The sequence below is a fragment of the Acinetobacter sp. CY73 genome (assembly GCF_059515865.1).
In genome coordinates, this window is record NZ_JCAKMZ010000017.1 from 1 (window position 1) to 57,671 (window position 57,671).

General features: G+C 40.0%; 31 protein-coding genes and 4 pseudogenes. 4 read left to right on the forward strand and 31 right to left on the reverse strand.

Features of this window, described 5'->3' with window-relative positions; all coding sequences use genetic code 11:
- A partial coding sequence (locus AC5YD2_RS09360; RefSeq protein WP_496125492.1) for a transposase family protein occupies positions 1 to 330 on the forward strand: 330 nt, incomplete at its 5' end.
- Here the strand turns inward: AC5YD2_RS09360 and AC5YD2_RS09365 are convergent.
- The 11 genes and pseudogenes from AC5YD2_RS09365 to gstA form a co-directional block, all read right to left on the reverse strand.
- Complete coding sequence (locus AC5YD2_RS09365; RefSeq protein WP_496126079.1) at positions 287 to 985, reverse strand: metallophosphoesterase; 699 nt, start codon at positions 983 to 985, stop codon at positions 287 to 289. The genes AC5YD2_RS09360 and AC5YD2_RS09365 overlap by 44 nt on opposite strands.
- A gap of 602 nt (positions 986 to 1,587) precedes the next feature.
- A pseudogene (locus tag AC5YD2_RS09370) lies at positions 1,588 to 1,759 on the reverse strand (aspartate 1-decarboxylase); the annotation flags it as partial.
- A gap of 131 nt (positions 1,760 to 1,890) precedes the next feature.
- Positions 1,891 to 3,042 (reverse strand): benzoate/H(+) symporter BenE family transporter, encoded by a 1,152-nt coding sequence (locus AC5YD2_RS09375; protein WP_496126080.1) that lies wholly within the window; start codon positions 3,040 to 3,042, stop codon positions 1,891 to 1,893.
- A 48-nt stretch (positions 3,043 to 3,090) separates the two neighbouring features.
- A complete protein-coding gene (locus AC5YD2_RS09380; RefSeq protein WP_496126081.1) occupies positions 3,091 to 3,912 on the reverse strand; it encodes a sulfite exporter TauE/SafE family protein in 822 nt (273 codons plus the stop codon).
- Positions 3,913 to 3,941: 29 nt separating this feature from the next.
- On the reverse strand, positions 3,942 to 4,160 hold the full coding sequence (locus AC5YD2_RS09385) for a tautomerase family protein (protein ID WP_496126082.1): 219 nt from the start codon (positions 4,158 to 4,160) through the stop codon (positions 3,942 to 3,944).
- Between the two features lie 17 nt (positions 4,161 to 4,177).
- A complete protein-coding gene (locus AC5YD2_RS09390) occupies positions 4,178 to 4,600 on the reverse strand; it encodes a rhodanese-like domain-containing protein (protein ID WP_496126083.1) in 423 nt (140 codons plus the stop codon).
- A gap of 37 nt (positions 4,601 to 4,637) precedes the next feature.
- Positions 4,638 to 5,558 carry a hypothetical protein gene (locus AC5YD2_RS09395; protein ID WP_496126084.1) on the reverse strand — a complete coding sequence of 307 codons (921 nt, stop codon included), beginning with the start codon at positions 5,556 to 5,558 and terminating at the stop codon, positions 4,638 to 4,640.
- Between the two features lie 28 nt (positions 5,559 to 5,586).
- On the reverse strand, positions 5,587 to 9,921 hold the full coding sequence (locus tag AC5YD2_RS09400; RefSeq protein ID WP_496126085.1) for an AMP-binding protein: 4,335 nt from the start codon (positions 9,919 to 9,921) through the stop codon (positions 5,587 to 5,589).
- Positions 9,922 to 10,046: 125 nt separating this feature from the next.
- The gene (locus tag AC5YD2_RS09405) at positions 10,047 to 11,003 is read right to left on the reverse strand and encodes a diiron oxygenase (protein WP_496126086.1); all 957 of its coding nucleotides are present in this window, start codon (positions 11,001 to 11,003) and stop codon (positions 10,047 to 10,049) included.
- Positions 11,004 to 11,054: 51 nt separating this feature from the next.
- Entirely contained in the window at positions 11,055 to 12,443 is a 1,389-nt protein-coding gene (locus AC5YD2_RS09410; protein ID WP_496126087.1) for an aspartate aminotransferase family protein, read from the reverse strand.
- A 748-nt stretch (positions 12,444 to 13,191) separates the two neighbouring features.
- Complete coding sequence (gstA, locus tag AC5YD2_RS09415) at positions 13,192 to 13,797, reverse strand: glutathione transferase GstA (RefSeq protein WP_496126088.1); 606 nt, start codon at positions 13,795 to 13,797, stop codon at positions 13,192 to 13,194.
- Between the two features lie 119 nt (positions 13,798 to 13,916).
- On the opposite strand from gstA, the gene AC5YD2_RS09420 reads away from it, so the two are divergent.
- Positions 13,917 to 14,840 carry a LysR family transcriptional regulator gene (locus AC5YD2_RS09420; protein WP_496126089.1) on the forward strand — a complete coding sequence of 308 codons (924 nt, stop codon included), beginning with the start codon at positions 13,917 to 13,919 and terminating at the stop codon, positions 14,838 to 14,840.
- An 18-nt stretch (positions 14,841 to 14,858) separates the two neighbouring features.
- On the opposite strand, the gene murI is transcribed toward AC5YD2_RS09420, so the two are convergent.
- Positions 14,859 to 15,692, reverse strand: a complete 834-nt coding sequence (gene murI, locus AC5YD2_RS09425; RefSeq protein ID WP_496126090.1) for a glutamate racemase — start codon at positions 15,690 to 15,692, stop codon at positions 14,859 to 14,861.
- 107 nt (positions 15,693 to 15,799) lie between these two features.
- Here murI and AC5YD2_RS09430 point away from each other — a divergent pair.
- Positions 15,800 to 16,065: pseudogene (locus AC5YD2_RS09430) on the forward strand (ATP-binding cassette domain-containing protein); the annotation flags it as partial.
- A gap of 285 nt (positions 16,066 to 16,350) precedes the next feature.
- On the opposite strand, the gene AC5YD2_RS09435 reads toward AC5YD2_RS09430, so the two are convergent.
- Complete coding sequence (locus tag AC5YD2_RS09435) at positions 16,351 to 16,740, reverse strand: helix-turn-helix transcriptional regulator (protein ID WP_496126091.1); 390 nt, start codon at positions 16,738 to 16,740, stop codon at positions 16,351 to 16,353.
- Positions 16,719 to 17,931: pseudogene (locus AC5YD2_RS09440) on the reverse strand (tyrosine-type recombinase/integrase). The gene AC5YD2_RS09435 and the pseudogene AC5YD2_RS09440 overlap by 22 nt, the downstream one beginning before the upstream one ends.
- Before the next feature lie 369 nt (positions 17,932 to 18,300).
- Here AC5YD2_RS09440 and AC5YD2_RS09445 point away from each other — a divergent pair.
- Entirely contained in the window at positions 18,301 to 19,548 is a 1,248-nt protein-coding gene (locus tag AC5YD2_RS09445) for a tyrosine-type recombinase/integrase (protein WP_496126092.1), read from the forward strand.
- A gap of 63 nt (positions 19,549 to 19,611) precedes the next feature.
- Here AC5YD2_RS09445 and AC5YD2_RS09450 read toward each other — a convergent pair.
- The 17 genes and pseudogenes from AC5YD2_RS09450 to AC5YD2_RS09530 form a co-directional block, all read right to left on the reverse strand.
- Positions 19,612 to 20,472 (reverse strand): annotated as a pseudogene (locus tag AC5YD2_RS09450) (IS982 family transposase).
- 101 nt (positions 20,473 to 20,573) lie between these two features.
- On the reverse strand, positions 20,574 to 22,448 hold the full coding sequence (locus AC5YD2_RS09455; RefSeq protein WP_496126093.1) for a lipase family protein: 1,875 nt from the start codon (positions 22,446 to 22,448) through the stop codon (positions 20,574 to 20,576).
- Positions 22,449 to 22,456: 8 nt separating this feature from the next.
- The gene (locus AC5YD2_RS09460) at positions 22,457 to 23,494 is read right to left on the reverse strand and encodes a T6SS immunity protein Tli4 family protein (RefSeq protein ID WP_496126094.1); all 1,038 of its coding nucleotides are present in this window, start codon (positions 23,492 to 23,494) and stop codon (positions 22,457 to 22,459) included.
- Positions 23,494 to 26,223 carry a type VI secretion system Vgr family protein gene (locus tag AC5YD2_RS09465; RefSeq protein ID WP_496126095.1) on the reverse strand — a complete coding sequence of 910 codons (2,730 nt, stop codon included), beginning with the start codon at positions 26,221 to 26,223 and terminating at the stop codon, positions 23,494 to 23,496. The genes AC5YD2_RS09460 and AC5YD2_RS09465 overlap by 1 nt, the downstream gene beginning before the upstream one ends.
- A 104-nt stretch (positions 26,224 to 26,327) precedes the next feature.
- Complete coding sequence (locus AC5YD2_RS09470) at positions 26,328 to 26,921, reverse strand: hypothetical protein (protein WP_496126096.1); 594 nt, start codon at positions 26,919 to 26,921, stop codon at positions 26,328 to 26,330.
- Between the two features lie 1,012 nt (positions 26,922 to 27,933).
- Complete coding sequence (locus AC5YD2_RS09475) at positions 27,934 to 32,664, reverse strand: PDDEXK-like endonuclease domain-containing protein (protein ID WP_496126097.1); 4,731 nt, start codon at positions 32,662 to 32,664, stop codon at positions 27,934 to 27,936.
- A gap of 63 nt (positions 32,665 to 32,727) precedes the next feature.
- Positions 32,728 to 34,767, reverse strand: a complete 2,040-nt coding sequence (gene brxL, locus AC5YD2_RS09480; protein ID WP_004281990.1) for a protease Lon-related BREX system protein BrxL — start codon at positions 34,765 to 34,767, stop codon at positions 32,728 to 32,730.
- Positions 34,768 to 34,796: 29 nt separating this feature from the next.
- Positions 34,797 to 37,421, reverse strand: coding sequence for a BREX-1 system phosphatase PglZ type A (gene pglZ / locus AC5YD2_RS09485; RefSeq protein ID WP_496126098.1), 2,625 nt, complete (start codon positions 37,419 to 37,421; stop codon positions 34,797 to 34,799).
- On the reverse strand, positions 37,418 to 39,355 hold the full coding sequence (locus AC5YD2_RS09490) for a DUF262 domain-containing protein (RefSeq protein WP_496126099.1): 1,938 nt from the start codon (positions 39,353 to 39,355) through the stop codon (positions 37,418 to 37,420). Before AC5YD2_RS09490 ends, pglZ begins: the two co-directional genes overlap by 4 nt.
- On the reverse strand, positions 39,355 to 42,891 hold the full coding sequence (pglX, locus tag AC5YD2_RS09495; protein WP_496126100.1) for a BREX-1 system adenine-specific DNA-methyltransferase PglX: 3,537 nt from the start codon (positions 42,889 to 42,891) through the stop codon (positions 39,355 to 39,357). Before pglX ends, AC5YD2_RS09490 begins: the two co-directional genes overlap by 1 nt.
- A 46-nt stretch (positions 42,892 to 42,937) precedes the next feature.
- A complete protein-coding gene (gene brxC / locus AC5YD2_RS09500; RefSeq protein ID WP_496126101.1) occupies positions 42,938 to 46,618 on the reverse strand; it encodes a BREX system P-loop protein BrxC in 3,681 nt (1,226 codons plus the stop codon).
- A 41-nt stretch (positions 46,619 to 46,659) separates the two neighbouring features.
- Positions 46,660 to 47,235, reverse strand: coding sequence for a DUF1788 domain-containing protein (locus tag AC5YD2_RS09505; protein WP_496126102.1), 576 nt, complete (start codon positions 47,233 to 47,235; stop codon positions 46,660 to 46,662).
- Positions 47,236 to 47,251: 16 nt separating this feature from the next.
- Positions 47,252 to 47,863, reverse strand: a complete 612-nt coding sequence (locus tag AC5YD2_RS09510) for a DUF1819 family protein (RefSeq protein ID WP_496126103.1) — start codon at positions 47,861 to 47,863, stop codon at positions 47,252 to 47,254.
- 10 nt (positions 47,864 to 47,873) lie between these two features.
- A complete protein-coding gene (locus tag AC5YD2_RS09515; RefSeq protein WP_496126104.1) occupies positions 47,874 to 48,740 on the reverse strand; it encodes a BrxR family helix-turn-helix transcriptional regulator in 867 nt (288 codons plus the stop codon).
- Between the two features lie 120 nt (positions 48,741 to 48,860).
- Complete coding sequence (locus AC5YD2_RS09520; RefSeq protein ID WP_496126105.1) at positions 48,861 to 49,874, reverse strand: DUF8808 domain-containing protein; 1,014 nt, start codon at positions 49,872 to 49,874, stop codon at positions 48,861 to 48,863.
- 35 nt (positions 49,875 to 49,909) lie between these two features.
- Positions 49,910 to 53,890 (reverse strand): hypothetical protein, encoded by a 3,981-nt coding sequence (locus AC5YD2_RS09525; RefSeq protein WP_496126106.1) that lies wholly within the window; start codon positions 53,888 to 53,890, stop codon positions 49,910 to 49,912.
- Positions 53,891 to 53,898: 8 nt separating this feature from the next.
- Positions 53,899 to 57,474, reverse strand: coding sequence for a hypothetical protein (locus AC5YD2_RS09530; RefSeq protein ID WP_496126107.1), 3,576 nt, complete (start codon positions 57,472 to 57,474; stop codon positions 53,899 to 53,901).
- Positions 57,475 to 57,671 lie beyond the last annotated feature (197 nt).

Below are 57,671 nucleotides of genomic sequence, written 5' to 3' on the forward strand. Positions count from 1 at the left end.
GGTAGTCAACATGACATTAAATTGGCAAGAAAAACGATTGCAAAATTCAAGCATTGTGAATATGTGGTTACTGATTTAGGGTATCATGGACTAGAGGAGCGTGGATTTAAGCTATTGACTCCTATTAAGAAAAAGAAGAATTCTGCCTTATCTGATATTGAGAAAAAGTACAATAAAATCATTGGAGAAATACGAATTGTGATTGAACACATCAATCGTCAATTAAAAACATTTAGAATATTGAGTGAACGCTACCGAAATAGACGCAAGCGATTCGGTTTACGCATTAGCTTAATCGCTGCACTGGTAAACCGGATAAACTTGCAATAACGACTTTCGCAAGAGGTCTAATATAATGGCAATTATCAATTTTAGTATGTTCTTTTACAATGGTGTGTCCTAGATAAATTTCATCAATACCATCAACAATATCGTAATGAGCTGATTGCTGGCGAATACGCCCTCTCCCCCATATTGCATTGCTATAAGCAGAGGTTACACCTGAAATTTTGTAGTCACCTTGTATAATATCGTGCTTAAAAGCATTCCAATCATGAATATCGACGTCTGCATGTACTACCCCAATGATTTTATGTTCGAATTGAACTTCAATAACCAAAGGGAGCTGTTTAAAGCGTTCGATAATTTCAAACTGTTTTCTGGCACTCAATTGATAAAACCACTCCCCTCCATTACGTGCATGCATATCTTTTATTTTAGGATCGTCAAGCGACCTTATGCACATTTCTTCATGATTTCCTCTTACACTGCGAAACCATGACTGATCTAATAAGGAAATACATTCTAAATTTTCCTCACCTCGATCTACAAGATCACCTGCACAAATCAGTACGTCATTTTGAAAGTCAAAATTTATTTTCTTGAGCTCTTGTATCAAAAGGCTATAACAACCATGCAAATCACCAACCAGATATATATGATCCGTTTGATTTGGATGTATTGTCGCAATAGGTGAATAGTTCATTGACTTAAATGATCACTCTTAATTTCGATATGATTACCGACTTAACAACTTCCCAATCATTAGTACTCTATCAAAGCTATACACATGTGCAAAAGGACTTTCTACACAACGTCCAACTAACGGCAAATTATGATCAGGTTGACCAGTTCTAAGTACAACCTCTGCTGAACAAATCGGACATGTCCCTCTAAACCGAGTTACTCGTGTTAATTGATTCCGCTCTCTATCACGATACATCTCAATATCAGCATGATCTTCCTTAAGTGAAATAAAAGTCATTGGAGCCTTAATGACACGATGCTCTGGTAAATTCCATAACGGAATGTACCAATACTTAAATGATAAGTAAGAAAATCCAATTAGACAGACAAGGAAGAAAAAATTAATGAGCTTCGTAAACTATACACACACCCTTTAGCTCTCTTACGCCATACCCAACCATCTTATTGGTGGGAGGAAATTTGGAGAAAGCAACCAAGTAACCATACTGCACGATTATATGAAGACCAATGGGCTGATTGGTTATCTACTGTTCATGTTGCGAGTGAAAAAATTTCTTAGAAAAATAAGTAAGCTAAGGCACTATATATTAATATACCCTAGGTTGAAAACCGCTTGCCATTTGTGACATTCCATATTTGAATTTGTTCATATTCCAAAATACCTTCCAAATCCAAAAGGTAACCATCAATGGCACAAGAACCCTCATAATTGTAGCTCGGCATGCGTGACGACAATCCGATGAATTTTGCATTTAAGCATATGAGTTTCCATTGTAAAATCTCCACTAAAGTAAGTTATAACATTGAAATGAATGATGGAAATTTGCTTTTTAAATCGCTGTCCTGCCATTGAAAAAGCGCAACACATACAATTGTCTGAACAGGATGCCTAAGCCTGTAGTTTCATTTTTTAAAAATATGACTGGCGACCAAACCAATAAACAAGCCCCACAACACCGAACTGATACCAAACAAATTAATATTAGAAATGGTGATACAAAAAGTAAGAATCGCTGCTTCACGGTAATCAGTAAATTTAAGGGCTGCCGTCAAAGCATTACCAAACGTACCCAACAAGGCAAACCCTGCCAAGGCCATGACCAGCTCTTTTGGAAAAGCCAATAATAAATATCCGACGGTCACGCCAAATAGACCAACCACGATATAAAAAACGCCCGCAAATACTGCTGCAATATAGCGTTGACTTCGATCAGGATGTGCCTCTTTCCCTGAGCAAATTGCCGCAGTAATCGTCGCCAGATTTAAAGCATAACAACCTAAAGGGGCAAGCAATGTGGTGACTGCACCAGTCCAGCCAACCAGCATATGACTGGAAGCCTTATAGCCTTCGCTTCGCAACACCGCCAAACCGGGAATATTCTGCGAGACGATGGTCACAATAAATAAAGGGATCGCCAAGGTCAAAATAGCATGCAGCGAAAACTCAGGTTGTACAAATATAGGCGTTGCAAAAGACAAGGATACTTTTTGAAAATCAAACAAACCCTGAAAAGAAACTATCATTATGCCCAATAGCAACATCACAGAAATTGAATAGCGTGAAAAAAAACGCCTACCCAACAGATAGGAAACAAGCATCAGCGCAATTAATAGCGCATTTAACTTCACGGCAATAAATGCATCTGCACAGAATTTAAACAATATGGCAGCCAACATACTTGAAGAAATTGCAGGAGGAATATAGTTGTTTATTTTTTCAAACCAGCCACTAAAACCACTCAAGGCGATCAATACACCACAGACAATGAATGCACCGACCCCTTCTGCCAAGTTGATACCTGTAGTACCAATGATAATGGCAGCTCCGGACGTCGACCATGCTAGAACAATCGGCTCTTTATACTTCAGGGATAATACAATACCCAGAATCCCCATCCCTAGACATAGCGCAAGTATCCATGAACCAATTTGTTCTGAATTCGCCGATAAACTATGCGCAGCCTGAAATACCAACACAACCGAGCTCGTAAAACCAACCAGTACAGTGACAAAACCGGCATTCATTGTAGAAATAAGGGAATCGCCTTTTAACATATGCTTTCCTAAATATTATGATGAATAACAATTTATAAATAGTATTTGTTATAGATAACCGGAAACCTTGTAAGCAACACTCACAACCAGTAAAAGCAATGACACAAACATCATATACTTTACAAAAAGATCACCATTTTTAATCGCCATATGGCTACCAAACCAGTTGCCAATCACATTACCCACAATCATTGGGATAGCCATAATCCAGATGATTTTTCCTGCAAAAAAGAAAACCACCAAGGCACCTGTATTGGTCATTAGGTTTAATGGTTTGGCAGTGGCAACAGAGTTTAATAATCCCAAACTCAAATAGGATTTATTTGCCTTGGCCAAGAGCAAACCCGTTCCCGGACCTGAAATACCGTCATAAAAGCCGATGAGTCCATAGGCTCCTACCGATCGCATGGATGGATCAACCTTAGCAGGTGTAGTGCTCATCTGGTTAACAATGATTTGAGATGAGGCTTTATTGTGATTCATTGCATAAGACAATAATGACAATACAATAATCGTCAATAAAAAAATAAGAATCATGACTTCAAGTAACCAGCTTGGTAAGGTCAGTGCCAAAGCACTGCCCAGAATAGAAGCCACTAAACAAGGCAAGGCTAATGCTGCCAGTGCCTGCCAAATCACTTTTTTTCTGGCGCTATAATTAATCGTCGCACTGATTGTTCCAATAATTGCAATCATTTTATTTGTTGCCAGTACACTGACTGGTGGAATGCCTGTCAACAAGAGGAGTGGAACTTGAATCGTCCCACCCCCACCTGCTACAGAGTCAACATAACCAGCAATGAATGCTGCCACAAATAGTCCAAATATCCACCAGTAGCCAATTGATAGCAGTGCAAACTGGCTCGTCATGTAACTCTGTATAAAGTCCATTGTCTTCTTTATTGAGCCAAACTGCTTTTTTCTCGCGTTAGACGTTGGCTGGTTTGTTCTCCAGCAACGCCCCAGTTATCTAGATTGACTTCATCAATCACCACAAAAGTCTTGGCAGGATCTTTATCCAACACTGTTTGCAGTAAATCAGTCACTCCCTTGATCAGCGCTTTTTTCTGCTCTGATGTCACTCCAGTATCAGTGACTTTAATATTGACATATGGCATATCGGGTTTTCTCCAAATTAATCACAAGCACAATTGATAGCAGTTGCTTCTTGCGCCTGCTCAGCATGTAAAGATGAATTGGCTTTTTGAACTGTTGGATAACCATGCTCACGCCACCACTTCAAACCACCGATCAACTCTTTGACTTGAAAACCAAGTCGAGTCATCTTTAATGCACCCGATGTAGACGCATTACAGCCAATGCCATCGCAATACACCACATAGCTCTTGTCTTTTGGCAAACCTTGAGTGGTTTCCTCAAGCATTTGTCCATGCGGGAAACTAATCGCACCGTCGATATGTTCGGCGTTATAGGCATCGAGTGAGCGAACATCCAATACCACGATGTCTTCGCCTTTTTTCTGAGCGGCGTGTAAATCCCATGAATCCATTTCAAACCGAAGTTTGGATTCATAAAAACTTTCTTGTTGCTGTTGCATTATTTTTCTCCAGAATTAACTGCTATAAAGAAGTCTGTTACACCAGACTCATGAAACGTTTTTCACGATCGACATCAAAATATTTGCTGTCTACAATACGGCTGTTATCTTCTTTACAAATTTCGAGATGAAACTTGGTTGGACCTTCATAGCCATAGTAATTTCTTGGAATTTCAATACTATGCGCGCGCTCCAAGTCATAGCGAGACTCGACATCAATAAAGCGTAAAGAGAACGCATCACGGCTCTCCAGCTCACCTTCTTCTAGTGGTGAACTACGATGAATCACATATTTGTCAAATATCAACGCATCGCCCAGTTCAAAATCATCCTCAACCGCATAGTGCTCCAGCAAACGACCGATACCAGATGAGTTTAATGGCTCATCGCGTAGTTTCACGTAATCATCAAAATCAATACCGCCAGTTTCAATTTTTTCTGCCATGCAACGGAATACTGCAGGGTCAATGAAGTCATACATAAATTCGCCAGAAATCACGTCACGCGGTACATAGCACATACCACCACGCTGGCCTTTGGTATCAATACGATGCAACGGAATCCACAAGGTGGTACTGAAATCTTCTGAACGGTTAAAACCAAAGCTTTGTGATTCGATATGCCACGTAAAGCCTTTGCTGACTTTCTTTTTCAGGCCAAATCCAACGCCTTGAGTAAAAAATAATGAACAGTCGTGCAACTGACTCATCAAGTTTTTAAAATGTTCCATCCCAATCAGGTCAAGAATAACGTTGTCATCATTGCAAAGGTCATAGCGCAATTTATCAAAGCCTTTTTGATAGTTATCGGTTGGGGTTTCCAACTCTTCTCTGACTTTACCTTTGAGGTAGTCGATCAGTTCCAGCGAAAACAATTGCTTCATGAGCAAAAAGCCAGTTAATCGATAGTTATCAATATCTTGTTGTGTCAGTTTAAAATCAGGGTTAATCAGTTGCATGTCAAAATCTCCTTTGTTGAGTCATGATTTAATTGAATAAAGGTTTATGTTGTTTGGGTGGCTGCTGTTCGTTTATACAATCCACCAGATTGCCAATAAAGCGATCCAGCCATTCATCACTGAGAGGCGAGAAGCTGATGTCTAATTCCTTGAGTAGTGCCAGTGTTCTTTCATTGCGATAGCGTACGTTTCTACCGCCACGTTTCACCCAAAAATGACCAACCGCAATATCCCTGTCCTTACTGTGACTAAAGGATTTGAATAGCTGGTCAAAGTTCTGGAAATCAGATGCTGAAAACGCCAGTCCGTTACGCTGCATGGACTGAAACACCCGCTTCATATTGATTTGATACGCGCTGTCGACGTGATAAACAGCCGGTGCACAGGCTTGATTGAGAGAAATATGTACCACGCCCTTAGCGACAATATCGACAGGTGAAAGGATGATATCTTCACCACACTCCACTGGCAGCTTGCCGATCTTGGCGCAGGCAATCAAAAACTGAACCAAACGATTATCGGTGGCATTTTTCTGAAAGCGAGCAGAAACCGAGGCAGCAGAAACATTACCTGTTCGGTAGATAAAGCAATTTATCCTTCTGCCACAACTGCTTAATAATGTTTCGGCGTTGTACTTGGTCAGCTCGTAATGGTTCTGAAATTCCTGACCAATATCCAAATCATTCTCAGAAAAATCTTGCATCATGGTTTTTTTGTTGACACCACTGACCGCCAAGGTAGACATGTAGTGCACATCTTTACGACGATTTAACAAAGCAAGATCGATACAGTTCTGTACTGAATTCAGGTTGGTTTTGGCAAAGTCAGCCTCATCCCCCAGCAAACGAGTGTCTGCCGCAAAATGATAAATGGCATCAATCTGCTGTGATAACACCTCATACACCGTACTATTGAGACCAAATAATAGTTCAGCAATATCACCTGCATAGACCTTGATACGATGCTCAAACTGAGACAGCGATATATTGGGGAAGTAGTAATTAAAGCTGCTCGACAGCCTGCTCATGGCTGTCATGGCATCCTTGCTTCTGACCAGGCAATGCAATATGGTCTGCGTCGACTCCAACAGTTCCTTCAGGGCATAAGCGCCAATATAACCAGTGACACCTGTCATCAAGATATTGCTATAGACACGTCTTTCATAAGAAAGCAGTTTCTGGATCAACTTGCGTGGCGCATAGTTAATCATGCCTGTCCGCGTACCGCTTTCGGACATTAATATGGCTTGTGATTGTTCAATCCCAACCAAAGTGGCGACACTGTCTTTGACCTGCTGCATCACCTGTTGCATGACCTGTTTGTCGGTTTCTGTGGAGAAAGACACATCAAGGCATAAACAATCGTGCGTGATTTTTCCTGTCAGCTTAATCTCGTGTCCACGATGATTATCAGCATGTCTGCTATTACCAAATGAGTAAAGGCTTGGCTTTAAGCTCAACTCACCGCGCGTTTCAAAATCCGTATCACCCAGATAGTTGAAACAGATCGCACCCGACGATTGATATGAGCTTGAGGCTTCTGCACGCTGCAAACCAAAGCCAACACCTAAATGCGTGACCTGATTGAGCTGATGGTTAATGTCTTGTGAAATAGATGTAATACTTGGCTGGTCAAGATTAACAAACAGGGGATAAGTCGAGGTATGCCATCCCACCACCCTGCTAATGTCGATACTCTCATCAAAAGTCACACGTCCATGACTTTCTATTTCTACGGCAACCTGCTTTTGTTGATAACCATGGGATCGCAACGCATCCAGAAATGCAGACAACAACACCACATGCAGGGGTTCCTTTAGTACCTGTGATGCATTGTCCTGTAATTGTCTGGTTTCACTTTTGGGGAAACCCAGCCATAGTGTTGACGCTGCGCCTTCTGTATTACCGGCATTAAATGCAGGTGCAAAGTCATTAGTACGACTGGCTGTTGAGGCAAGCCACTCATCCTGAAAGCTTTCTTTAAAACTTTGTAGATGATGCAACCAGTCCCAGAATGTTGTAGTTGCAGGCACAACTTTGTCACTATTGCCTTGCAGGATATTGGTGTAATTACGATTGATTTGGGAACCAATGATATGCCAGGAGATTAAATCTACCGCTAAATGATGGCAGACAATTAGTACCATATCTTGTGATTTTTCGGACTTAAACAGATGCGCCCTGAACAACCTGCCATACTTTAAAGACAATGATTTATTCATTTCTTCCGCTACGGTTTCAATGTGGTACTGCACATTCTGTTCGTGGGTGGTTGAAATAAAAGTCACGCTCAGGTTTTCATCACAACCGCGGTGCTTCACCTTGCCTGTCAGCTTTTTTTCTTCATCGTAGAAAAATGCCGTCGACAAAATAGGATTATCTTTTATCAGCTGATCAATCGACTCATGTAACACATGGATATCGACATCCTTCTCGCCACACTGCAATAATACTGACTGGTTATAATGGTCGGGATAGCGCAAATTCTGGGCAAAGAACTCATGCTGTGCGGATGAGAACAGTGACGTTTCATACTGTCTTTTTTGATTACTTTGAGGAGCAGTGGTTTGCTTGTGTAGCTCACTGGATTGCACCAGTTTGATCAAGCCATTGATCGTTGGCTCTTTAAAGAAAGACAAGGCGGTCACGCGATGTCCCATATCTTGCAATTCTGAAATCAGCTGAATAGCACCCAGCGAGTCACCGCCAAGATCATAAAAATTACTATCACCATCAACCGCTTCAACAGGAATATCAAGGGCTTTTTCAAACAGCTGGCGAATGATCCCTTCCAACTGATCAGTGTCGTTTACTTGTTTTTCCCGTTTGCAGTGATCCAAATGCTCAATCATTGCATCCTTAAGATGCTTTAAGTTCTTTTTGCCATTTGGTGTGACTTCAAAGCGTTCAAACGCCAGCATCACTCTGGGAATCATATAATCTGGCAGTAACTGTTTCATTTGCTGCTTGATTTCCTCTACCGAGAAATCAGCTTGATTCGCCTGCACTGCTGCAACCAGACAGTTTTTCGGGCTGCGCTCGAGATAGAAAACAGCGGCATCGTCTACTTGATCCAGACTACGCATGACTGTTTCTATCTGCTCTAGCTCAACGCGGTAACCATTAATTTTTACCTGACGATCTAACCTGCCTAGAAAGTGGATGCAGCCTTCATCATTCACCCTGACCAAGTCACCCGTTTTATAAAAACGTAAGGTTTGTTGCAGCTGAGAGGCACTCAGATAAATAAATTTGTCTTGTGTATTACGATCATCATGGCGATAACCCAAAGTGACCGAAGGACCACTGACATACAGCTCGCCTGTCGCATTGCGCTGGTGCAACTCGCCATCTTCCGTACAGATATACAGTTGATTGCTGCCAAATGGATAGCCGATTGGTAAAGTATCACTGTCAATATTATTCAGTTGCTGTTGGTTCTGGACATGATATACCGTAATGCCAATGGTCGTTTCAGTCGGGCCATAATGGTTAAACAGCTTGCCAACATTGCCAGAGTCTAAAATCTCTTCTGCCAGTTCTTTGGGCAAAGTTTCTCCACCAAAGACCAAATACTCTAGAGGTGGTGTATGCTTTAGAAAAATAGCGCGCCAATGTGAAGGTGTAATTTTAATAAAGTCGATGCTGAATCGGTCACAATAGTCACGAAAAGCAATCGGGTCTTTGCGTGTACTCTCGTTCAGTAAGTGCAGACATCCACCAGTTATTAAAGATAAAAACAGCGAGGTGTTACCCAAGTCCGCCGCTAAGGTACTGACATGCGCAAAATTTAATGCTTCACTAACGGCAAGCTTTTCATTCACGGCTTGGCAATAGTGCGACAAATTGCCATAGGTGACCATCACCCCTTTAGGCTTACCCGTAGAACCTGAAGTAAACAATACATAAGCCACATCATCTGCCGATGGCGCAGTAAATGCGGTATATGGCGTATCATTTAACAGCAGTGTTTTATAAGTGATGGTCTTGATACCCAGTGCTTTAAATGCTTCAGCATGCTGGGTCTGACAGATAATAATATCTGCATCTAAAGACTTTATTTTTGTATAATTTTCATGCAGCAAACCTTCTTCTTCAACAAAGGTATAAGCATGGTTCGCCTTCAAAACCCCCAGCATCAGGCTAATGGCGTGAATATCACGCGTGGTATAAATACCCACCAGCAAGCTACGTTTGTTTGGTGACACAACCTGTGAATGTGCCAATAAATGGCCTAATAAATTGGAAGCAATGCGCGATGACAAATGCTCAAGTTCTTCATAACTGATGCTTTCACCTTGAGCCATAACCGCCGTATGGTGGGGAAAGCGCCTTGCATTTTCAAGAAGCTGTTCAACAATCACAATGATATCTCCATGTATCCAGCCCTGCTCAAACAAAACGCGGATAAATAACGTCCTTGCCTGTTTTCATGGAGGGCTATAAATCATGCTACAGAACGAGGGAGTGCAGCCACTGCCCCTACTATTTATGAATGGGCAGAATCAAAAGCCTGTTTGGTTTTTTCATGATTCATAAAGCCAGACCGTTTGAGTAAACTGGTGAGATTATGTATTGTGGTTTCGACATAACTTTTAGAATTCTGTAGATATGCTTCATTAGTATCGACAATCACCCGCTCTACTTCCTTAGGGGTTAGTCCACAACTCGCCAGCACGCGCTTTTCAAACTCGCGATCTGCATCATAAGCAAGATAATCATCCAGATACGCCGGTAACATGGCACCAATTACATCTTTGGTACTATCACTCAATCGTGCCCAGTGTTCTTTCATTAAGCGGGCAAAGTAGCTGGCATGATTGCCTTCATCTGAGACATGGTCTGTCAGTACGTTGGTAAATGACTGGGACATTTCCTTATCCCGACCAATGATGATCATGTCCTTGGTTAAAGTATGCTCTGCCAGCGTCACAGAAATAAGCTGGAAATCGTAATGAACCTCTTGTGGCAACAATTCAAAGGCACGTTTTACTGCATCAAGATTTCCATTGCTGTTAGGCACCTCCAATGGCTCAATCCCAGTAATTTTTTTCATTTGCAAGATATAGTCGAGTGCCACATGGGCGTGATAGCCCTCGTCAATCACAATACGCAATGCTGCCAGCTTGTCGACTTCGCTAAAGCCTTTGATAATGTTATTCACAATATTCAAGCTACAATCAATGACAAAGCGGGTTTCCAGCAGGCCAATTTCATACATGTAGCGGTAAGCCATTTGTGCAATCACATATTTGATTGTTGATTCACCTTGAGCCTGAACCAATGGGTGACTACTGATAATCACACGGGAAGTCGGGTAAACGTATTCGTTCTTGGCATTATCAGGCACATAATGGCGCTTGCTGTTCTTGACTGTCGCAGCGGCATACCACTTTTCAACAGTGGTCATAAAATCCTGGTAAGATGATTCAATAAAAGCATTCATTTTTAATATCTCTCATCAATAATGTCGCGTTAATTGGTTTATGAAAAAGGCTTACATGGCCGGCATGCAATCAATGGCTTTCTCTTCCTCGCTCAGCACCTCGCCAATGGCATCAGCCAAGGCATCAGCCAAGTCTTTTAAATGCTTGGTTGTATGAGCAGCAGTGATAAAAATAGGCTCTTCTAAGGAAGGCGCTAACAAAAAGCCTTTATCTAATAGTTTTTTATGAGTTTTGGTGTAGATGTCATATCGTTGTGTTTTGACATCGGCATAGCACGACATTGGCTCATTGCTGTTACGGAAGGCGATACCGCCCAAGCCTTTATAGTGAGTAAACAGAAACGGAATATTCTTTTGTTCAAAAGCTTCAGTAATATAGTTATAAAGAGCTTCTCCCTTATTCTTTAAATTCTCATAAAAGCCCTCTTCTTCCATCACCTCTAATGCCGCCAGTCCGGCAGCCATTGTCAACGGGTTGGCTGCAAATGTGCCGGATTGAAATACGTCACCACCGATTTTAACGTGAGACATGTACTTCTCTTTACCGGCATAGGCACCAATTGGAAGTCCACCACCAATAATCTTGCCGAAGGTCACCAAATCGGGTTCGATTTTCATGAGGTTGCAAACGCCGCCAAAACCAAACCTAAACCCTGTCACCACTTCATCAAAAATAAAAATGGATTGGTATTGGTCACACAAGCTTCTGATTTGTTGAAAAAAGCCATTCTTTGCAATGACAAAGCCCATGTTGGTGGCATACGGCTCTACAATGACTGCCGCAATGTGTTTACCATGCATTTGAAATAAACTTTTAAGCGACTCGTTATCGTTATATTCACACAACAAAACATCTTTGCTTAAATAATCAGAAATGCCTTTGGTCACACCTTTTGTATTGAATAATCTATCTGCAGGCGATGCCAACAATGCATCAGCATGACCGTGGTAAGAACCCACAAATTTAACAATTTTGTCACGACCTGTATGTGCCTTGGCAATACGAACCGTCGTCATTACAGCCTCTGTACCACTACATACAAATCTGATTTGATCCAATACAGGCGTACTTTTAAGAATTTTTTGAGCCAAACGGTATTCAAGCGGAGAGGTTAATCCTAATACTGTCCCCTGTTGAGCCTGATAAGTAATGGCTTGTACCACTTTTGGGTGTGCATGTCCCAGCAGATTTGCACCAAATGCACTTAAAAAATCGATGTAAGTATTACCATCCACATCAGTTACTGTTGCAGCATGCCCATTAGCAAGACAAATTGGATCACCACCAACCTGTCTAAACGCTCTCATTGGTGAGCTAACACCATCAGGAATATAATGAGTATTTTTATTAAACATCTCACGCGACAAATTAACATTACCTCTAATAACCATTTTTTTCTCCTTATTATTCAAATTCAAAAAATATTTTAATCCTGACATGAATTACATAAAATAAACACAACAAAATAATCACACCAGACACAAAAAATATAAACTTTATTTATTTAGTTTTTATTACACACAATATAAAATTAAAATAAATATCAATTTTAAATATAATTCAACAAATTACAATTAAAAATAATTTATAAAAACAAATTTTAATTCAATAATCGATTTAAATTAATTTATAAAATCAACGCCACACGATAATCACATCAAACACAAACACAAACACAAACACAAACAACATAAATTTTATTTATTTAATTTTTATTACGCACAATAGTTAATTAAAATAAATATAAAACAATTCAATAGATTACAATTAAAAATAATTTATAAAAACAAATTTTAGTTTAATAACCGATTAAAATTAGCGTATAAAATCAACAACAAACAATAATCACATCAGACACAAAAAATTCAGACACAAACAATATAGATTTTATTTATTTATTTTTTTAATACACACAACAGATAATTATAATAAATATAACTTTTAAATAAAATTCAACAAATTACAATTAAAAAATAATTTATGAAAGCAAATACCACAAGCTTATTAAAACAACCCAAGCTTAAAAACAACCAATAAAATACAATTCCAATAATAGAGATATTTAATAGGCACAATAGCTCATCACAATTAAATAAAACCATTAAAAAAAGTAGGTTGTTAAGATAATTTTGAAATCATATATATTTAGTTTTCCAACCATAACAACCCACAAGACTCAGGCTTATATTAAACCAAACCTTCAGCTTTTAGTGCCTCTTTGACCGCAACACGCGACGCAACACGACCCATATAATCCTGTAGGTTTTTAAACTCGCTTAAATCAAGGCCTACATGTCCAGCCCAATTAGTGACTGTAAATAAATAGGAATCAGCAATCGTAAAATCCTGCCCAGTCAGATAGCTTGATTGTTGTAACTTTGAATCAAGCCATTCATATTTTTTCTTCAGAATATCTGCATGTAGGTCTTTGCTTTTTTTGTCAAAGTTTGCATTGAATAATGGAGTGAATGATTTATGTAATTCTGATGTGACATAGTTCTGCCACTCATGTACTCTGTAACGGTCTATGGTCAATGGTGATGGATAAGCTGAGCTAGGACCAACAGATTCTGCAATGTATTGTGTGATGATTGGACCTTCGGTCAAAATTTCTCCATTTTTAAGTTCAAGTACAGGAACTTGTCCTCTTGGATTGATACTAAAAAAATTAACACCTGAATCAGTGGTATGGTTGGACAAATCCACTTTCTCCAACTGTACATTGGCATTCAATTCACGAATAATAATGTGTGGAGATAGGGAGCAAGCTCCTGGAGCATAGTACAGTTTCATAATGTGTGTCCTTATAGGTTCAATAAAGTACTTTTGTTATGTACTGAACTTAGTCTATTAGGTGTTTTAAATACTATAAATATCGTTATATTTAATTGAGTAGTTACATAAGGTAAATAATGTCACGGCATTTCGATAAATTACGATTAAGCAGTATTGAGCTTTTTTGTTTGGCTGTTGAACAGGAGAGCTTTACTGTCGCAGCCAATGTGGCAGGTTTAACGCCTGCTGCCGTGAGTAGATCAATTGCCCGGCTTGAAGCCCGTTTGGGCGTTCAGCTATTTGTTCGCACAACCAGAAAAATCAGCCTAACCGAAAGCGGACAAACGTACTATGATACCTGTCGTCAGGCGATTGAAGAAATTGTACAAACAGAATATCAAATTACAGCACAGCAACAACGTCCCTCTGGTACATTGAGAATTAGCCTACCTACATCATATGCACATTTTAGAGTTCTACCCTTACTGGCAGAATTCAACATGCTGTATCCAGATATAAAAATTGAGGTTCATGTCAGTAATCAGAATGTGGATTTTATTAGTGAAAATTATGATCTCGTGATTAGGGCACGAGTCCAAAAAGATTCATCATTTATTGCAAGAGTATTAGAAGATGCAACAATGGTCGTGGTTGCTTCTCCGCCTTATCTGGCGAAATATGGTACTCCACTGACTCTTGCCAATTTATCTAGTCATGAATGTATTCAATTTATTTTGCCAAGTAATGGGCAATGCGTTCCTTGGACTTTCAATGTCGATGAACAATCCGTAATAATGATGACGCAAGGACGAATCCATACTTCTGGGGATATTCTCGCCTCTATCACATTAGCCAAGCATGATGCAGGCTTGCTACAGACCTATCGTTTTTTAGTTGAAAACGACATTAAAGCAGGCACACTCGTTGAGGTTTTACAACCCTTTGCGGGGACATCCAGACCTTTTTCTATTATTTTCCCTTCAAATCAGCATATGCCGCATCGCACACGCGTATTGATTGATTTTCTCATTAAAAGAATCAGAGATAAGCACTTAGCATAACAAGTGCTATCTCCCCCCTTAAAGAGATATTACTTGTCTTGAATCATATGAAGTAATGTCAAAAGACATGATTGGTAATTTTTTACCTAATAAGGAAAAAACGATACTTTCTGTAGTCGCCTCAGCAATATTGGTCCACACCACTCTTGAACCATCCATATCCTGAGTGCTATTCAAATCATGATAATTTAGTTGTCGGATTAACTGGGCAGTAACTGCAACAGAAGGATCGATAATGGTCACACCTGCACCCATAATGTCCTGAATAGTATGTTGCACGAATGGGTAGTGCGTGCAGCCCAAAACAATGGTGTCGACCTGTACTGCCATTAATGGCTCTAAAAGTGCTGTCAGGTACAACCGCATTTCATGACTGTTCACCTGCCCGCTCTCAACACGGTCAGCCAGCCCGATACAAGGGATCAATAAAATTTCAATCCCTTGTCCGTATTCAGCAACCAGCCGACTTACATTCCCCCCCTTTAGAGTCAATGCTGTTGCAAGCACTGCTATCTTTTTGCTGGTGGTCAAATTGACGGCAGGCTTGATTGCGGGTTCAATGGCAATAATTGGAATGCCAAACGAAGACCGAAGCTGATCAATTGCTACAGCTGTGATCGTATTACAGGCGATCACCACCACTTTACACCCAGCCTGGTAGATCAGCGTTTTAATCAAATCTTTTGATCTAGACAATACCCATGAACTGGTTTTGTCACCATACGGTACATTTGCTGAGTCAGCTAAATAAACAATATTCTCGTAAGGTAATTGATCACAAATATACCTAAATAGGGAAAGTCCTCCCAAACCTGAATCAATGACTCCGATGGAATTGTTTTTCTGGAGCACATCTACCTCTATCTAGATTCATTTTAATTTTGAGTAAAATATAAAGTATGTGAAGTGGCGCGTCAAATAAGTATTAGATAATGAGCAGTGCAGAGACGTAATGATCCGATATGGGTAATATTCTGTCGAGGACAAAAGCAAAGAATATTATTGGCAAGAGCATTGTATAGAAAACCTAAAATTCTATTTCTGGGATGAGGTAACTAGCCATTTAGACATCATTAAGGAGAAAGAAATTAACCAGATGATTAAGTCACTCAACATCACTAGAATCATTATCGCTCACCGTCCAGAGTCGATTTCTTCTCTAGATCGTATCACTGCTTTAAATAATGGACGTATTGTGAGTGATCAAATGTTCCAGTGTTTATAATTGCTATCAAATTTAATCTAGAAAATATTTAATAGTAAATATTAGTGTTTAGCTTTAAACAAGTTCGATTCTATCCATTTAAGCAAAGCGATATAGCACGAACAGGAGTAACTGGTATGGTAGGAATAGGAATAGGAATAGGAATAGGAATAGGAATAGGAATAGGAATAGGAATAGGAATAGGTGGTATATTTATGCAGGAATATGCAATAGCTTCCTTAAATATTTTAAAGCTTGAATATACGCTTATAATTATATACATAAAAAAGGCCCCAAAGGGCTTTTTTATGTATTCGCTAGTGTCTTCCTATACCAGTTTAAAATTTCTTGTGTATCATAATAAACTCCTGCTTGGCGAGCACTACCACTCTTAATTGGTTTCGGAAAATCATCATCAGCAATAGAAATTTTTCTCAATTGGTTAAGCGAAATACTCAACAATTTGCAAACATCTTTTTTAGTCACTCGCAGTGGTACAAATCCTACATTCATATTTTGATTAAGATTTTGATGTATTTCGAAGGGAGGCATTAACCCGTCCTTAATTGTTAACTCAAATGCAAACTTAACACCACTCTCAAAAAATCTCTGTGTGTGGTTAAAAAAATGCGAGAAGAAACAAATAAGTTCATATTTCAACCCAAAATACTGTTTTAAAATTTCCGCTTCCCACAAGTTTGATCAAGATAATCAGACCAATACTGCATAATTCCATACCTTTCTCGTAAGTGAGCTCCTTTATCGTACGCCCCTTTAACTCCTGATTTAAGATGGGCTAGAGCTGCCTCGATCACTTGTTCACGATCACTGTAATGATCATTTAAATGTGTAGAAGCAATATGTCGAAAACCATGTGGATTTTGCTTACCAAAGTACCCCATCCTATTTAATGCAGCATTAAATGTGAGGTGGAAATCGATTTATTTACACTATCACGCGAAGTAAATAGAAATTCGCTTTCACGTTTAGAAGTTGCTTGTAAAGTCTTTAATAATTTTATCGATTGAGTTGAAAGTGGAATTCCATGCTCAATCCCTCTTTTCATTATTGAACCGGGTCTAATCCAAACTCAATCCTCAAAATCAAATTGTTCCCATTTTGCTTGTCGCAGCTCACCTGGTCTTGGAAACATATGAATCAATAACTCTAAACCAATGCTAATTTCTTCCGAACGGTATCCCCTTATTTTTCAACCATTTCAGGAAGATCTTTTAAATGGATATGTTTCATACATCCTGGATTTGATTTGTCTAAAAACTTCTGAATACCAAGTAGAGGGTTATACTTAATTTCATCTTTAAAAACAGCTAGATCATAAGCATTACGACAATATGAAATTAATTTTTCGATTCGATTAAAAATCTTTAATTTACGTTGTTTGGTTTGAAAAAATTCAAGCCATTCTTTAGAAGTTATATTCTTGTATCTACGTTGACCAAAAATAGGAAGTAAGTGTTTCTCAATAGATTGAACCTCCTTCTTGAATGTTAGGGGATCCCATGTACTTTTCTTAATATCAATCCAATCACGCATTAAATGCTCGAATAACTCATTTTCTTCTCGTATAGATCATTTTAACCGTTCTGTACGAGTAACAATTTGAAGTTCACCCGACTGATATTTTAATGCTTGTGAACGAGCAACTTTAACTGGGACCTCTGGATAAGAACCTAAACCTACCCATGTCCATTTACCTTCACTATTCTTCAGACGAAGTTGCCATGACTTTTTACCTGAAATTTGAACTTTCATATAAAGTCCAGAAATATCTGCAATTCGACACTCTCTACCTTTTGCTTTAAAAGCAACATATGCAACATCTGTTAAAGGTTTATTTATAGTCATAACTATTTGTTTACCTAGCATTTATATTAAATCTGTATCCTGAGTTATAGTTTTATTTCAGGATACATGCAAGGATACAAATGAGCGGTTTCTATATGTGTGTATATGAGTTTATTTTATACATTAAAAAACCCTTAACTCTATTAGAATTAAGGGTTTAGATATCATATGAGTGCATATGATTATAAAATTTGGTGGGCCCACACAGACTTGAACTGTGGACCAACGGATTATGAGTCCGTTAGTATAAAGTTTAAAAATCAAAAAGATATAAAAATTAGATCAATAATATCATATATTTATTTATTTTACGAAGTTTACTATTCACTCTTTTTGTAGATTAATATATATTGATTTTGCTTACTACTTGCTTACCAGACGCTTACTAAAATGAAGCTAACAAAACCCGCTATTGATAAAATTGATTGTTCAGACCAAACTAAACCAACTTTCTTTTGGGATGAGAGAACACCTGGATTTGGTGTTAAAGTTACACCTAAAAATAATAAAAGCTACATTTTCCAAGGTCGTATTGGTCTTCAAAACCGTCGTATCAAAATTGGTGACGTTGATATATGGAAATTAGATGACGCTCGTAAGTATGCACAAGAATTGGCTATTATGTGTCACAAAGGGATTGACCCATTGATCGAGCGTAAGAAAGCTTTAGCTGATAATAAAGAACTGCTAAAACAAGAGAAACGCAAGACGATTAAATTTAAAGATGTATGGTTGGAATATTTAAAAGCAAGACAACCTAATTGGCGACCAAGAAGTTATCAGGACCATATCGAATTATCTCGAGGTGGTTACGATCTTGAAAAAAATACTGTTTATACCAGTCAACCCATTTATCAACTGTTTGAATACAAACTTTCTGAATTAACTGCAGATGTATTTTGCGATTGGCTTGATCACAATGACTTCCGTCCAACAACATCAGCTAAAGCATACCGACTTACACGAGCTTTCCTGAATTGGTGTGAGGAACACGATGATTACGAAAACTTAGTGCCTTCAAAATCATATAATGCTAAGAAAGTTAAAGATAAAGTCCCTTCCCCCAAAGCCAAAAATGATTGTTTGATGAAACAGCACCTAAAACCATGGTTTGAAGAGGTAAATAAGTTAACTAGTAGAAAAATTGCGATTTTTTTTATATGTAGTTTAATCACCGGTTGCAGAAAGAATGAGCTGCTTTCATTAAAATGGACAGATGTCGATTTTCGTTGGAAAACAGCAAAAGTAAGAGATAAAATTGAAGATGAAGGTCGCCTAATTCCTCTGACTACATATGTTGAAAGCCTACTTTTAGAACTAAGGAAAAATTCCGATTCTAAATTCATATTTAGCAGTAAGAGCGCTAAATGTGGCCATATTGTTAATCCTTACGATAGCTTAGAGAAAATTTGTAAAAAACTAAATATTGGACTTACTCCCCATGGATTAAGAAGGTCGTATAAAACGTTAGCCATATGGGCAAAAATCAATGAAGGATCTTTAGCACAAATATCAGGTCATAAACCAAGCGCATTAGTTGAAAGACACTATATAGTAAGGCCTATGGATATGCTTCGGGAAACGCTACAAGAATATGAGGATTGGATTTTGAATTGTGTTAGAGGTGGCGTCAATTGAACTGTATTAGCCGCAATAACTTCCGATTATTTTAATTAACCCGAATCATGGATAAACCTATTTTTACATTGTTGTAAATTGAGGCTTATTTTGATGACAGATTTGATAAGCACATAACGATGCATAAATCCCTGTAAAATAACGTGAAATGTAACGATGGCGACTGCTTACTAGACCGTATTGTTGCTCCAATAAGCTAAAAATCCTCTCTATTTTATTACGCTGTTTCAGTATGAACTCATGCTCCCATGATAGTTAATCTGGTCGCATATTCTTGCGATGATAGGTAGTTAATTCGATATCTTGCTTTGAGAATTTATCTTTTATAATTTCACTGATGTTGCCTCGATCGCCAAACATCTTATCACCATAGCTGTGAGCTTGCTTAGGCAGAATCTTTTTATCTGAGGTATGGCCATTTGAGAGTCTAATCTGAATAACTTTTCCCTTAGCATCCACTAACACATGCAATTTGCATACATAGAACCAACCCATGGAGCTTTTTCCTCGTATGGTAATCTGTTTTGAAGATTTATGACTTTAAACACGTTGATTTTTACATACTGGCAAAGTTGTAGAGTTGACCCAAGTACATTTTGTTTGAGTCTTGGTAGTGAGAGAAATATGCAATGCTTAAAGTGCGAGTTGATGCTGATTGATCAAATAAATCATCCGCTGATAGGATGATAATGCTTTAAAAAAAAGCTTGGATTAGAAGCCCTTTATCATTCCATAAAATGCTATGAAATGATGAAGTTGAGATCTTTTGTGTCAAATAGCAATAAAGGCGATTTCAGACAAGCATAGAACACCAAATCTCTGTCTGAACTTCGGATTTTATTGTTTTAAAGATTGCCAATAGAAGGCTTCATTTTTCTGAAAAAAATCGTCAATCGTACAGCATAAAGTTGTAAGCTCGAACATAGGATGGCTGGTTGAATAGTTTGTGTAGTAATTCACTTATCACCTCAGTCATCTTTTTTTCAACTAAATTTCTACTACTTGATTAGGATTAATTATTTTCCTTACATAAGTTTGACCAGCTTAGCCACTGAATAAAGTACACTCTTTAAAACTTCTGGATTTCCGTAACTTTTAGAGTGCTCATAGCCATTAATGAGAAATACTTGTTTAGCAGATCCACGATCTACATCGGCAGCGGACTGATTACATACCGTTCCATCACCATATCCTGTAATTGGGTTAGGCTTAATGTTTAGCTTAAATACAACATCTGATTTTCCCTTTCGTGAAATTCGCCGTTCACCATCTTTTTTAAACAAGTCCTCACTTTCATCAGCGTTCATAACGATGGTTGGTAATTTCGTGCGGCCAGTAATTGGATCAACCGTTTGCTCACCTACTTCGGAAACACTCATTCCTTGATACGCAATTAGGTCATCTGGAGTTTCAATTTCGATTTGCTGATCCGTTTCCCATACAACCTCATTAAAAGCTAAATGCTTGGGATCGTTACCGTAATGTGCAAAAGTATTAGCATGGTAGCTATCGGCAATCTTACTTTGGAACTTATCGACTATATCAATTGTATCGAGAATTTTATTGCTTAATACTTCATCACGGCTTAAATCTGCCTTATCTTCAGATGGCACACCGCCTATACCAACAACACTACCTGTACCAGCAGGGGGCGTATTATTTGTTTGCTTTGCGATTGACGCATTCGGATCTAAGAAGTCCAGATTAATCATTCTCCACCAGCTTGTCTGATCACCATAAATTTCCTCAAATGGATCATTTTGAGGTAATGTTGCGACAATTTTTTCGCCACGCATATTACGAGCAATGAGACGTAACCACGGTTTAATTTTTGTCTTGGGTGCGGATTCATGTGTCGTCATAAAGTTGGTAAAGGGTAATAGAGACATTCCTCCCGGTGAATTAGCCAACACAGGGGTAAGTTTTTCAGAAGATGCACCAAAAACATACTTTGCAATTGCATCAATACCACTGCCTGTTGTTTTAAAGCCGTCCCATCCTGTTGCTAGGCGTTTATAGACGGTTGGGGCTCCAGAGGCAGGCATAACACCATGCACGACACCCAAAATATCTGATGAGACACTTCCTTTATTGATAAGCGCTCTTGCGACTAAGCCGCCCATAGAATGGGTAACGACTATAAATTTTTTAAAAGTGGCTTTTGGAAATTCTTTAGCAACTTGCGCTTTAATTTTGCCACTCATGTTTTGAGCAATTAAATTTGCCGAAATACTATTGTCTTGGAGCCAGTTATAACCTTCAGCGAAAACAGGGAATGCATAATCTGCTAAATTCTCAAATTCATCCTTGGTAAGCATTTCAAAGGCTTTTGTTGGGTTCCAAGCGTTAGCAACTTTAGATGGATCAGTGTTGCCTTCAAAACTTGTAAAGAAACGCCAAGGCTCTGTACCTATGAAATCGTTAGTTTCGAAATCAGGAAGACTGGTCGTATTAGGGGCTGCTATTAGCCCCTTGTTTAGATAGCGCTCCATAAAGAGTAAGCCTTCTCCATACCCTTCCCACCAGACAGAACCCCATCCACGAGCACGAGCAATTTCCTCTGTAATCCCTGCTTTATCTTTTTTGCCAATTTTAATATCACCAGTGTCACTGACCACGGTGTTATCGGGATCAAGTTCTTTTTGGCGGTCTTTCGCTGAACGAAAAACAGCTCCATCAAATGCCGACCATGCTCCAGTGAGTATTCCATTTGCAGGGAACCAGACCTTTATTCCGTCTTTGGACATTACATTTGAACCCATAATTCCCGGTATAAAAACAATTGGGATAACAAACTTTGGTCCAATCGTTGCATTAGCTAAAGTTTCATTGGTGCTAGGTGTCGTTGTTGAGGTGAATACATCACCTTTACTTTCTAATGAATCTCGTTCAATAACCATTTTTATACCTAGAATTTTCTTATTGTATTGAGTATTTGCTCATAAGCTTTTATTGATTCTTTTTCATTGAGACTAGATGTTTCGATGTTATTACCATCGAATCCAGAATCAAAGTCGAACATGACTGCAGGATCTAAAGCATTTTTAGCTGTGCCATTGTGCTCCCAAGTCGCAATTACACCGTTTTGTCCTTTCATTGGCGCTGTGCTTATCCACTCCAGGCCCTTTAACTTATCGCCACCAGTTTGTTGTTTCTCCCCTTTTCTGATGGTCTTATAAGAAGTCTTGGTAACATGGTACACACCCTCTTTTTTAAGATTCTTTTCAGTGCGGGTAATAAGATCGGGCAACTGGTTCGCTACAGCATCCACTTGCATTGAAATTCTGACAGACGGATGAGCTTTATCTAAGAATGCAATGGTATGAGTGCTGCTTCTGAATTTAGATCCATTATCCTTGATAAATCCATTGGCAATACAAACCCCTTTTTCTTTCGGAATAGAATTACTAGTTCGTGCGCTTAAGCCTGCAATAATATAATCAAGTTCGTCTAAGACAACTTGTTGCTTTTCAGGAAGAAATGGGACTTTCAGCTCAAACAATACGTTACGGTCTAGGACTAAGGCATACATTTGCAACGATGCCCCTTTGATACGTCCAGCTTTAGCAGCAAAAATCTGAACTGTTTTAGATCCTACTTTCTTTTCAGGAGGATTGAGAACTATGGTTGAAACACTATTGGTATAGTCTTGAACCAAATCTTTATAGGCATTTTTTAGATCTGAAGCATTGGCCCCAACTCTGCTTTCAATAATAAAAGAATTAAATTTGTCACCCCCAGCAAAAGGTTGCGCCGTGTTAGGGATTTTAATGGTGTAACGTCCAGCACACCAATCTTTAGCGTTTTTCATATCCATCATTATATTTGTACTCTCTGACCCATTTTTAGCGTGGGAGCAACCTGAACCAAAAGTCATGGCAGTCAATAAGACAAGTTTCATACTGGTTTTCATTGCTTTATTCCCTTCTTGTAAATTCTTAAACATTAATTTTCTAAGATCTCTAGAATCACTTTGCCCATGGACAGAGACGTAGCCTTCTGCGTTTTACCTTCAGCATCGGTTACACCAGTAATAACTTTTCCATCAGCAGTCGTCATTTTATATTTTGTATTCGGCATAGCTTTGCCCGCACGGTTACGCACGATATATTGCTCATCGTAATCCATCTGCATTTTTGGCATATCCGCAAGATCACTTGAAAGTGAAGCCCCTTTCATCGTTACAACTTGCCCAGCTTTGAGCGAGATCTTACCCGGACAAACGATGTCGATGTTGCCACCTTCCATCTTGATATACCCACCGCCAGCTGTAATAAGCACACCCTTACCGCTTTCCACTTTCACAAAATCATTCACGGCGTATACGTGCATCATTTCTTGTGAAGAAATGGTCATTTTGTCGTCCTGAGCTTGGATTTCAACCGCACCTTTGCCAGCTTTCATCTTTATCCCGGCACTCTTGGCAAAAATACTGATTTTTTCCAATGCATTGGCAAGGAAGTTGCGGCCTGCAAACATTTGGACGCTACTTGGGGTACTCAAGTCGATATTGTCTTGTGCTTGTGTGACCACACCCTTGTTACTATCAATCAAAATAGCATCTGTCGCATGTGCGACTAGTAAAGGGGTGTCCCCATCTTGCCAGCCTTCAACTTCTTCGCTGAGCCGTGTTTGCTGGTCCAATTCAGGCTCATCCACTTCATGCCCAGTTGCGGCTTTCTGAATCGCTTCATTGGTCCCCTTGGTCGTCTTAAGATTGGAAATCACCTCAGAACGATCCAGATGAGCCCCTTTTGCATCTTTTGCCCCTTGGGTGGTGATCAGTACACCTTTAGCCCCACGAATGGCTCCAAACGCATCTGAGCGCAATTCAAAGCCCTCACCTCGCCCATCGCTTGTTTCTAATTCTTTTGGATGACTAATGTTCCCTAGATTAAGTTGAGTTGCTTCATGGCTACTGTGGAGCTGAGCACTGATTTGATTGGTCGTATCATCAAACCTAAGCTGGTTAAATCCTTCGCCATTAAATTCTTTACTGCGTATACCACTTAAGCGCCGTGTATCTGGCAATTGACCCTTTACATCAAACTTGGTCGGACTCCGTTGGGCTTCGTGTATACGACCAGTCACAAATGGACGATCAACATTACCGTCAAAGAAATCAATCACCACGATCTCATCCTTACGTGGAAGGAACCGAGCACCATAGCCCTCACCAGCCCACGGCGTTAGAACATCCACCCAAGCTGAGTCGGTATCGCTGTCGTTTGCACCAGCACCACCGTCATGTGAATGATCTTCAGATCGGGTAAATAAAAACCGAACCTTGATGCGGCCCCATTCATCGACCAGTACTTCTTCGCCGTCTGTAGTCACTCTGGCACGTTGTACATACGCAATCGGGCGATTTGTTAATGGATCATATTCAGGAACAATGGCGATATTCTTACGCACCAGTTCAAGTTCATTGGCTTGACGTTCTTGTTCACTGTCTTTGGATGTTTCCCAATGACTTAAAGTGAGCAGCTTGTTCACCTGGTCCAGAATATCTTTAGGTAAGTTATTCTGGTTATAAAAACGCTTGCTGAGAATAATGAATTCTTTATCGCTACCACCGTGGTTTTTATCCAGTTCAGGATGATCACTTAATTCAAACCAATATCCCACTTGGGTATCACGGACACTACTGGTTGCTTTGAAGAACTTGGATTTCAACGCCTGATATTGATTGAGTTGCTTGTTTAACTTCTCTATCTGATTGTTGCTGGAAGCCGTGGCTTGATCTTCACCTTTGAGATCATTGATCCATGCTGGTGATATAGTCCAAGCCTGTTCGAGACTTAAGCTCACATTGTCACGCTGATCACTGTGTTTGTGCGAGCTGATGACGGAACCACTGGCATCTTCTTGACTCAAACTATCTGCTTGCCAGCGTTGTACATGAATCGCTGTGGAGTTCAGGCTACGTTGGGCAATAAGATTGGTGATGCTGTCATATTTTTCAGTGGCATTCGTGCGGTGATAACGTATAGATCCACGTTGCAACGATTTGAGATGCGTATTGTCATCAATCAGACGTAATTTTTGAGGTTCGATCGACTGATGATTATTGAGTACCAGATATTTGTTTTCATCGACCAGCCAATTAACACCTTCTTCCCGGAGCAATCTAGTCAAATAGTCATAATCAGATTCATTCGACTGCATTGAAAATGGTCGTACATCATAAGACTTCGATAATCCACCAAGATCCAGCTTTAAACTCGCTGCAAACAGAGCACTTTTAGATTGCCATTCCTGAAAGATCACTTCAAAGATCTCAATTGCCGTCTTATTCATAAACACCCGGCTATTACGCCGTTTGTGCCATAAACTCGTTGGATCTTGAAGCGTTAACCGATACAGCGTGAATGCCCCATCAGATTGACCTTGAGAGGCACCTGTAATTATTCCAGTCGTTCTAAACAGTTGCCCTGAATCGGTCACTTGATCTATTGCAACTTGAGAACCAATAAACTGTTTGAGCTCTATAAAAGGATTGGTCGAAAGACAAATGAGTTCAGCAGATAAGCCTTCATTGACGCCATGATAGCCATCAATACGCTGTAGCATAATCTGAGAGTTGAGTTGAGAATTTGAAAATTGAGCGCTAATGGCACGTTTTTGTGTTCCGAAGCCTAACTTATCTAAAATGCCAAAAATATTATCTAACATTATTATTATGACCTTATTATTATGACCTTATTATTATGACCTTATTATTATGACCTTATTATTCATTAGAAAAGTTTAACAGAATGAGTATTTTCGCTCAAACATTATTCAATTGTATTTTGTTTCAGTTCAGTTAAAAGCTTTTTGTAGAATTTTACAACATACCGCCCAATGCCATATTTTTTTTGAATTTTTTCAATACTCAGTGTTGTTAAGTCATGTTGATGTTCAAGTACCCATGCTTTTTTTTGATCTTGTTTAGTGATACCTAAAAAATTTCTTAAAATCATCCTATTTGTTACGATGTATTTTTCATTTCGATCAAGTATTTGGGCAATTTCAGGTATGGTTAAATGGAGATCAAGTAAAATCTTTTGATTCTGCAAACGCCACGTTTGAACCATATCATTATGACGAGGTAAATTTAGCAACGTTTTTAACTGTTTCTTTTTTCCAGATACTTGTTTAGGGGAAATCCCTAATTTTTGTACTAACTCTTCTTTTTTCAGTGTAACGTCTTGTAAAAGAGATTGATTGGAAAGTAACCAGGCTTGATTTTGTTCTTGTATTTTAGGGATCTTTAAAAGTTCTCGCAATTTGGCTTTAGCTCGTAAAATCTGACCACTGGTTTTTTGAAAATGCTCTGCCAGTTCCGCAACAGATTTACCTTGGTTTAAGAGTACGTCCTGATTTTCCATAAGCCATTGCAAGTTATCTTTTTTATTTTGTTGAAATTTTTCAGAAAAACTTAAACCCCCTAATTCTTCTTGTATGCGGTTATAGGCCTTTTTTGCAATGAAGATGCTAATGTTATATTCAGATGCGATCTCCTTCATCGACATGTTGATCATTTTAGGTTTATTTTCGATAAACCACTGTTCTTTAACAGCATCTGATTCTTTTTTTCTTTTTACTTTATTTGCTGGAATATTGATCAGCTCAGCCAGCCATTTTTTATGTTGGTAAACTTGACTTCGATTTAAGCCATATTTTTTTTTAATGTTTGTAGACTGTCATGTAAAAGTTCATCTTTATGTTCTAGCAACCATTGGTTATTGCGATAAATGAACTTATTTTGAATATCAAGTTTCCGTCTGAATTTAGCGACAACACTGTTGCTTAAACCAAGTTTCTGCACAGACTTAGTAATTGAACTTGTTTTAATAAAATCAGCAATTTCAGCGGTCAAAATATATGAAAACTGACCACCTATGCCATCTCGGGGTGTTAGTGAATATGGCCAGCCTTGATAGATCGTAATGCCTGCTAAAGATTTTTCTTCTTTATAAACATCCCAGTCTTCACCGTTCCAATCCTGTATAATTTTTATTTTAAAAAGTTTATATTTTCCTATTTGTTTTTATCTCTACTCACATCATCTCATTTTTAACGTTAATTTTTTTGAATCTTATTTAAGCTACAGAGTAATGAAAATATCAATAAGTCTATAAGATGAAAATTTGTTTAAAACCTCATCCCACTTTAACTCAGTCTATCCCGTTTAGTCCCATTAATAGTTAAATTATTGTACTGGTATGTCAGGAACAAGAATGACTGGTACAGTCATTCAAGAATACGCAGCCAAGAGAAGTTTATTTTTTTGTTTTTAATCTATTTCCATATACAAATATATGAACTAAAGATTACTACTGTAATCTTTAGTTACGTAAGTGTCCGCTAGCGAATCCATTTAAATACAAGCTAGTACAATTAAAGAATTAACAAATCTTTCTCGATGTCACTTTCCGCACTCATTTCAGATTCGGCATCTACCCACACTTTGTGTTCTACATCTTGAGTTAAGCTACTCATTCCATGTGTAGGTTTTATACCCATTGCATCAAGTTTTTCCTTTAATGACATAATCATATTTTCACGTTCAATGGACCAACTCGATGCAAAGCATCTCCAGAATGTCCATCCTGCGCGTTCTAAAGCACGTTGACGAGTCATGTCATCATGCCATTGTTCTGGCCCATGATAGCTATCACCATCACATTCCACAGCCAAACGCTGATCACCATCTGACTCAACGACTAAATCGATTCGATAGCTTCCAACCTTAACCTGTGGAGTAACTGTGTAACCCATTTCATGGAGTGTCGTAAATACAGATTTTTCAAACTCCGATTCACACAAGTCTAATTTTGCTTCAAATGATGCTTTTTGATCTTCTTGCAAATCATAAAAATGATTGAGTAAATTCAGCCTTAGATCTTTTGGAGATATATGATCACGACTCACGGAATGGACGAGATACATCCGTTCACGAGCACGGCTTGCAGCCACGTTAAATCTCTGTTCATGATCGGATCGACTCAAAGCATGACAATTCTGAGGATCTGCTACCATAGATAAGAAAATAATATCTCTTTCTGCACCCTGAAATGCTGAAGCATCCCCACAAGCAAATTGAACTTGGGTAAGAGTACCTGCACCAAATTCATTCAAAGCTTCTGATTGAATGAACTCAGCCTGCGCCGGTCCCAACAATGAGATCACACCGATTGATCTATTTGCGTATCGTTCATCTTTAAGAAGAAGTTTCATTTCCTCAATAATTGCTTTCGCTTCTATTCGATTAATATGTTTGCTATTTTTAGATTCTCTATACCCCTGCGGTGTATAAATTGCGACTAAAGCTGGACTTAACTGCTCAGATTTCTTCGATAATCGCATTGGCTTAATACGGTTACCATAAAAGTTTTTATTGCTGTAACTAATGATCGCAGGATGACAGCGGAAATGCTCTAGAAGCATCACACTTGACTCATAGATAGAAGAAGCCATGTCGTATAAAGACATATCTGGTGTTAAATATGCAGCATGTGGCTGACCATGTAGATAACGATTTCTTAATACATCAATTTGAGCACTTGCTAGACCGACATTACTCGGAGAAACTTGTTTATTATCCCCCACTACTAATAATTTTTTAGCACGCATTAAAACAGGTAATACGTCAATTGATGATTGTGATGCCTCATCCACAATCACTAAGTCAAAGAGGCCTAATTCAGCAGGCATAGATTCAGATACCTGAAGATGTGACATGACCCAGCAAGGAATAGCTGCTGTTGCCTCTTTAAGGGCTACTTGAGCATCTTTTCTATAACGTGGAGCATTCTTACCTGTCCCTTTTCCATAGTGTTGTACAGCAATTTTATAACGCTGTAATGCAACTAAAATTTTGTCTGAGGCATTTTCCTTTAATGCCAGCCATGTCTTGTTTGCTGCCAATTGAGCGTAATTTTGAGATAGATTCTTCTCGTGAATACGACGGCGCTCATACAAATTTTCAATTTGACCTGTATTACTGATGGCCATTACAAAAATCTCAAGACGTTTCCACTCCCAAGCCTCTAGCAGTGTATTACGTAATACAGGATCCTCAATTTCTTCAGCGTACGGAATTTCAAGAATGTCTTTACTAACAATCAAAGCATTTGTTTTACTCAATCTAATACTGGCGGATTTAACTCTTTCAAAATCTTCAGTTAGATCTTTTAAATGTGATAATTTTTTTAATAGATCAGCATACTCTCCAAGTTCACTTTCATATAATGAATTGGAATCAATCTGAGATACAATTTTTTGTAACTGATTTGATATCTTATTACCAAACTCTGATAAATAAAGGATTTGATCAGCCAGTTGTTGTTGATAGACTTCTAAATTAAATATTTTTAATTTCTGCCCTAACAATTGAATTAAGTCATCAATATTTTTAGGTAATCCGTAGAAATCAAAAGATTTAGCTCTCTTAAAAACTTTTAGATAATTCGCATTAAATAAATCCAAATATTTATTTTTTAAATCTAGGCATTTTTGGGTTCTACTGATGAGCTGGGTGAACTCTTTTAATATTTCATCGATATTACGATTATTTAACTCAATTAAAGGAATGTCTAATTGTGCGGCAATACTATTCCATTTGCTCATAAAGACGTTAAGAGTCTGCCTTCTATCAAGATATTCTTTAAGTCTTTTCCATTCATCCGATGTATCAGGATATTTTCCAGAAACTTTAATTGACTTAAAAAGGTCTTGTAACTCAGCAGTACCAAAATGATACCAATTAAATGGCTTACCTGTATCAACAGCACGTTGAACAGCTTGATATTCTTTTGAGTTTGGTTGTATCTCAAAATTCAGCTCTATAGGATCAATTAGTAGCGTTTTCCTGTATTCCAATAAAGGCTGAACTTCTTGAATAAGGTTACTATAGATATCAAGTTCCATAGCCTTATCTTCTGCATTTATCTTCTTGAAATAGCTCAATAACCATGGTTCTGCATGATCAAGAACAAAGTTTAGATCTTCTAGATAAATCTTTAACCAATCTCTTAGCTCATTAATTTCTGATTCAGAAATAGTTTCCTTGAAATTATGTAGGTCATTTTGCTTTAAGAATTCCTCAATCTCATCTTTTTCTTTTAAGAACTCACTTAATTTCTTCAGACTCGCCGAATCTAACAGCTTTTCAGGAGCTGGCAGAGGACCATAATTTATGTATGGTAAATCTGTACCGATTTTCTTTCTTGAGTCTCTCAATTGAATCAACTCAATCTGGGAAAAAGGAAACTGGTCTTTTTCCTCCAAAGTTAATTGGTCGGTAAACCATTCGTAAGATACCCTACTTTCTAATACCGTTTTCACGATATCCATAGGTAATTTTTTATTACCATCTACCTCAATATTCTGATAATGCTTTTCTGCAAAGTTATATATTTCTCGATCAATCAAAGCCATTTCATGATGGTTATAATCTATTTGTTGTTTTAGAACTTCGATCGTTTTTCGAACTTCTGCAACATTCATCTGGGTAATTTTTTGCACAATCAAATCGATTGAAGATTCAAGCTGATTTTTACTTTCTTTGCTTGAACCAATGCGACTGACTACTAAAGGCTTTAATTCATCAGGAATCTTTTCATGTACTGTTTTAAGGACATGTGACTGCTGTGCAGTTACCAGTACTTTTTTACCATTCGCCAAATAGTGGCAGATAATATTGGCAATACTATGTGTTTTACCTGTACCTGGTGGACCCTGCACCACTACACCACTGCTGGTTAGCAGATTCTGGACAATAGTAATTTGTTCTTTGTTATAAGGCAGCGGGAAATAAAGCTCTTCAACTTTTGATCCGAATCCTTCAGTACCAGAACGCCCCCTAAAACTATAAGTCTCTTTTTGATTAATATCGCTTTTTAATTCTGTCACTAACGATAAAGGTTGTTCAGGTATAGCCACTGAAGGGTCATTAAGTTTAGTTTTTAATAACTCAATGTCATCACTTAAAATAGAATTCCTTTTAGGACGACTAAACAATACTGATGTTAATGTCACCGCTAGACTTTTAGATGGTATAGCCCTATTTTCTGCCTCAACAATTGCTCCTTTTGAAAAAATATTCGCGACGAAGGCATCAACTAGATCAGAGTAAGTTTCGCCTTCAAATAGGCGTAATGAGCGACCATTATTTAAGTTTTCTTTTAAAGCTAATTTTACTTGTCCTGAAGTAGGCAGATCATCCTCTAATAAGATGGCATCCATTTCTATATTGGCACGTGTATCTTTGGCACCTACACGTATTAATCCATTTTTTTCTATCTCCATTTCTAACGGGATAGTCATAAGAGGATATGAATAAGATTTTTGAGTCGTTGGAAGTACCCAGTCAACTAAGCCAAAGCCTGCAACAATTTCTTCACCATCACCTGTTCCACCTAAATTAATCGCTGTATTCCATGAGAATAATTTGTCGTAAACAACAATAGATTTTTTAATCTCATCGTTATTTTGTTTCCAATCTTCCCAAATATTTTGATAGCTTTCGAATTCTTTGAACAGCTCCTGAAGTATGTCAATTTTAGTAATCAAATCACATGCCACGCTACTGTAGGGCAAGCGGAATTGATGAACTTTTTTGAAAGATACAATCTTATTTAAACTAGAAAAATTAACAGTGGGTTCTTTTTCGGCATCTACATGAATGTAGGAAGAGAGTATTTCAGATGGTTTCGGCATCGATTGAAGCTGTAATCGTTCAATTTGGAACCACCAATCGTCATCATTCAGAATTTTTAAGCCACGAAGTTTTTCTAGATCATGAGAATAAAATCTATTACCACTCATTTCATATTGAATTTTTTGAGTATCCTCAGCTTGATGAGATACATAATCCAACAATTGAATCAGTTTATTTTTAACAATATCATTTAATTCAAGTTCAGAGTTCATCATTGGTCTTTCTAATTTTTTAACTGACGGAATTATAGCTAAAGACCAGCAAAAGGCTTCATCTTGTGAAAATATATCTTGATTTTGATATAAAAAAGCATTCACTTCTTTCTTTTCAATACCAAGAGTTTTGGCAATTTCTCTAGCAGTAAGTTTGGGCTGTTTAACCAAAATAGCTGTTATTAAATCCTTCATGTGATTCATATTTCCTAATCATTTCAAAAGCTTTTCTCTTTAACTGATTTATACAGAATCAACTCAATCCACCCCTAGCCCTTTAAACACCGCATCTACCGGATCTGCATAGAAGCTGGTCTGGAACTTGGTAAACAGTTCCACAGGAATCGTTGGGATATCTGCCGCACTACTCATTGGCAAAGCAACCTTCTTGGCACCCGCATCAAAAGCAACTTGCAGACATTCGGCAATACTCTCCACCGGTGTCACAGAACCACCCAAGCTCATATCACCCAGTACCACCATCTGACTTTGTACCGATCGTCCTAACAGGCCAGAAGCAAAAGCCACTAAACTTGGCAGAGCAAGATGGCTGAGCGGGCCGGTATTCTGTAATTCCACCACATGTAAATGGAAATCATGTTCCAGCACCTTACTGCCCCCCGAGATCCGGGATGCATTGGCCTTGAAGTAATCAAAAGCAATCTTGACCTGTTCTTTGGCACTGCTTGAATTCCATAAGCCAGATGTCGCCAATTTTCCTGAACCTTTAGTGACTTGCAGTTCTAAGCGGTATAAGCCTGGCATGCCCTTATTACTGAGGCCAATGGTATACAGGAAGCCTGGTTTAGCAGGACCTTCGGGAATAAGTCCACCTCCACCCTGCTCTTTTACCGAAACAAAATGCTCTTCTAGGGTGTCATTGTCGATATAGCTAAAATGCACATCATAGAATTCCATCCCCCCAATTTTCTTCAGCTGTTCTTTGACCCGACGGCGCACCTGCAGTGCATATTCCAGGCATTGCCGTACATCTTCTTTGTTAAACTGACCATGTGGGTAGAGCAGCTTCATCAATCCAGAAACCGTCTTGCGAACGGCGATCACATCACGCTGATTCAGGTTATTCCCTAGCTTGAAGTACTTCTCCATGGCATCCGCAAAACTACGCTTACGCATTTCCCGGAAGAATTCAGCCAGATAATCAACGATTAGACCATAACGGTTGGTAAAGAATTCCGGACGCATTTTTGGAATTTCCCAGCCGGGGATATAAGCATGAAAACGATCGAAGAATGCCGAATCAATCATGGCTTCCGGGAAAGGAGCCAATAGATGACTGGTTTTTACCAAGGATTCAACACTTTGGTTAATATTACCCACAAAAACCATCGAAGCTGAGGCTTCCATCTGTTCACGACCACGGGCAAAAGATCCTGAGGCCATGTAGTCTTTCATGATCTGTACGCCATCTTTGTCCTTAAAGGAAATACCAGCGACTTCATCAAAAGCTACCACATCCCATAAACCAACAAGACCAATACGGCGGCTACTCATGTTATAGAACAGGTTGGCCACGGTGGTTTGTCCACCCGAAACTAAAATACTATTCGGTGAGCACTCTTTGTAAATATGGCTTTTCCCGGTACCGCGTGGTCCAAGTTCACAGACGTTATAGTTATTTTCAACGAACGGAACCATACGCGCTAATAGGTGCCATTGCACGTCCTCTTTTAACGAAGCCGGTTCCATGCCGATCGAACGGATTAAACTCTCGCGCCACTGATCCGTGCTTAATGCTGCTCTGCCACTGAAGAGTTCATCCATATTCATATTCGGCATTTGAATCGGCTTGAGTAAACTCACCCCAAATGGAGAACTGGTCTGTCCTTCTTCAAAATAATAACTGAGCGTAGCAATGACCCAGATACCACCAACAAGTAATTTTTCATACTCTTTGACTATGCCTGCCGAGATTTCGGCATCTTTGATGCCCAGATTACTAAAGGAAGCTTCATATTTGTCCTTACGCTCATTCAGCTTTACAGTCACCCGATCAATGACCTTATAACTGCCCCGTTCACGAACCAGGGATTTCACCTTCTCAGCTTCATCAGGACGGACGTAGTTCTCAGCCAGTACGGTCTTTACGTTACGTAGTCCCTGTTCAATGATCTCGGGGTCATCCGAGGCACAGTACATTCCCAGCAGGTATTCGAGTACATAGACAGGGACATTGGCCCCTTCTTTGATCAGTTTAGTTAGATCCTTACGTACCACTCGCCCGGCAAAGTGTTCATTCAGCAGCTGATCCAGTTCTTTATCGTTAGCAGATTCCATGTAGGCTACGCTCTATCGTTAATTCGTTATCAGAAGAAGTCATCGGTAAATGCCAGATCAATGGTGACCTTATAGCGTTGCATCTCGATATTCAGGTCTTTGTCCTTCAGTACCAGGAAGTAATCTTTCTTACGGTCAAAATCAGTGCCAGACAATGACAGCCTGACCTGTTTGACCCGATCGGCAACAGAGTCGGTAGTGCTATCAAAAGTCAAAGTTTCTTCACTGGAAACTTTAAGATCCCCATCATAAATGGCAATGGATAAAGTCACTGGCATGACCAGCTCACTGACAGCTTCAGTTTGCATCAAATCAAACTTCTGGATGTTATTGACCATTTTCAGCGTGGATTTGGTAGAAATAACCTCAACTTTACGCTTGGTTCGTTGTCCAGCCTTTTCACCACGCAGCTGTTTTACCGTCAGTACCGGCACCACGATTTCCTGAGGCATGATGCCGCCATGCACGAAACGTGAGCCTCCTACAAAATGGAAACGGTTCGCCCCTTTTGGAATCCAAAAATCAGTCGCAGATAATGTGCCTGCCGTAGCTTGGGTTGAGCCTTTCCAGGCTTCCTTGCTCTCTGGTAAACCATGCCCAATCACATAGCGTTTTTTGCTCTTCAATGTATTGGCAGGTTTTTCAGTCAAGCTTGAACGATCCGCAGATTCCAGTTTACTTTGCTGGAACAGGAAGCCATGGTCGGCTGTAATCAATAGGGTGGAAATATTAAAGTGCATTAAAATTTTGCGGCTAAGTTCGGTCAGTTCTTCAATGGCATGTTCCACCGCCATAAAGGTTTCTGATTCTGTCGAGGCGCTGTCACCGCGTGCATCAATCACGTTGTGATAAACGTAAATCAGCTCATGGTCTTTAAGTGCTTCACGGCCTTCATCACGCGACCAGCCTTTTACCGTTTCAGCGGTAACCGCCAATCCATTATAGGCAGCCAGAATTTTGGATCGTGCTGCAGTCCCTTTGCTGGAGTGTCCATCTACTAAAACATCATCCCCTGCGGCCTCTTTGTACTCCAAATTTTGATGCGGCAACAACGAGGCCATGCCAAGTGTGGTGTAACTTGGGACAACGCCCAGCTGTGAAGACAAGGTCGCTTCAGAATAACGCTTTTCATTAATACGATCACGCAACTCTACTGCAGCTTCATAGCGGAAAGCATCACTGATAATTACCACAATACGGCGTTTCGTTGCAGAATTGAGTAAGGGTCTGACGTGGGTATCGTAGAAGTTCTGCTGATTTGGGATATCAGCCACTTTCCAGACATTCAAGTGTTGCTCAGCTTCAACCCGCTCTCCCCAGTTTCGTGCCAAGTGGTCAATAAACCAGTAGGAATAGCAATTTTCGACTTCTTCATCGAGTTTTTTCAGGATATCGACATGAGCGCGTTGAGAAGCAGCACTGTAGTGGCGATAGGCCATATCAAAGCGATACAACTCCTGCTCGTAGGCTTTATACAAGGCTTCGCTGGAGTCGAAATAGAACCCAGAATCAAACTGCAGTCGCAGACTGAACAGCTCAATCGCTGCCTGCAACGCTGTATAGACGGTACGGTATTTACGGCGGGTTGCATCGTCCTTATGTTTGGAAGCCCAATAGCCATCCAGACGGGTAGAAATAATCGTTCTGAAATGTTCCAGTTCAGCTTTGGCTGCTGCAGGGATATGACTGGCCAAATCAACAATGATCTTTTGTTCAATCACTTCAAAGGTCATGACATCGAGCAGCTGCTCCAGATCAAAAGCCCCGACCTTTTCTTGGATCCGCAGTGCATTGGCCACGGTCTGGGAGAGTGTATCGAAGGTTGGGTAGTATTTGGAGCTGTCTCTCCAGCGTGACAAAAAGGCTCTGGCTGTTGCACGTGAACTGACAGATGACATCACCAGTTCTTGAGCCCATAGCGGTATATCGCCCAGGCTTTCACAGAAACCTGTGCTCATTAAACGGATAAAGAACGTACCGAGCTTAAATGGTGCTTCCCCATTCAATTCTTCAACCGATGCTGGATAACCAATTTCCGCCTGTAATGCGGTGACCAAAGCCGGCACCAGTTGGAATTTTTCCAGTTCAGCAAAGGAGTCCGGATTGACTTCCAGAGCCAGGTTCTGCTGTACCACTTCATCTGCCAACGCCAGGACAATATGCATCAGCTCGGCACTGTCGGCCTTGACCACAGCTGCAATCATGGCCATATCCAGATCCTGTGCATCTGCATCAGGCTGGATATAGCGTTTTAAGGTGCTCAGACGGGCTTTGGCTTTAAGGAATTCTTCACGTTTGGCCAGATGTTCTCTTAAACTTTGTTGTTGTAAACCGAGCTCATTGAAAATAATCGAGAAACGATCGGCATAGAAGCTGCGTGAATACAGCTTGATGTCCAGTAACCAGTCTTTTTCGGTTTCAGGCTCAGGGCTTGGGAAATAAAGCAAGTATTTGCCCTGCTGATCTTCAAGTTCCAGTTTAAGCTTAATCGCAAGGCTGGATTCTTCTGCCATATTTAGAATCTGGACATCATTTAGCTCTAGGACTTTAATTTCTTCAGTAAAGGACTGTTCAGCATCGTACCAGAAGACAATCCGGTGCTTTTCAGTGTAGAAAGCCTGTTCCAGACCCTTCTGTAGCTGATTCAGATTCATGCAGTCACCTCTTTTTCTGCCATTACAACAGGAAATGGAATGCTATCAACATGAAGTAGCTTTTCTTTAAAATCTTGATCACCTAACGCGATTTCCCAGCGCTCCTCCATGAACTTTAATAGAGTTAAACCTCTCTCTTTAATTTCTTTAGGTGTCCAATCTTGTTTTGTATTTACTTCATTTTCAGATACTGATCCATTGTAATATCCAATACCATCGTCATTATTTTTCTTTAAATCAAAACTGTCATTTTGTAATGAAGAATTTTTTGAACGAGATAATGGCAATAAGTTACCTAAAGAATGTGTAAGCCATTTTCTTTGTTGCTCATCAAGATGGCCAAATTTACTAACCCAGTATGGATCTGTATCTTTTTGTGGATAGATATGCTCTAAAGTTACATAACCCTCCAAGCTTTCAGTAAACTCATTCCACATTAATTTGGTTGTAGGATTCTTTCCTTTCTCTTTGAGATAATGTTCATATTCATAAAGGAAATAACGAATACCTTTCCATGAGTAGAATCCATCCCTAAACTTATATTTGTCTTCGATATAAGTGAAATAGTTATGTGGATCAAAGAATCGTGTGATTAATCCCTCTATTGAATTAATCGTTGCATCGATTGTGTTTCTCCCCGTTAAAAGCTCACGTGCTAAACCATAAATTGCTGAGTCTCCTGTATTGGCACGTCGTTGACTCAAACTAAATAAAGTAAAAGCAAACCGCTCTGCAACTTTCAGCAATTCAGCGATCTTGGTTGCAGGAGTATTGGTATTATAAGCAGCTAAGATTAGAGGTCTAAATGCATTAAAACCCAAACGTCCTAGACGATCTAGCCATAATTGCTCATCATCAGAAAGATTATTTGCTACTGGGAAATAAGGATTATGTAAATAGAACCAATTCATAACAGACTGTTGAAGACTTGCTACATAATCCTGAATCTCTTCAATTTTCAAGGTGTCTTGGGCATTTTTTGGATGCGTGATACAACGGGCATTAAATTTTTCATCCAGCAGGAATTTTTTATAATCATCCCCTTTATCACGACTGTATTTAAAATACATAATCCAATGATTTTTTAAGAACTCATCATCTGGCAAAGGTTTTTCAGGATTTTTACCTAGATACTCATAAATGGTTTTCCATGCATCATTAATATTTTTTCGAAGCTTAGAACGCCCCTGATTGTCACGATATAATGTCGACAGATAAATCAATCGGTTTTTCAGCAACTCCAAATTGGTTAAGGATTTGCCACGATTATTCATGGTTTCAAACGTAACAAATACGTCGATCTCATCGTCAATTTCATACAAGTTGAAACGCAATTTTTGCGTCAATTTTTTGTACAAAACCGTGATTTCTTCAAAGCTCAGTTCCACTAATTTTTCTTTAAAAAATTTCTTTGCATTGAATAAATTGCGTGTATACAGCGTTTCCTGTAATTGATTAGTATGAGACTGCAAACCAAAAATTTTAGTTCTTAAAAACTCATCACTTGGATTATCTTTTTCATAGCCAAAGATATAGCTTTCACGAATCCCATCCGTTGGCTTTCTTTGAACAAATTTTGCTTTTAGATCAGAAACAAACTGATTTGCGATACTTTTTCCATCAGGAACTGTTTCAATAATCGCCTGTATTAAAATAATCGCTGTCGTTAATCGCTGCTGACCATCCACGACAAAGTAGGGCTTATAATCAAGATCATCAATCAGCCATTCATCGTCTTCCCACTTCGACCAAGTTTTACGGTCTACTGCTTCTAAGGTAATAACCCCTGTATAATGAACGCGATCTGCTTCAAGTAAGGTTAAGTCTTCCCAGAAATCTTTAAGTTGTTGTTTACGCCAGGCATATCCCCTTTGATAGTCAGGGATCCGAATAAGTCGATTTTCAAAAATTTCATTTAAGCTTCTTAATCGCATTATTTCTCCCCCGTCACAGCTTTCACTTCAGCCAACAAGTCCCCAAACTTGCCGTAGTTCACTTTCACCCCATCATCCAGATCTAAGCTAATACGCTGATCGGCATAGTGACGCAGTTTTTCCTCAAAACTACTCAGTTCAGCCTGTTGTTTATGTAAGTTCTGTAATTCTTTCTCTTTACGTTTAATTTCAGCAGCAGAATCACTGTTTTCTATTTCACTTTGCAAAGAATTAGCCATAGCGGACATTTTGGAAATCAGCGGCATGACGTATTCAGTACGCATACGAGCCAAGGTACTTTCGTTATAGCGGTGCAAGTACACCAACGCCTGGAAAGCCCCCTGTTTACCACTGCTAAATAGCCAGTAGATCGGACGCTTTTTATAGGTTTGCATGTGGTCTTTATAGAACTTGCTTGCTAAGTAACGGCGAATGGTATCTTCAGCTGTTTCACTGGCTTTTTTATCCAAGCTTTCTGCGAGCCACAGCATATTAGCGTCTAGTGTGTTTTTGCCCCAAACTGCAGTTAAGAACTCTCGAATACGGTGCGTTGCATCATCTTCGAACCAGTGCATTTCGGTCAGTGGAATAATGCCGTCAGCATCGGCTGGGAATGTTTGATAACGACTGGCATCAAAGTCTTGATTGCCTGCATGGGCATAGATCAGACCTGGCTCATCTAAGCTATAACGTCCCATCATACAGCCGATGGCATAAGACACTAGACGCTGGCTATCTTTTTCTCGATCAGCACGAGTTAAGGTGATTTGTTCATCGGGTACATCTGGTGTCAGTTCGTCCTGTAAACCATAAGCATCAATAAACAGCTTATTGTTTTCTTCTTCCAGACGTTTCATTTCAACCACGGCGTCAGCATTTTGCTGTCTCCATGTATTAAAGGCTTGTTCTAGATTTGGCTGCCCCGTACGAATGATTGGGTTTTGAGTAAAGTCCCATGAGGTCTCGTAAGAATCCCAGTCTGTTTTAGATAAATCTATTAATTTGCATGTAGAGGTAGCGACAGTATCGCTGGTCATAATTTTAATAGGTAAGTTAGATATATTACCAGCTTGAAAATTTAACGTAGGATTTATTGTTTTTAAACAATAACTCGCAACATAGGAATTTAAATAGGCAATTAACAGAGGGAGAGAATAGTTTTCCGTGAATGCAGCAGATCCACCAGCGTCAAATAACTCACTCCCACTAGAATATCTTGCAGAAAATTCAGAAGAAGTAACTGCTCCCCAATTAACATTGGGTTTAAAAATATAATCTAAATTGAAATTTGTAGCCCATATCCTATTTTCTTTAGGATGTCTTGCTGTTTGCAATAAAACCCCATCATCTTGCCAATTAACTACATCTAGCTTATTACCGTACCATTTTCTAAAACCACCGCCCTTATTATAGGGGAACCATTTCAGTCCCGATTTCTTAGCAGATTCCCTTGAATAACCTGTGGATCCAAAAGTAGATGTATTAATTTCATACCATGATCTTACATAATTTTCGTTACTGCCGGTCACCATACCTTTTCGTGTTTCAGCTATTAAGGATAAAGAGGGACTAACATCAAAAATCTCCCTTACTTTTTCACTCACCCAATAAGCCACAGGACTTCCAGGTATTTTCTTAAAATCATCCGGTTTAGCATTGAAAAACCAACCACAATTTGGATTTTTGATAGCCTCTAGTGCTTTTATAGGTTGGTCTTCTTGTCTGTTAAAATCGACTAATCTGATAAACGAACTATTATATTTAACTAAATGGTTCCGTGAAATACAAAACGCACAGATAGGTACAAATGCTGATTCGAAAAAAGCATGATATTCAGGCTGAATTAATGATGTTATTGTTGTTTCATTAATTAACTTCTCTCTTACTTTTTCATAAGATGAAATAAACATCCATACAAACGGTGACATAAAACCTAGCTGACCACTTTCCTTCGTTAAGGAAAGATTTCTCACTATAAATGTTGAAAATAGGTCTTTTTCGAATCCTTTATAATTTTTTTTCAAAAATTCCTTTAAATTTTTATTTAAGAATTTAGTACCCATATACGGCGGATTCGCAATCACAGCATCATATTGTTTAGCCAGTAATTTCGCTTGCTGGACGAGCGGTAACAGCTCCTGCGCTGACTGCTGCGCAAAAATATCTCCAGACTCTGATGCTGTATTCAGCTTAGTTTCTAAATCAGGTAACTTCTTAGCAAATGCTGCAGGAATTTGAATCAAAGAACCAAAAGTCGAAGCATGCTCAAATAGATCTAGTAACTCTTTTAAATCTGCCTTTTCTAGGCCTGTACTTGCCAAATCCTGACTCAATGTGTCTAAACGCTCAGGCTGACTATCCCGCAACGCAATAATATTCAGCTTCGGTGGATTGCTAAATAAACGGCGGTCATCTTCACGTGCTTTCATTAACAATGCAAAACTGGCGAGCTGTGCGGCACGGGTATCAATATCAATCCCGTACAGGTTATTTTCCAAAATCAAACGTGGAATATCACGGCTACGGTAACCACGCTCTAAGTAAATTGCTTTTAAGCAATCATAGGCTTCCACCAAAATATGCCCCGAACCACAGGCAGGATCGAGTACCGTAATGCTTTCAGGGTTTAAGGTATCGCCATCTTCACTGATCCGCACATCAATCAGCTGTTTTAACTGGGCATTGACTTCATCAGTTTGTTCCGCTGGCTGAATATAGTATTCCCACTCACTAGCAAGCGTACTATCAGGCTGTGCCATCATCCATAAACGACCAACACTGTTTTGCACCAAATACTTCACAATCCAGTTTGGGGTGAAGAGTTGTGTCGCTGCAGGAATATCTTCACTCTTGACGACTTTACCAATCACCTGGTCTTTCTTTTCAGAAATATAGAACTGATACAGCCAGCCAATAATCTGTACATCCGACCAGTCTTCTTCCGGAATGCTGCTGACCAGACCACGAATCAAAGAATCGGTTTTGGTCAAATTGTCAGGTAATAGCAGTTCAGATTCATCAGACACCTGTTCAAACAAGAGTGGCATGACCTGATTCAACGCATGACATTGAGCCAGTAACAGTTCACGGTACAGTTCTTCGTCTTTATTGCCATCCAGTTTGAATTCAGCCACACGGCTGGCATCTAAACCTGGTAGGTCAATATCCAGACATTCTTCCAGAATCTGTGGCAAGCCTGCATTGCCATCTGCACTACTCAGTACACGGCGACCATGATCCAGTAAGCCTTTGCATTCCATGTAGCGAATCGCACAGAGACGGTTAAACCAGCTGTAAGCGATATAATCAATAGTCTGCTCAAAACTGCTGGTTTGAATGCGCTTGATCAGCTTCTCACGAGGTTTCATGACGGATAGCGGAAAAACCTGATCGCCAATCAGCAGCAAGTCGCCTTTCTGTTCAGCCGGTAAAATGCGGTCTGCGGTGATGCCATATTTGGCGGCCTGCTTGCGCATCGCTGCGATAAAATCATTACGTGCTTGCGGTGCGTATTTTTTAATATTACTGGTATTCATCTTTAAACCTTTAATTAATGACTGATGCCGATATCCCTAAGCCCTGTTAGCGGATACGCACACGCTTTTTGTCACTCACGATTTTTTTCAGTTCAGCTTTGAGTGCGTCTACAAACTGATCCACTGACTCTTCCGTTTCCAAATAGACACTACTTGAGCTTTTGCTGTAAATGCTGGCGACATCGACTTCCACCACAGGTTTCGGTGGCACTACGGCTGTCACAGGCTGTACCGGACTCGCAGCAGGTGTTGATGTAACTGGGCTGGAGGTGGTTGCAGTGTTGGTTACACTCTCGGCTTTGCTCTGAGCCAGTTGTGCCGCTTTGGCCTGACGCTGGATTTCCGCCTGAACTTCGCTTTCCAACTCATACAAGGCTTCATCAAAACGCTCCACGGCGGTTTGGGTTTGCAGCATATAGATGGTGGATAGGCTAGTTTCCACTTCAATATCCGCTTTGAGCAATTGCAGCGGACGTAGTAGCTTGTTACTCAGCTCAGCGGTAGCGATGCCACTGTTTTTAATCTCAGCTTCTAACTGCTTGATCTTGTCATCAATTTGCTCTACCGCATGGCTACGCTTCTCAGTCAGCAATTGCTCATTGACGCTTTCCACTGTACGAACCAAATCAGCGACTTTATTTAACAGGCCATAGGGCGATTCAAGGGTCGAAATACGGTGTAATTCGGAGAGGGCTTTTTTTGCCACATCATCACTGCCCAGCGCCTGTTTGTTCTTCTCAAAATGACGTAAGGCCTGTTGCAGTTGCTGCCAGCTCGGCATCTGGTTAGTGAAGAACTCATGAATATCACGATAATCTTCTTCCAGATCCAGATAGTCGTCCTTGTTCTCAACCACGGCTTTAAAGAAATCGAAACTGTCGCTATTCGCTAGTAAGCGATCTATCGTGAGAATCGACTTTTCAATCACTTTCTTGCCCGGGAACTGCCCGACATCAGTTTTACTCTTATAGGACTTAAAGTTGGCTAACCAGTTTTTAAAGTTTTTGGTATAGAATTCAAATAGCTCTTTCTCTGTCGCTGGTCCCATGGCCGAGAACAGGTCTTGGGTGAGTTGGCGTGCCTGTTTCAATACCTGATCATCAGTCTGGCGTTTTTTAATGATCGACACATCACGGCGACGGCGGCTGTTTTGTAAAGGCTCAAAGGCATCTTTTAACTGTAAGCTGCCACCATTTAGCTGCAGTGAAATACGTCCCATGGCAGCCAATTGACCTGCCAGTAGTAAAATCTCGGCATCCGGCCAGCCATAAGGACGTTTGGCGAAACGCTCGACCACGTCAGACACCAGAATACGTTCTGTACCGGTTGCACGCAGCGAAATATACTGTTCCACTTCCTGTAGGGCTTTCGGATTCGTCTGACTACCATCCAGAGATAATCCAAGCTGTGCCATATCATCTACAGTCAAAACGGCGTTCAGCTCACGCCAGGCATCCTGCTGATAGACTTGCAGATAGCCAAGTTTGGTATAGGTATTTTCCAGCAGATAACGACAAGCCTCATCCAGCTTGGTGGTTGGACTTGAAGATGAAAGTTGTAGATGTTGCCCCAAGGCATAACTTTCCGCGTCCAGCAACATTTCTTCGACCCGGGCACGCAGGCGTTTTTTACGCTCCTGATTCTCACGGCCACGGTCTGCCAGAATACGGGTGATATCGGACTGAGTGCCATCATCATTTAAGCGGATGAATTTATTGGTTTTCAGCCAGGTGCGCAGTTCATTAAAGAACTGTTTATCGTCTGCCAGTTTAAACAGCACTTGTCCTTCGGCCTGAGTACTTTTACCAATACAGTAAGCTTCTGTATAGAGGTTATATTCCGTATCAAGCGGAGAAATAATTTCAACTTTCAAATCGCTCTCATACTTCCCATCCAGGCTATGGCTATCTAGGAAACGACCAATCTGATAGTCCATCTTGTTGGCTTGATGGCGGTATTTGTTCTGATCGCGCAGTAAATCTTTAAAGATCAGATTGGCTAACTCTTTATTTTCTTCTGAAGCTGCTAAGTCTGTGGCTTTAATTTTGCGGGTGATATCGCGCTCTTCATTGGTGAGGAACAGGAACTCATCACCATTGCGGGTAATCAGGCTCTCTTTTTCCAGACGCAGCAGGCTTTCTTCAATGCGCTTGCGTAATGCCAGCTTGTCTTCGTCAATTTTCTCAATCGACAAAGTCACCAGGTTATCCAAGGTCCCTTTGATGATATCGACATAGCGGATCATGAACAGGGTACGCAGCATCTGTACATCAAAACCATCCAGGGTCTTATTCTGCCCTGCCTGGTCGATGGTACGCTTCACTGCTGTATCCAGAAATCCTTCCACTGAAGTATAGAAGCGGTGGAAAGGAACCAGGGCACCGACTTCATCTGTAGCAATCGCATTCGCGGCCATCTGGAAGGCATCCAGCATGGATCGCTCACCATAGGCCAGGTGTGCACCGGTCGCACCGACCTTACGGATTTCTTCAAAAACTTTTTGCACCAACTGGAAGTGATACGGCGCAAAAGGATAGTTATGAATAAAGCTGTCTGGCCCCTCATAGTTCTTGAGTGTTGGGCCTGAACGGTCAAAGGTAATCTGATTTTTGAGAATATCACCCTTTTGCTCAAACACTGATCTGAGCAATGCTTCAGCTTCTGGGGTTTTACGTAATAAACGTTTCTGGATGACTTCATCGGTATTGGAACTGGACAGCGATAAACGGGTTTTAAAACGTCCAGCAATCTTGGAGAAGTCATTGGCTTTGGAAGAAGACATCTCACCTAAAACAGCATCGATGTCTGCCTGTGAGGTGACGATAATCCAAGCGCGGCCTTTACAGATCGTACCTAGGTTTTCAGTAATGGTTTGCAATGTCAGCATCAAGCGGGTATCGCTGCCAATAAACTGCCCCACTTCATCGACCAAGAACAACATGCGTTGCTGGGGTCCTTTGCTGTCCAGGTATTCTTTCACCCACTGACAGAAGTTTTCAACCGAAACACTAAAGGTCTGCTCAGAATCCTCAAACCATTTATGCGCAGCTTCAGCAGATAAGTTGAGGGCTTGGGAAATCGCGGTTTCGACATCATCCTGATAGAACTGATAGCCGTCACGTTCTTCTAGCCAAGACATGCCGCTAGATTCTTCAAACGCCTGTTTAAAGCGTTCGTAGACACCTTTCTGGCTCAGGTGACGTTCCATATGGGCAATATGTGGATGGTCAGCACTAAAACCCTGATACTCGTTAAACACGCGTAAAAACACATTTAGGATCGGATTACCATCATCATTGGAACTGGCTTTACTGTCGATGTTAAACAGGATAACATCGGCATGATGACTGACGGCCTTGCCAATATCCGCACGGATAAACGCATCCCGGATTTTGCTTTCATCAAAGAATTCTGCAGCACCGCGTTCGTTACCTTCCGCGTCACGTGCCACTTTATTGGCCAGAATATACGACAAGGTTTTCAGGAAATGTGATTTACCTGAACCAAAGAAGCCTGAAATCCACACACCGACTCGGTTAGCAATCGAAGGATCGCTTAGATCTGTGCCATAAGACTGGAAAAAGTCCCGAAAATGCTTTTCCAGTTCATTGGTGACCACATACTCATCAAGTTCCTGATAAACCGTGGTATTGTCATTCTGATCTGCCTTGACCACCCCGTTAATCGCACGATCTAATGGCTTGTAAAAAAGTTCTTTAATGTTCATCTCAATCTATTCCCCCGAATTCTTATTTCTATTTGCCGTGTTTAAGGCACTAATCTGAATGCTCTGTAGTAATTGTTGCTTGGAATTTTTCCAAATAAACTCATCGCTTGACCGTCGTAATAGCCTGGGTAAAACAGCACCACTGGCTTATGCCCCAGTAACGAATGCAAACTGTTCAATAAGTGATGGGCCCGTAACAGTGGCCAAACCGACCCAACCCCAGTCATCAACACAATATCTTGCGCATTGGTGGCATATTTACTCACCAGATACGGCGCGAACTTATCCATATGCAGTGGGCCCTTTAAGGCTTTGAGCAGCGCTTCATCGCCTTTGGCTTTTTGCATTTGAATGGCTTTATCGATGAAGTTACGCTCAGTCAGATAATCCACCACGGCTTGCAGCAGATTGATATTCACCACCTTCAGCTGACTGTGTTTTTTCTCTAGCATCCCTTCAAGAAAATGCAGATATTCGCGCACTTTCAACTCATCTTCAGGTGCATAATCAAAAATCCAGAAGCCAATTTCATTGCCCAATCCTTGTCCAGTGAGAAACTCAGTGGAAAGAATTCGCTCTGGAATCTGGTTCAGACGCTCATGTATTGTTTGACTCATTGCTACCCCTCTACAACTAACGCGTCCATACCGACACTTCCATAGATCTTTTAATGCGTTGTTTATAATGTTCTTCCAACAGGCTACGCAGCTCTGCTCTGACGATCACGCGCTGCAATTCCAGCTTACGGGTACTTTTTAAGTAACCGGCTTCTGCCAGCATGCGAAACACCACCTGCCCCATTTTTTTCTTGCTGGACTCTTTCCAATCACAAATATCCGGATCACGTTGTGAGCGTTCATCCAAAAAATCTGACCAGATATAACTGTCCAAGTATTGCGCCTGAGAGATATAGGCATCCCTCATCACCGTTTCCATAAACTCAAGCAGCAACAGGTTGCGTTCCAGTGCGCCACAAAAAGCCACCTGGGTCGCCAGCTCATCATCCCCATCACGCAAAGCTTTCCAGAAATCAGGCTCTAAGCGCTCCAGACGCTTACGAATGGCAGTGGAGTTACGTTGGGCTGAAGCAGGCGTTCTTTTTTGCAGAATATTGTCAATCTGAATTGCCTGATGCCATTGTTCTGGAGTCGCTTCTCGTAATAAAAGATCCGCGATCAGCCGGCTTTCACGCACCATCAGGGAACCGCCAATCAGGTCACTGTCATAATGAAATTGTTCTAACATAGCCAATCTCCTATAAGACCTGATCAAACAGATAAGATGACAGCTTTTCGATATCTGAACGTTGTAACACCAGAGGATATTTCAAGGCATCTTCCGCCTCAACCAGCGTGATCGCGGCCTGATATCGCTGCAAGGTATAGTGAGCCAGGGCTTTTTTCACCGGAATCTGTAATCTGCCATCAGGCATGCCGAAGTCTTTTTCGACCAGCGCTTTTTGAGCTTCATTCAATTTTGGATTAGGGATCAGCGTCAGTACAATTTCTTCATGCCATTGCTGATCCTGAGTAGGGTCTACTGACTCAATCGCTACCACAACAGGTGTGCGATTAATTCTGGAGAGTAAAAAGTCCTTAAACTGCTTGCTCTGATGGCAATAGGCACGGACATGCCAGCGAAAACCGGTATACACTAGAGTGTGTGGGGAAATGATGCGTTCATGCCACTGCGGATTCTGCATCGAGGCATAAATCATTTTTAAAGTGTTTTGGTTGCGGCAGGCACGCAAAACTTCCCGAATCACTTCAGGACGTACACTGCGATCAAGTAATTGAACTGCTGCAAGATTCGGTTCTGGCATCGCAATCAGCGCATGCGATTCACTAACCAAACCTGACAGCATATTGAGATATTCATTGATATGCGCTGTAGTCAGTACAGGCTGGAAGCTGGCCTTGGGCACATAACCCTTGACTGAGGGGTCATGAATCAAGGCATCGGGGTTATACAGCGTATTATAACGCTTGATATCCGCAGAAGCCTGCTGTCGACTGAGCCCAAACCAGCTCATCAAACGATTGGTAACCAAACGACCTTCCCAGTAAGCAAGCAGCTCGATGGCTCGCATTCGAAGAAGCACTTCATGCTTATCTGTCGTCATATACCAATCAGTCAATAAATAGTAGTTTTAAGATTACCCCATAGCAAATGTACAGTAAACATTTTTTACGGTATTTTTAAAGCAATTGGATTTTTAGTCTAATCTCAGGGGAGCCATGATTTATTTGCTATTTTCACCCATCCACATTAAATAATTATTTTCTTTCCCTTGAGCATATGCCCACTCTGCCACCCTATGTGACCGCTCTTTATCTGTTAAAAAACCAAGTACAGAAATTCGATCCACAATAATCAAATCCTGTTCTTCGTTACGTTCTTGCCACTTATGCAAAAACTCATTTGATGCCAACAAATTACTTTTCTTAGAATTACAGTTTGAGTCCGCCAACACAAAATTATGACCTGTATCTGATGGATACATAGACCATGGAATGAAATGATCAACGGCGTAATTGCCATTGCGCATCGGTTTATTGCAGTAGAAGCATTTACAGTCCTGTAGATCGACCAATACATTTGCTACCGCATTCAACTGGTTTCTACTCGGCTCAAACATGAATTGTTCAAGATTAGGTAATTGATTCAAGATGGCTGCATTGCTGCCATTCTTGCGGATATAGTCAATCCAACGTTTCTGACACAATTCCTCAATAATTTCGCTGAACTGCCTTAAGCAAAACATAACTTGAGGCAGAAGAATGAGTTGCTTTCCGCACCGATTAAGGTGATATAAAAACTCAAAATTTTGACCATTGATGTTCTGTAGGAAAGTTACAGGCATTTTTTTAACAATGCTTTTTACCTCGTTAAGTAGCGTCAACCATACCAAGGAATCTCGTCTTAACATCCCAAGAGATGAATAATTTTTTCTATGCTCAATTATACGATTTACAATCGCGGCCTGCTTACCATTGTTTTGATTCAAGATCAGCTGACCTTCATCATTAAAGATATATGGAACAGCCTGCTTCCAATACAGCTCAATAAATTTTTCAGCAATATCGGTATATTCGAGTGATAGACTTTCACCTGAATCTTCACCTTTTTCAATAGCTAATCGGCTTAGGCTAATCAGCAATGCAAATTTGTAGGTGCTACTAAAACTACCCGACTGTAAAATCAGTTGAATATTTTTTAGAAATTTAAGTTGTTCTTGTGCAGTAGGTATATGCACATTAATCCTCTACTAAATAGATAATATAATTTGAATCATTCATTAAACATAGTCAAAGTATTCACCAAGTTTAATTCACGACAAAGCATGAAATTTGTCTGCTCGAACAACCTTTCAAACACTGGATGCCCTGATAATTGCTGAGTACCACGAAATGGATGATCCCGATATTCTGCCATTACCGGAAACTCTGCATTCCTCACTCTCAGCTCAAAGCTCAATGCATCAAACCAGTCTTTATCAAAGCTCTTATCTTTAAGTTTAACCAGCTCATTTGCTGCTATCGGGTACGTCACCCAGAGCTTACGCATCATGCCCTGTTGTTCAACTTCTTTCGTGTAGCTATCTGTTTCTGATTCAAGAACAGCAGAAATCATATTTGTGATCTCCCTGATATGCTTTTGAATGTTCTTATAGGCATTCAACTGAGGGAATCCCATCTGCAGGGCGATCAACTCATTCAGGAATGTCCTTAATGAATCCTGTGAGAAATTGTCATTGGCAATATCAAACGACTCCTTGTTACCGAAGTTCGAGCGATCTTCCATAATCACAGGACCACAGATATAGATATTTTCAGGAATGGTCAAAGCATCTTCCTGATCGCTAATGGTCAGTAGTCTAGACTTAAGCGAATGATGGTCCCGGCACCATTTCTCGTAGAACAGAAGTTCTTTTAACTCAGGCGTTAATGTCGGCGTGTAAAAACTTCGATATTTGTTGGTCTTAGTGCTATAGGTGGAACTGAGCTTATTTGCTGAGTAAACCGTTTGGGCCTTCTCTACCACAGCCTTAAGCCTACCTACCAACTCACCTTCAGTTGCAACAATTTTATAAAGAACACTATTCACGTCCTTCATAAAATCCCTAATCAAAGAAGCTAAACCCGGTTTATCACTGGCTTTATCCTTCACCTCACCAATTGGGATCATGGCAATCTGAGTTTTTTTGAAGCCAGCATCCCCAGTGATACGAGTGTATAAAGTCCCACGAATAAGCATGAAAATTGAGAGCATATCCAATGAGCTCTTAACTTTATATTCAAGCTCTGTCTGAGTTTCATCATTAGATACCAAGTAGAAATCTTCTACCAGAATCGTCAGCAGACGATCACGTTCATCGCCGTTGACCCACTCATTTTTCTCTTTATCCAAATATCCACCACGTCCCCGGTAAACAAGCTGGGCGATTTCCATTAAAGAGGCTTCAATTGCGAAACGAGGCATGGCAGCAATGATTGAATCACAGTTTGGGAATGAAATCCCCCTAGCCGCAGTCGAAGTAATTAGTACGACTTGCAATGTCTCTTTGCGATCCAGCAACTCTGAACGGTGGTATCCCATTAACTGGCTATCAAAAATGCCAATCTTGGAGCGTTCAACCACTCCTTCATCGACTAATGCATCTCTGAGTGCAGCCAATGCATTTTTATCCTGAGCAAAGTAGATAACTTGCTTTTTACCATCTTCAAGATTCTTTTGGATAAGCTCGATAGCAGTCTGTTGAGTCCTTTCCCCAGCTTTCTGGCGAAATAAATGATTCAGGTTCTTATCCAAGCCAAAATCATCTGTTTCAGGGACTACGGCGTATTGCTTGAGCATATATTGGATTTTAAGATCACTTGCCGGGTAACAGTTCGCCATGATATGGATACTAGAGCAAACACAGTTACCATCATCCAGATCTGCAGTCTGCATCTTGAATGGGAAATTACCCAAAGATGGAGAGATAAACATTTTTGCTGGTAACTGAACCTGTTTCTTCATGTAGTTCTGGATTGCATTCACATTACTGAGGGATGCATCAGCAAGAATCACAGTCACCGTAAATGGTGAATTACCTTGAAACGGTTCAATGAAGTTTTTGGAAAGGAATTTCAGCATTTCATTGATAAAAGTACGTGTGCCTGAATCCCCTGTAATTTCATCAAACATCACCACAATGTTAGGGAACTTTTTGGCAAACTCTCTACGTTCGATTTTGGCCTCTGTCGGCTTCTTATCGATTTTGTATTGGAACATTTTTTCCAACCCATCCAAACTGGAAGCTGCCACAGTTTTATTTTGGGTTTCCCTTGGGTTTCGTGGTCCAGCTGGTGTGGTGTTATATGGCATGAATGCCTGACTTGCTACAGTCATCGTCAGCTTATTGAGCTCTGGATGGAACCCAAGCAATTGCTGGGTCGCTTCCCCTAATGAATCAAACACTCTAGCAAACTTCTTATTGGTTGCCGTAATTTTAGATTCTGAGGTATTGGCATAGCGTCTATTGGCATTTGCATTCTGTTCCAGGTCTTTGAGCTTCCGGTATTCATCTTGTTTGAACAATAGAACACTTGAGCCATGATCTATCTTCAGATTTTCAACACCACCCACAATAGCGGCACCACGAGCATTCACCTTACAATCCGTATTGTGAATCTTCGAATAGATTTGCTGTGCCTGTGTCACCACATCACTGTTACTGGTAATCGTAGCTGAGATTTTAGATAAATCACTGACCACATCATCGTTAATCAACACTCGTGGACTGGCGTAGAAGAAGAAAAAACCTTCCAAATCCACCAATAAGGTCTTAACGCTCGATGTTTTCCCAATCCCCGGCGTACCAGTCAAACAGATGAAATTCACCCGACCTTGTTTACTTTCCTTCAGTGCCAGTACTACGGCGCATTTATGCAAATCACGTAAGGTGAATGAAGTTTTATTCTCAATTTTTCCCTTACGAATTGTTTTAAACTCAGCCTGCACCATCTCTTTAAGTTTTTGGTTATGGTCTTCGTCATCGACTTGCCGATCTATCAAGTCAAAAACCCACTCTAAAGCCAGTGGCTGGTTAGGATTCACAAAATCCTTAAGCCTTTCAGTAATAGTGAAAGTAAGATCCTGACCATAGGAAATATCGCTAATATTTTTGGACACGATTTCCGAGATGTTTTTGACAGGTTCATTCACCAGATAATTCAGAATCTCAACTTGCAGTTTCGTGCGTTCATCCATATCGTCCAGACTCAGAACGTTATCCTGATACTCCTTGCCCAGCTGATACATAATTTCCAGCTCTGGTGATTTATCTTTATCCGCAAATTCAGCAGAGATGTACTCACTTCCCCGGCTGGTGATCGCCATCACACTCAGACGAATATTTGGCATGTCATCTTGTTCAAACTTCCATTTAAAAGAATCAACAAAAGTGGTTGCATACGAACAGCCTTGCGCCATCTTAAATAGGACTTTTTCCTTACGGACATAGGCTCTCAAGTATTCACGTAGTTTTTTTGAGAACTTAAATGGGATCTCTTGAGCTTCTGCATTCACGTATGAGAAAACACTTTGGGATTCAGAATGTTTGATGTAACGCTTGTACTCTTGCAAATAGGTACAAGAATCCTTGGCGTTGAATTGTTCTGGTTCACCTAAAACGTAAAATAATGAATATTCCTGAACCAGCACATAATAGTTGGATTTGACTTTGATTACCGCCAGGAAATCAGCACGACCAAACATACCCTTACCAAACATTTTAGCGTGGGTAAGACTGAATTGTTGATTCCATGTTTCCAACGCCTTCTCCTTGAAGGCTTTAATAGCAATATGTTCTTCCTCAGTTGTGTAGTCATCTACAATGGTCTGGGTTATATCATTTGGCATTGTCAGTGGACACCAGATGCCAGATAAGCTCCAATTTGGTCTTGCATTCGCCGTTTTAGCCCTTGCAATACCTTTTGGCTTGATCTTTCTTAGAAACTCACGAGTATTGGTATAACCATGCCCGAACCCAGTTTTTATCAATTGCTGAAAATAGCTTTCGATATTTTCATGGATAGCGGCATTAATGACATCGCTATATAGCGCTTCCTTCATTTCCTGAAAGACATCAGCAATCTGTTTACTATTCCATTCTGCTACTACAGGATGGCTGGCTGATAATAGCTTTGCATCAAGCAAAGCCATAATCGAACCACGTTTAACAGCGATCTCATAAACCTCGCCCCAAACTTTGGCTTCATTGTTCACCACGGCGCTTACTCCACATCAGTCGCTAAAATTTCTTCAGCTCCCTCTGGAGACGGCTCGATTGGCTCAATCAAGTCTTCATTCTTCAGAATAACGTATTCTTCGAGCTTGCCGATTAAGGCTGGCAGACTCATGACGACTTCGCCTTTATTTAGACGACTCGACACTATGACTTCACCAAGCTCTTGAATGCCAGTGGTGCCACGAATATGGGAAGGCTCAAGTACCGGAGTGAAGTTTTTGCCAGCTGTAGGACGTTCAGACTCAAAGTAATGTAGACCACGCAATACAGAGCGAATTGATTTCATTTCATTGGAATCATTCACATCAATAATATTACTGTGCAATCTGATTCGTTTATCGTTATGAATCGAATGCTCCTGACTGGTTAGCATATAGAAATACGAACAAATACCATTCTGAGTACGAACACCCACAGTACGTTTAGTCGCAAAGCTATATACGGACAAGGATTGTTTATATTCTTTTTGATTGATGATCGCCGTATGGTACTGATGGTGCGGTACCTCATAGACACGACTGTTATCACTGGTTTTTAAGCTCAGTGCTGGGATCGTATCAGACTGGAATGGATAGAAATTCATATTCGGGAACAACTGATCAAGTTGATCCAAAGCACTTTCACTTTCATGAATCAAGTTGCTGGTTTCAGTCTTACCGATCTTACGCTGTGCAAAATGGTGTGAAAGCAATACAACATCTTCAAAACCATCTGACTGCAGTTTTTCGATGATACGGTGCATCGCCTTACTTGTTCTCAGATTGTCTTCAGCAACTGGGGCATGACTGACCTTCTGTAGTGATAAGCGACCCTGTTTATCGTTGATACGCTCAAGTGTATAGACGTAGCAGATGTAGCCATAATCTGGTTTAAGAAGTAGCAAATCCTTCTGATGCTGATACTTAAATTCCACATCATTCTCAGGTCGAGAGTTATAGCTAATACAGGCAATTTTGTCCTTAGTGCCCTCAAATGGGATGATGATTTCTGAATATCCTGACAGTGCTTCAATTGCAGCCTGAATACGGTAAGTCACTGTTTTATCCATAGCGAGATTCACCGGGGCACAAACTCGCTCACCATTTTGATTACCATAAGGCATAGGATCTGGTTGATACTTAAGGCCCTGTACCTTCACAATAGCATCATAATTGTTCAGCAACTTCTCAAGGGTATAAGCGGTGGCATACGCTCGTTTACACTCAGGATTAAACCCACCTTTTTGGATCTTTTTTGATTTCCTTTGAAATTGGGCTTTTTCTTCATTCTCATGTTCATCAACTGAGTCAATTCGCATTACAGGTACATATAAGCGCTCTTCAATACCCAGTTGATTTTTTACTTCTTTAATCAGATGTTTAAGGAATAGATGAATCGCAATCGAAAAACATGACGTACTGATGATCAAAGCATTTTCTTTTTCATCCAAACATAATTGAGCATGGCCGCCTTTTAGGTCACTCAATCGAAATAGCTTAGATGAATAATGAATCATGACCTTGTATTTAGATAACAAGTTGTCATAACTTAAGCTCTCAGGATGATAAAAATGTGGCAGCCCATTGTCGCTGACCTTCTTGTTGGTCGGCACCATCAATACTGGTAAACAAGGAATATTCAGATTACGAGCGACATCAAATTGATCTAGGTCGGTATTAGGATTCTCAATCGGTACCAACGTTCGAATTTTCAGTGTGGAATTAAACTCAATCTCGCTTAGGGCTTTACGAGCATAATCATTCTTTCGAATGATTTCGTCTTGGCTCATTTTCGCCAACTTTTTACGGCTAGCATCCACCATCGAGATGTAGCTGTAAAAGTTCGATTCTTTACCCTTAAATATACTAAAGAACTGTTCCGCATCTTCACCAATTGAACTCTTGAATACATCTAGATTCACAATACTTGGAAGGATGTAGAGTACAGTTTTAAGACTACTATCCTTTTCCATCTCACTAATGATGGAATCCAGATTCGCTTTTAGCGCCGTAGTGATCGTAGACGTGATCGCCTCCATTCGCTCATGCATTTTTTCGGTATTGAGCTTTTCGTCTAAGATACGAGTAAGGTTAAGTCGGATTTTTTGAGGATTCTTGAATGCATCAACCAGTTTATTGAATGCCCCTTCAAAATCTGAAATCTTCATGTCTGCCCCAGATAGGACGAAGTACATCATAATGAGCTGGAACATCTCTACTTGAGCAACGCGATCTGAGCACTCTTTGCTTAATCGTTCTTCAGAAATCGGCTGACCTTTATCATCCACAATATCCTTCAGCAGCAATGCTTTATTGATAGTATGCAGACGAGCTTCATAAGCAGTCAGCATAGTATCTGCACCCGAACGGTTGCCTTTGCTTGTCTTATAATTGATCTGCAACTTAGAGTTAAATGAACTTACTTTTTCCTCTTTAACAAACTCCCCATTCACCCGAAAGGCATAAGTGACTTCACGTTTTAGAGATAGCCCTTCCTTATCCTCATGACGAATATCATTCATTTCAATTTTTGGTTTTACCCAGATTGGCAAAGCATCTGTTGCTCCAACATAGGCCAGCAAACCATTAAAATCAACTTTACCTACAGCGCCATAGATAGCACCAAAGTCAATACCATAGTCCTTAATGGTTTCCGTTGTTTCCTCATTCCATGGAGCAATTCGATTACCAAAAATCTCAAAGAAAGCAATTGCTTTACGGATATAGGAAACAGCGGACTCACGCTTGAAATCGTTACGCTCAGTCTTCTCAATGTGATCCGCAATGATCTCCATAATTTTGAAGCAATTTCGGATACGAGCTCGTGATAGTGCTTTGATTTCTACGAAATGAAGTAGATTTTGGATATCATTATTTTCAGCAGAACATTCATCATCAAGAATTTCCTGCATACGTTCAGCAACCTCTAATGGCATCTTTTCACCAGCTGAGTAGGACTGCTTCACAATGGCCTTGATTGCCTCGCAAACCTCTTTCACCCATTGAGGTTTGCTGATTTCTTCAGTAACAGTGAAAAGTCGTAATTCGCCATCTTTTGCTTTTAAGTCATTAGTATATTGCAAAGAAGCTACTTTAGATTGTCCTTTGACTTGCATAGGATACTGAGAATTTTTGGCAATCACTGGATCAGAATATTTGAGATCGCCTAAGAATTGGTTGAGAGAATTCAGTGCCATACCTGTCGGAGCATTTTGAAGTACTTGCTGAACAATTTCAGACATCACTTGGTCTAAATCACGATAAGTCTGGGCAGTTTTAGCTTCAGATTCCTTATCAAATAAAGTGCTTATTCTGAGTTTTGAATCTTCAGGTAATAATTGAATATCTTTGATGATGTTATAAATTGGCTTTGAATCGTTTTTAGTCCCGATCTGCTTAAATACTGCAGACACAAAAGCGGTGGCATCAAAATGCAAATTATGAGAAGGCCCATAATAATTGAAGAAATGATCTGACTGATGGTTTTTAAGAGTCCCCACCATAGCTTTTAATAAAGGGGAAAGAATTATTTTAGGTGCGAGTGTACTTAGTTCAGTACTAGAACCATTGTTATTTAATTGCATTAAGTTTTATCCATGACAAAGTTGGCACTAAGAGGTATTTTTATATTTATTAAATATCAAAATCCTCTGTCTGAACTTTGATCATATTTTTTTTAATTAAGAATGTAAATATAAGTTATTTAGAGATTTCTTAAATCGCCACACATATCTTGATATTATGGGGGTAATTAAATCATATTGATAACCATAATTTTCTA

What these genes read in the sequence shown, in the direction of transcription:
- AC5YD2_RS09365 (WP_496126079.1), bottom strand. Translation starts at nt 985, where the DNA reads ATGAACTATTCACCTATTGCGACAATACATCCAAATCAAACGGATCAT.
- AC5YD2_RS09375 (WP_496126080.1), bottom strand. Translation starts at nt 3,042, where the DNA reads ATGTTAAAAGGCGATTCCCTTATTTCTACAATGAATGCCGGTTTTGTC.
- AC5YD2_RS09380 (WP_496126081.1), bottom strand. Translation starts at nt 3,912, where the DNA reads ATGACGAGCCAGTTTGCACTGCTATCAATTGGCTACTGGTGGATATTT.
- AC5YD2_RS09385 (WP_496126082.1), bottom strand. Translation starts at nt 4,160, where the DNA reads ATGCCATATGTCAATATTAAAGTCACTGATACTGGAGTGACATCAGAG.
- AC5YD2_RS09390 (WP_496126083.1), bottom strand. Translation starts at nt 4,600, where the DNA reads ATGCAACAGCAACAAGAAAGTTTTTATGAATCCAAACTTCGGTTTGAA.
- AC5YD2_RS09395 (WP_496126084.1), bottom strand. Translation starts at nt 5,558, where the DNA reads ATGCAACTGATTAACCCTGATTTTAAACTGACACAACAAGATATTGAT.
- AC5YD2_RS09405 (WP_496126086.1), bottom strand. Translation starts at nt 11,003, where the DNA reads ATGAATGCTTTTATTGAATCATCTTACCAGGATTTTATGACCACTGTT.
- AC5YD2_RS09410 (WP_496126087.1), bottom strand. Translation starts at nt 12,443, where the DNA reads ATGTCAGGATTAAAATATTTTTTGAATTTGAATAATAAGGAGAAAAAA.
- gstA (WP_496126088.1), bottom strand. Translation starts at nt 13,797, where the DNA reads ATGAAACTGTACTATGCTCCAGGAGCTTGCTCCCTATCTCCACACATT.
- AC5YD2_RS09420 (WP_496126089.1), top strand. Translation starts at nt 13,917, where the DNA reads ATGTCACGGCATTTCGATAAATTACGATTAAGCAGTATTGAGCTTTTT.
- AC5YD2_RS09445 (WP_496126092.1), top strand. Translation starts at nt 18,301, where the DNA reads ATGAAGCTAACAAAACCCGCTATTGATAAAATTGATTGTTCAGACCAA.
- AC5YD2_RS09455 (WP_496126093.1), bottom strand. Translation starts at nt 22,448, where the DNA reads ATGGTTATTGAACGAGATTCATTAGAAAGTAAAGGTGATGTATTCACC.
- AC5YD2_RS09460 (WP_496126094.1), bottom strand. Translation starts at nt 23,494, where the DNA reads ATGTTTAAGAATTTACAAGAAGGGAATAAAGCAATGAAAACCAGTATG.
- AC5YD2_RS09465 (WP_496126095.1), bottom strand. Translation starts at nt 26,223, where the DNA reads ATGTTAGATAATATTTTTGGCATTTTAGATAAGTTAGGCTTCGGAACA.
- AC5YD2_RS09470 (WP_496126096.1), bottom strand. Translation starts at nt 26,921, where the DNA reads ATGGAAAATCAGGACGTACTCTTAAACCAAGGTAAATCTGTTGCGGAA.
- AC5YD2_RS09475 (WP_496126097.1), bottom strand. Translation starts at nt 32,664, where the DNA reads ATGAAGGATTTAATAACAGCTATTTTGGTTAAACAGCCCAAACTTACT.
- brxL (WP_004281990.1), bottom strand. Translation starts at nt 34,767, where the DNA reads ATGGAATCTGCTAACGATAAAGAACTGGATCAGCTGCTGAATGAACAC.
- pglZ (WP_496126098.1), bottom strand. Translation starts at nt 37,421, where the DNA reads ATGAATCTGAATCAGCTACAGAAGGGTCTGGAACAGGCTTTCTACACT.
- AC5YD2_RS09490 (WP_496126099.1), bottom strand. Translation starts at nt 39,355, where the DNA reads ATGCGATTAAGAAGCTTAAATGAAATTTTTGAAAATCGACTTATTCGG.
- pglX (WP_496126100.1), bottom strand. Translation starts at nt 42,891, where the DNA reads ATGAATACCAGTAATATTAAAAAATACGCACCGCAAGCACGTAATGAT.
- brxC (WP_496126101.1), bottom strand. Translation starts at nt 46,618, where the DNA reads ATGAACATTAAAGAACTTTTTTACAAGCCATTAGATCGTGCGATTAAC.
- AC5YD2_RS09505 (WP_496126102.1), bottom strand. Translation starts at nt 47,235, where the DNA reads ATGAGTCAAACAATACATGAGCGTCTGAACCAGATTCCAGAGCGAATT.
- AC5YD2_RS09510 (WP_496126103.1), bottom strand. Translation starts at nt 47,863, where the DNA reads ATGTTAGAACAATTTCATTATGACAGTGACCTGATTGGCGGTTCCCTG.
- AC5YD2_RS09515 (WP_496126104.1), bottom strand. Translation starts at nt 48,740, where the DNA reads ATGACGACAGATAAGCATGAAGTGCTTCTTCGAATGCGAGCCATCGAG.
- AC5YD2_RS09530 (WP_496126107.1), bottom strand. Translation starts at nt 57,474, where the DNA reads ATGCAATTAAATAACAATGGTTCTAGTACTGAACTAAGTACACTCGCA.